Source organism: Marinomonas ushuaiensis DSM 15871 (assembly GCF_000521805.1).
GTDB lineage: Bacteria > Pseudomonadota > Gammaproteobacteria > Pseudomonadales > Marinomonadaceae > Marinomonas > Marinomonas ushuaiensis.
The window spans coordinates 1-40,670 of record NZ_JAMB01000020.1; the positions used below are offsets into that span (position 1 = coordinate 1).

40 protein-coding genes and 5 tRNA genes are annotated in these 40,670 nt (G+C 40.7%); 23 read left to right on the forward strand and 22 right to left on the reverse strand.

The genetic code is table 11. From position 1 onward, the window contains the following. Nucleotides 1-958: 958 nt before the first annotated feature. From MUS1_RS14730 to MUS1_RS14750, 5 genes are all read left to right on the forward strand, one after another. Nucleotides 959-1,168 (forward strand): cold-shock protein, encoded by a 210-nt coding sequence (locus MUS1_RS14730; RefSeq protein WP_024024079.1) that lies wholly within the window; start codon nt 959-961, stop codon nt 1,166-1,168. Nucleotides 1,169-1,314: 146 nt separating this feature from the next. Continuing rightward, nucleotides 1,315-1,866: a DUF2058 domain-containing protein gene (locus MUS1_RS14735; RefSeq protein ID WP_036163837.1), complete on the forward strand. Its 552-nt coding sequence runs from the start codon at nt 1,315-1,317 to the stop codon at nt 1,864-1,866. Nucleotides 1,867-2,266: 400 nt separating this feature from the next. Continuing rightward, entirely contained in the window at nt 2,267-3,148 is an 882-nt protein-coding gene (locus MUS1_RS14740) for a porin (RefSeq protein WP_036163899.1), read from the forward strand. Between the two features lie 263 nt (nt 3,149-3,411). Next, nucleotides 3,412-4,050: a cupin domain-containing protein gene (locus tag MUS1_RS14745; protein ID WP_036163838.1), complete on the forward strand. Its 639-nt coding sequence runs from the start codon at nt 3,412-3,414 to the stop codon at nt 4,048-4,050. A gap of 43 nt (nt 4,051-4,093) precedes the next feature. Beyond that, nucleotides 4,094-4,801, forward strand: coding sequence for a fumarylacetoacetate hydrolase family protein (locus tag MUS1_RS14750; protein ID WP_036163840.1), 708 nt, complete (start codon nt 4,094-4,096; stop codon nt 4,799-4,801). Here the strand turns inward: MUS1_RS14750 and MUS1_RS14755 are convergent. Continuing rightward, nucleotides 4,791-5,312, reverse strand: a complete 522-nt coding sequence (locus MUS1_RS14755) for a tRNA-uridine aminocarboxypropyltransferase (RefSeq protein ID WP_084035643.1) — start codon at nt 5,310-5,312, stop codon at nt 4,791-4,793. The two genes, MUS1_RS14750 and MUS1_RS14755, sit on opposite strands and share 11 nt — an antisense overlap. Before the next feature lie 42 nt (nt 5,313-5,354). Here MUS1_RS14755 and MUS1_RS14760 point away from each other — a divergent pair, with 42 nt between their 5' ends. Beyond that, the gene (locus MUS1_RS14760; protein ID WP_245595827.1) at nt 5,355-6,017 is read left to right on the forward strand and encodes a glutathione S-transferase; all 663 of its coding nucleotides are present in this window, start codon (nt 5,355-5,357) and stop codon (nt 6,015-6,017) included. A gap of 12 nt (nt 6,018-6,029) precedes the next feature. On the opposite strand, the gene MUS1_RS14765 is transcribed toward MUS1_RS14760, so the two are convergent. Further along, entirely contained in the window at nt 6,030-6,872 is an 843-nt protein-coding gene (locus tag MUS1_RS14765; RefSeq protein ID WP_051436380.1) for an outer membrane protein assembly factor BamD, read from the reverse strand. A gap of 161 nt (nt 6,873-7,033) precedes the next feature. Between MUS1_RS14765 and rluD the strand changes: the two genes are divergently transcribed. From rluD to clpB, 3 genes are all read left to right on the forward strand, one after another. After that, complete coding sequence (gene rluD, locus MUS1_RS14770) at nt 7,034-8,017, forward strand: 23S rRNA pseudouridine(1911/1915/1917) synthase RluD (protein WP_036163845.1); 984 nt, start codon at nt 7,034-7,036, stop codon at nt 8,015-8,017. A gap of 57 nt (nt 8,018-8,074) precedes the next feature. Continuing rightward, nucleotides 8,075-8,821 carry a peptidoglycan editing factor PgeF gene (pgeF, locus tag MUS1_RS14775; RefSeq protein ID WP_036163847.1) on the forward strand — a complete coding sequence of 249 codons (747 nt, stop codon included), beginning with the start codon at nt 8,075-8,077 and terminating at the stop codon, nt 8,819-8,821. A 162-nt stretch (nt 8,822-8,983) separates the two neighbouring features. Beyond that, complete coding sequence (gene clpB / locus MUS1_RS14780) at nt 8,984-11,566, forward strand: ATP-dependent chaperone ClpB (protein WP_036163848.1); 2,583 nt, start codon at nt 8,984-8,986, stop codon at nt 11,564-11,566. 93 nt (nt 11,567-11,659) lie between these two features. Here the strand turns inward: clpB and MUS1_RS14785 are convergent, their stop codons facing one another. The 13 genes from MUS1_RS14785 to MUS1_RS14845 all read right to left on the reverse strand — a co-directional run bounded on the left by MUS1_RS14785 (nt 11,660) and on the right by MUS1_RS14845 (nt 19,537). Beyond that, nucleotides 11,660-12,241: a porin family protein gene (locus MUS1_RS14785; protein WP_051436382.1), complete on the reverse strand. Its 582-nt coding sequence runs from the start codon at nt 12,239-12,241 to the stop codon at nt 11,660-11,662. A gap of 116 nt (nt 12,242-12,357) precedes the next feature. Beyond that, nucleotides 12,358-12,432, reverse strand: a tRNA-Gln gene (locus MUS1_RS14790). A gap of 18 nt (nt 12,433-12,450) precedes the next feature. After that, nucleotides 12,451-12,527, reverse strand: a tRNA-Met gene (locus MUS1_RS14795). A 36-nt stretch (nt 12,528-12,563) separates the two neighbouring features. Beyond that, a tRNA-Gln gene (locus tag MUS1_RS14800) sits at nt 12,564-12,638 on the reverse strand. 13 nt (nt 12,639-12,651) lie between these two features. Beyond that, nucleotides 12,652-12,728 (reverse strand) — tRNA-Met (locus tag MUS1_RS14805). 9 nt (nt 12,729-12,737) lie between these two features. Continuing rightward, nucleotides 12,738-12,812 (reverse strand) — tRNA-Gln (locus MUS1_RS14810). Nucleotides 12,813-12,924: 112 nt separating this feature from the next. Further along, nucleotides 12,925-14,016 (reverse strand): redox-regulated ATPase YchF, encoded by a 1,092-nt coding sequence (gene ychF / locus MUS1_RS14815; protein WP_036163851.1) that lies wholly within the window; start codon nt 14,014-14,016, stop codon nt 12,925-12,927. 30 nt (nt 14,017-14,046) lie between these two features. Continuing rightward, nucleotides 14,047-14,631 (reverse strand): aminoacyl-tRNA hydrolase, encoded by a 585-nt coding sequence (gene pth / locus MUS1_RS14820; protein ID WP_036163852.1) that lies wholly within the window; start codon nt 14,629-14,631, stop codon nt 14,047-14,049. Between the two features lie 23 nt (nt 14,632-14,654). After that, on the reverse strand, nt 14,655-15,233 hold the full coding sequence (locus tag MUS1_RS14825) for a 50S ribosomal protein L25/general stress protein Ctc (protein ID WP_036163854.1): 579 nt from the start codon (nt 15,231-15,233) through the stop codon (nt 14,655-14,657). 68 nt (nt 15,234-15,301) lie between these two features. Continuing rightward, nucleotides 15,302-16,249, reverse strand: coding sequence for a ribose-phosphate diphosphokinase (locus tag MUS1_RS14830; RefSeq protein WP_036163856.1), 948 nt, complete (start codon nt 16,247-16,249; stop codon nt 15,302-15,304). A gap of 68 nt (nt 16,250-16,317) precedes the next feature. Then, complete coding sequence (ispE, locus tag MUS1_RS14835) at nt 16,318-17,172, reverse strand: 4-(cytidine 5'-diphospho)-2-C-methyl-D-erythritol kinase (protein WP_245595828.1); 855 nt, start codon at nt 17,170-17,172, stop codon at nt 16,318-16,320. A 5-nt stretch (nt 17,173-17,177) separates the two neighbouring features. Further along, nucleotides 17,178-17,756, reverse strand: coding sequence for a lipoprotein insertase outer membrane protein LolB (gene lolB, locus MUS1_RS14840; RefSeq protein ID WP_036163861.1), 579 nt, complete (start codon nt 17,754-17,756; stop codon nt 17,178-17,180). Between the two features lie 11 nt (nt 17,757-17,767). Continuing rightward, nucleotides 17,768-19,537, reverse strand: coding sequence for a tetratricopeptide repeat protein (locus MUS1_RS14845; protein ID WP_156924901.1), 1,770 nt, complete (start codon nt 19,535-19,537; stop codon nt 17,768-17,770). Nucleotides 19,538-19,760: 223 nt separating this feature from the next. Here MUS1_RS14845 and hemA point away from each other — a divergent pair, with 223 nt between their 5' ends. The 3 genes from hemA to prmC are packed head-to-tail and all read left to right on the forward strand — an operon-like array spanning nt 19,761 to nt 23,007. Further along, the gene (gene hemA, locus MUS1_RS14850) at nt 19,761-21,029 is read left to right on the forward strand and encodes a glutamyl-tRNA reductase (protein WP_036163866.1); all 1,269 of its coding nucleotides are present in this window, start codon (nt 19,761-19,763) and stop codon (nt 21,027-21,029) included. Nucleotides 21,030-21,032: 3 nt separating this feature from the next. Next, nucleotides 21,033-22,121, forward strand: a complete 1,089-nt coding sequence (gene prfA, locus MUS1_RS14855) for a peptide chain release factor 1 (protein ID WP_036163868.1) — start codon at nt 21,033-21,035, stop codon at nt 22,119-22,121. A gap of 40 nt (nt 22,122-22,161) precedes the next feature. Then, on the forward strand, nt 22,162-23,007 hold the full coding sequence (prmC, locus tag MUS1_RS14860) for a peptide chain release factor N(5)-glutamine methyltransferase (protein ID WP_036163870.1): 846 nt from the start codon (nt 22,162-22,164) through the stop codon (nt 23,005-23,007). A 96-nt stretch (nt 23,008-23,103) separates the two neighbouring features. Here the strand turns inward: prmC and yaaA are convergent, their stop codons facing one another. Continuing rightward, nucleotides 23,104-23,886, reverse strand: coding sequence for a peroxide stress protein YaaA (gene yaaA, locus MUS1_RS14865; RefSeq protein WP_036163872.1), 783 nt, complete (start codon nt 23,884-23,886; stop codon nt 23,104-23,106). A 90-nt stretch (nt 23,887-23,976) separates the two neighbouring features. Here yaaA and MUS1_RS14870 point away from each other — a divergent pair, with 90 nt between their 5' ends. The 3 genes from MUS1_RS14870 (at nt 23,977) to MUS1_RS14880 (ending at nt 26,790) form a co-directional block, all read left to right on the forward strand. Continuing rightward, entirely contained in the window at nt 23,977-24,162 is a 186-nt protein-coding gene (locus MUS1_RS14870) for a hypothetical protein (RefSeq protein ID WP_036163873.1), read from the forward strand. A gap of 52 nt (nt 24,163-24,214) precedes the next feature. Next, nucleotides 24,215-25,123, forward strand: a complete 909-nt coding sequence (locus MUS1_RS14875) for a hypothetical protein (protein ID WP_036163875.1) — start codon at nt 24,215-24,217, stop codon at nt 25,121-25,123. A gap of 119 nt (nt 25,124-25,242) precedes the next feature. Next, entirely contained in the window at nt 25,243-26,790 is a 1,548-nt protein-coding gene (locus MUS1_RS14880) for a methyl-accepting chemotaxis protein (protein WP_036163877.1), read from the forward strand. 75 nt (nt 26,791-26,865) lie between these two features. Here MUS1_RS14880 and MUS1_RS14885 read toward each other — a convergent pair whose 3' ends face one another. The 4 genes from MUS1_RS14885 to hemC are packed head-to-tail and all read right to left on the reverse strand — an operon-like array spanning nt 26,866 to nt 31,071. Continuing rightward, the gene (locus MUS1_RS14885; RefSeq protein ID WP_036163879.1) at nt 26,866-28,098 is read right to left on the reverse strand and encodes a heme biosynthesis HemY N-terminal domain-containing protein; all 1,233 of its coding nucleotides are present in this window, start codon (nt 28,096-28,098) and stop codon (nt 26,866-26,868) included. Continuing rightward, nucleotides 28,095-29,363, reverse strand: coding sequence for a uroporphyrinogen-III C-methyltransferase (locus MUS1_RS14890; protein WP_084035644.1), 1,269 nt, complete (start codon nt 29,361-29,363; stop codon nt 28,095-28,097). Before MUS1_RS14890 ends, MUS1_RS14885 begins: the two co-directional genes overlap by 4 nt. 1 nt (nt 29,364) lies before the next feature. Next, the gene (locus MUS1_RS14895; RefSeq protein WP_036163882.1) at nt 29,365-30,117 is read right to left on the reverse strand and encodes a uroporphyrinogen-III synthase; all 753 of its coding nucleotides are present in this window, start codon (nt 30,115-30,117) and stop codon (nt 29,365-29,367) included. A 30-nt stretch (nt 30,118-30,147) separates the two neighbouring features. Then, nucleotides 30,148-31,071 carry a hydroxymethylbilane synthase gene (gene hemC / locus MUS1_RS14900; RefSeq protein WP_036163883.1) on the reverse strand — a complete coding sequence of 308 codons (924 nt, stop codon included), beginning with the start codon at nt 31,069-31,071 and terminating at the stop codon, nt 30,148-30,150. Between the two features lie 167 nt (nt 31,072-31,238). Here hemC and argH point away from each other — a divergent pair, with 167 nt between their 5' ends. After that, entirely contained in the window at nt 31,239-32,645 is a 1,407-nt protein-coding gene (gene argH / locus MUS1_RS14905; protein ID WP_036163885.1) for an argininosuccinate lyase, read from the forward strand. Between the two features lie 55 nt (nt 32,646-32,700). Here the strand turns inward: argH and MUS1_RS14910 are convergent, their stop codons facing one another. Next, the gene (locus tag MUS1_RS14910; RefSeq protein ID WP_156924902.1) at nt 32,701-33,360 is read right to left on the reverse strand and encodes a hypothetical protein; all 660 of its coding nucleotides are present in this window, start codon (nt 33,358-33,360) and stop codon (nt 32,701-32,703) included. A gap of 267 nt (nt 33,361-33,627) precedes the next feature. Here MUS1_RS14910 and lptM point away from each other — a divergent pair, with 267 nt between their 5' ends. From lptM to trxA, 6 genes are all read left to right on the forward strand, one after another. Continuing rightward, the gene (gene lptM, locus MUS1_RS15990; RefSeq protein ID WP_084035645.1) at nt 33,628-33,744 is read left to right on the forward strand and encodes an LPS translocon maturation chaperone LptM; all 117 of its coding nucleotides are present in this window, start codon (nt 33,628-33,630) and stop codon (nt 33,742-33,744) included. 14 nt (nt 33,745-33,758) lie between these two features. Then, nucleotides 33,759-35,012: a diaminopimelate decarboxylase gene (gene lysA / locus MUS1_RS14915; RefSeq protein ID WP_036163889.1), complete on the forward strand. Its 1,254-nt coding sequence runs from the start codon at nt 33,759-33,761 to the stop codon at nt 35,010-35,012. A 10-nt stretch (nt 35,013-35,022) separates the two neighbouring features. Then, entirely contained in the window at nt 35,023-35,853 is an 831-nt protein-coding gene (gene dapF, locus MUS1_RS14920) for a diaminopimelate epimerase (protein WP_036163890.1), read from the forward strand. An 11-nt stretch (nt 35,854-35,864) separates the two neighbouring features. Further along, a complete protein-coding gene (locus MUS1_RS14925; protein WP_036163892.1) occupies nt 35,865-36,530 on the forward strand; it encodes a DUF484 family protein in 666 nt (221 codons plus the stop codon). Beyond that, entirely contained in the window at nt 36,527-37,240 is a 714-nt protein-coding gene (locus MUS1_RS14930) for an HAD family hydrolase (RefSeq protein WP_036163894.1), read from the forward strand. Before MUS1_RS14925 ends, MUS1_RS14930 begins: the two co-directional genes overlap by 4 nt. 106 nt (nt 37,241-37,346) lie before the next feature. Then, nucleotides 37,347-37,673 (forward strand): thioredoxin TrxA, encoded by a 327-nt coding sequence (gene trxA, locus MUS1_RS14935; RefSeq protein ID WP_036163895.1) that lies wholly within the window; start codon nt 37,347-37,349, stop codon nt 37,671-37,673. A 57-nt stretch (nt 37,674-37,730) separates the two neighbouring features. Here the strand turns inward: trxA and MUS1_RS14940 are convergent, their stop codons facing one another. Next, nucleotides 37,731-39,137: a peptidoglycan DD-metalloendopeptidase family protein gene (locus MUS1_RS14940; RefSeq protein WP_036163896.1), complete on the reverse strand. Its 1,407-nt coding sequence runs from the start codon at nt 39,135-39,137 to the stop codon at nt 37,731-37,733. A gap of 106 nt (nt 39,138-39,243) precedes the next feature. Between MUS1_RS14940 and tyrS the strand changes: the two genes are divergently transcribed. Then, a complete protein-coding gene (gene tyrS, locus MUS1_RS14945; RefSeq protein ID WP_036163898.1) occupies nt 39,244-40,548 on the forward strand; it encodes a tyrosine--tRNA ligase in 1,305 nt (434 codons plus the stop codon). Nucleotides 40,549-40,670: the final 122 nt, after the last annotated feature.

Genomic DNA, 40,670 nt, shown 5'->3' on the forward strand with positions numbered 1-40,670 from the left:
ATACTTTAGCGAAACTGTTTATTCAATGCAAGATCAAATAATAGACATTTTATGATTTTTTATTCTATTGACCTTTTCACTGTAAAAAATAATGAGGGTAATCTTCTGATGGGTGAGAGTTTCGAATGTCGAATTTTTTTAATAAGTTAGTCGTATTTATAAACTTCTAAGCGTTTTTTAGTGTTTTCCTAAATGAATAAATTCTTAATACTTCATCAAATAATACTGAAGACTAGGTTGCCGCTTCCGATTCGAATAAGGCTTGGTCATGCTATTTACTATCAACGTTGGTGTGAAATAAAGAGTGGCTTATGAAAAAATGAAAAAACTGAGATTAATGACCTTAGCCTGAGGCTACTTCTAATCCTGCCTTGTTTTTATCTCCGGCTCCGGCAATACCAAAAGCAGCAATGGCTTGTTCACCTAAAGTGGCAATTAATAAAAGATCTATAAAAGTAATGGATTACATGAGTATAGCCTTGCAGGTCATTGGCTTTGTAGTAATGTCTTTTTTGAAAGGTTCATGAGTCACCGTATTATTTTTTATTGCATTACGTTATCGTGAATCGCTCAGATTAGGCGATTAATTTTCTATGAAATAATATCATGCAAATATAAGAAGAATAGTTGTTATATTTAGTTTGGGAAAACAGTGTGATGATTTAATTTATTATTATCAATGATTTCAAATGGATAGATGAATTCTGCCGTTTGAAGTTATATGTTTTTTTGAATCGGTACAAAAAATCTTCAAAACTATATTGACCCAGTGGTTGAAAGCGGAATACAATCAGTTTCGTTTAAAAGAGTTGGCAATATTTATGTCCAGAGTTGCGAATATTACGTCATGTATGTTCGGTCCTGTTAAGTCATAAGTAATACCGAGTTTTTTTAGCACTATAACGTATGGCGATTAACGCCTGCGTATAAATTAACTTAACCTACAGGATAAACAGACATGTCTGACGTAGTAACTGGTACAGTAAAATTTTTCAACGAAACTAAAGGTTTCGGTTTCATCACTCAAGATTCAGGTCCTGACGTTTTCGTTCATTTCTCTGCAATCAACACTTCTGGTTTCAAAACTTTGGCTGAAGGCCAAAAAGTTGAATTCCAAGTAGCTCAAGGCAAAAAAGGCCCTGAAGCTCAAAACGTTACACCTTTATAAGGTAACGTTGCTGAGAGTCTTCTCAGCAGTGCGAATACTAAAAAGCGACTTTTGAGTCGCTTTTTTTGTTTTTGTAGGATGTGATTGAAATATTTTTTATACTTGATATTACTCAGAGTATTAGAAATGTGATAAAGGTGATAATAATGGCTGCGAAATCATTGCAAGAGCAATTGCTTGGCGTTGGGCTTGTTGATAAGAAAAAAGTTAAAAAGCTTAAAGCTGAAAAATTACAGCACAAGCAACAAGTAAAAAAAGGTAAGGCTACTGCGTCTGCAGCGGATGAGCTTGAAAAGCAGGAAGAGCTTAAGCGCCAAAGAGTTGAAAAAATAGAAAAAGATCGAGCTTTGAATTTAGAACGCCAAAAACTTGCTGAACAGAAAGCAGTTCAAGGGCAGATACGTCAGATGATTGAGCAAAATCGAGTTCGTAAAGAGAATGGGGATATTGCTTATCACTTTACAGATGCCAAAAAAGTGAAGCAGTTATATATTAGCCAGGCTATGCATAATGATTTGAGTCGAGGGCATTTGGCAATTGCTAAACTTGATCAGCAATATGAGATAATTCCAGAGCCCGTTGCAGTGAAAATTAATGAGCGAGACTCATCTTACATATTAGTCTGTAACAACCGTGTAGAAAGTGTTGATGATGACCCTTATGCAGACTTTCAGATCCCAGATGATCTGATGTGGTAATCGTACTTCTTCGTTTTCGAGGGTTATTTGACCCTCGATCTTCTAACCTTTTGTATTTAATGCCTTCCTTTTTTGGTGTTTTACTCCTTTCTTGACGCAATACTTTCGAATTAACAGCTTTAAGTTCAATTTGTTTGCATTTCTTGCATCTTTATTTTTTCATTTCTTTATTTAACTATCTGAAATTAAAGGTTTTATTCACTTTTCAACGAGACTTTTTTATATTTAGAAATCCTTTTTAAATCTTATATTTCACAAAAAAAGCACTGATAGCGAATAGAATATGCAATTATCACGCACTAGGTTGCCTTTTTTTGCAGAATGTTTAGATTGTTTGCTTGTTGCTTGCTTATATCGAGCGTTCAAAAGAAAAATGCAAACATTAAAAAGGGAAACGAAAATGAAAAAGTCAATTATTGCTATCGCAGTATCAAGTGTTGCTCTTACGTCTGTATCTGCTTATGCGGCAGAAGGTTCTACAGTAGATATTTACGGTAACATCCAGTATGTAATTAGTGATACTGAAGGTGCTGGAGATTTTGCTGACAATGGCTCGACTTTAGGTGTACAAGGTGAGACTAAAGTCAATGATGATTTGACTGGTTTCTTCAAATACGAACTAGAGTTCGATGCTGACGAAGATGGTGATGGCGCTAATGAGGCTCAACTTGACCAAGCATTCGTTGGCTTACAAGGTAACTTTGGTAAAGTAAAAGTTGGTTCTTTCGACAGTATTTACAATGATGCCATCCAAGATGGAATTGATCAATTTGAGTACCTTGGTCTTGGCGTTGCTGATACCGCAGAAGAAGGTGACACAATTGCTTACTTCTCTCCTTCTTTTGGTGGGTTCGAGTTTCAAGTTTCTTCACAAGTAAATACTGCTGAAGGTGCGGGTAATGCGACTACGGCTGTAGCTAAGTACAGCGTTGATGCGCTTACTATTTCTGCAGGTTATGACTCTCTTGATGATGGTGATGACGAAACAATTGGTTTCGCAGCTAGTTATCAGGTATCACCTGCCTTATCTGTAACAGCTAAAACTGAGTCAACTACAGATGTACAAGATATTGTAGGTTTAGCAACTCGCTATGGCTATGGTGCTGGTGATCTTTATGCTTCAGCACAAGTTGTTTCTCCTGATTCTGCGGATGACTACAACGAATACGCTGCAGGTGTAACGTATAGCCTTGCTTCAAACATGTATGTATACGGAGAAGTTGGTCAACTTGATGCAACTGAAGACACTACAACTGCTGTCGGTGTTTACTACGGCTTCTAAAATCTCCAACTAGTTAAGTGGTTGATTTTATTTACTCTAAGGCTCCATATTAATTTTAAAGGAGCCTTATGTTAAGTACGATCATTCAAGGTTCCATGTTTTTTCTCTTGTAGATTGATTATTGGAACATTTTGGCACCAAGTGGAAACGCTTGGTGCCTTTTTTTATTTTTGATGACACGTAAGTGTATTGTAAAGAATGGCTTGATTGTTATTTGAGCAAACCGTTAAACTGATTCTTCACTATTTGCTTGGCACCTGATTATGCTCAACATGGATTTTGCTCAAACGGTCTTTATGCACACCAATAAGATTGATTGGATTGCAAGCCCTATGTCTGGTGTATATAGAAAACCCTTAGCAAGGGAGGAGTCAGAGCGTGGACATGCGACGAGTTTAGTGCGGTATCAGGCAGAGTCGGTTTTTCGTGCTCACCCTCACCCTTTAGGTGAGGAGATTTTAGTGCTGCAAGGCGTTTTTTCTGATGAAAAAGGTGACTATAAAGCAGGTAGTTACTTTCGAAACCCTCCTGGAAGTAGTCATGCGCCTCATAGTGTCGAAGGTTGTCTGTTACTTGTGAAGCTGCATCAGTTTCAAGTATCTGATCTTAATCAGGTGTATATTGAGACCCCTAGTATATGGTCTTCAGATATAGATGAAGTTTTACCACTTTATCAATATGGTACTGAGCGTGTTTGGCTTGTTCGTATGAGTAATTCTAAAAATCTTATGGCCCAATTAGAGTTGTCTTGTTCTGTTGAGCTATTTGTTGTTTCAGGTGAGGCTAAATACGGAGATAGGGTGATTGTTTCAGGTGATTGGTTGAGAGAGCCAAATTTTTCGTTGGATCTTTGGTCTGTTGAGTCTGCCTGTTTTATATGGATAAAATCGGGGCATTTTTAGATTATATCTGCACACAGGTATAACGTATTGAATTGAGGTTTGCGTGAAGCATATTGTACCGGAACAAAAACGTATTTTTTTACCTATAGCTAATAGTGATCAAGTTTTTCCTGTTGGTCGTGTTTATTGTGTTGGGCGTAACTATGCAGAGCATTCTAAAGAAATGGGAGATGACCCAGAAAGAGATCCTCCATTTTTTTTTGCTAAGGATGCTTCAAGTGTCGTTCCTGTTGGCTTTTCCGAGCAGGCTAATATTTCCTATCCTATGTCGACAGCTCAATTTGAATATGAAGTTGAGTTAGTGGTTGCGATAGGGGAAGGTGGTGCCAATTTAACTATGAAGCAGGCAGAAAATGCTGTTCTTGGTTATGCTGTCGGTTTAGATATGACCCGACGAGACCTTCAAGCTCAAGCAAAAAAGAAAGGCCGTCCATGGGAAGTTGGTAAGTCATTCGATGAGTCTGCACCAGTTAGTCCAATTGTTTTAAAAAATGACCTGCTGTCTGAACGTGTTTCTAAAGGTGAAATAGGTCTAAAAGTGAATGGTGAGCTTAAGCAAATTAGCCGCGTTTCGAATTTAACTTGGTCTATTGAAGAGGTTATCTGCAAGCTCTCGGAAGTGTTTGAGTTGCGTGCTGGTGATTTAATTATGACAGGAACGCCTGAAAATGTAGGTTCTGTTGTTGTCGGTGATGAAATGTTTGCTTGGGTTGAGCATTTAGGTGAAATTAAGGTTTGTGTTATTGATTAAATTCTAGAAATTGTTTTGATAGTTTACCAGCTGCTGAGTGTTGGTATTCTGTTAAAATATGGATAGCCACTTCAGCAGTGCAAAGCCCCGTGTTCTTCTGGTTTCGGCGTTTGCAATAAACTGATGTGACTCCTTTTATCTCATAATGCTGAAACTTTTTTAAATAGGGAGAGCGATTGTATATTTTCCTAGCTTGCTGCCAAGTGCCATCGATAATAATGATATTATCGATGTTTGACACAGGTGTAGTGGATAATGTCTTTTGTGCTTCTTCGTATGGATAGATAAGAAGAGTATTGGTTGGAGGTAAATCTAAAATTGCCTGCTCAGGAGAGACTCTAGACCACTCAATGATTTCACAATCATTTTTAAGGGTGTCTTTTACTAATTTTCCTGTGCCAGATGTCTTCTTCAATTCTTCTGTGTGAGTGAGTAGCCAAATTTTCATACGAAGCACTTTCTTCTTTCTAAAGGAACTATTATATGCAGTTCCATTTGAGTAAGAAAACATTCTACAGGGTTAAGTTATTCAAAAAATAAAGCCGGAGTTTCTTTGTTACCTATAATGTATTCATTCAGGCGCTGTCCTTATGCAATTAGAGCTAGATACACTCTTGCACTTTTAGATGTTTCAGTTGAGCTGCGAGAAGTCGTTTTAAGGTCTAAGCCACAAGCACTATTGTCTTTGGGAGGCCGTTCTAGTGTTCCTCAGTTGATTGATGTTAAGGGTGCTAGATATCCTGAGAGTCTGGATATTATTTTTTGGGCACTCTCTAATTCTAATAAACCTAAAATGTCATGTGCTCTTTGGCCGCAATCTATGGTGCAAAAAAGTAAGGTAATCGCCTGGATAAAGTATAACGATCATTTTTTTAAATATTGGTTAGATCGTTACAAATACGCGGATCGATTTCCTGAGTTTAGTGAAGAGTACTATCGTAATAAAGGAGAGGTTTTTCTAAAGCGTTTGAATAAGCGTTTAGAAGAAAATGATTTTTTATTTGGTAATGAAATTTGTCTTGCTGATGTCGCAGTTTTTCCATTTGTGCGTCAATTCGCGGCAGTCCGTCCAGACTGGTTTGAACAATCTGAATATAGTCATGTAAAAACTTGGCTGAATGGTTTCCTCAATTCTCATTTATTTAGCGCAATAGTTATGAAGAAAATGCCGGCATGGGAAGCAGGGCAAGAAGTTGTTCTCTTCCCTGCTTATTAGATTTATTTTGTTCTAATCAATTAATCCAAAAGTGATCCAGTATAGGAAGCTTGGATCTGCATCGCTTGGGAGTTCAAGTGGAATGAAATTTCCTTGTTCATCTATATGTGAGGAGTTCGGGAAACTTTGTTTCAAAACCGTTAGATTTGTTTGCGCCAAGCTTGTTTTCTGCAGGTCGTTATAAGATTGAACATTAATGGCTAAAGCATCTTCCACTGCAACTGTGCTTGGGTAATTTTGAATCACTTCTTGGCTTCGGCGTAATGCCGAAAGAGGGGCCTTTCTTTTTAAGTAATAGCGAGCCACGGTTAGTTCATGTCGTGCGACCATTTCGCGTAAATAATACATTCTTGCTTTTGCGTCTGGAGCGTAAATGTTATTTGGAAAACGAGAGGTAAAGTCAGCGAGTTCATTAAATGCTTTAGACAGTTCTTTTGCATCCCTTTCACTTGGGTCTTGATTCAAATAGCGTGATAACAAGCTTTCTGCGCCTTGATAGGTTGATAAGGCACGCATGTAATAGACGTAACCAAGTGAATCATGCTCTGGGTGGTTTTTTATAAATCGCTCGGCTGTAGCGTGTGCAGCGATATGTTCGCCTGCTTGCATTTGGGCATAGATTAAGTCCAATTCAGCGCGTGTACTAAATTCGCCAAATGGATAGCGAGAGTCTAAATCCTTTAAGTGTTTTATGGCAGTACTAGGAAGATTTTCTTCCAATGCTTGCTGTGCTTTATCGTAATAGACGCGCTCAGGAAGGTCAGGTTCTTGTACTGGTTTACTTGAACAAGCCACAATGAATAAAGAAAAACTTACTATTCCAGAAAATCGGAGCAACGAGTGATGAAATCCCATGTATAATCAAAACCTTGATATGGTAGTAGATTAGCCTCAATCGGCATTTTGTAGCGTTTTATTGCGAATAGATGATGAAGAGCAAGGCGCTACACGTTTTTTCACTTTCAAGTTCAATGATAAAACCAATGAACTGAAAATAATAGATTAAAGTACATTGTATGGCAGAGCGCATAGTAAAAGAAGCCCAAGTACCTTTCGATTTAGGCGGCAACCGCTTCGATCAAATTTCGACGGAATTATTTGGCGATTATTCTCGTTCTCGAATCCAGAGTTGGATTAAAGAGGGCGCATTAAAGGTTGACGGTAAAGTTACTAAGCCAAAGGAAAAGCTTTTTGGTGGTGAAATCGTAACTCTTGATATCGTTATTGAAGCTCAAGAAGATCATGAAGCGCAAGAAATGGCGCTTGATATTGTCTATGAAGACGATGACATACTTATTGTTAATAAGCCTGCAGGCTTGGTGGTGCATCCAGCGGTAGGTAACCGTGATGGTACTTTAATGAATGCCATTCTTCATCATGCGCCCGAAACGGCTCATATACCTCGTGCGGGTATTGTCCATCGTCTTGATAAAGAAACGACAGGGTTGATGGTGGTTGCAAAAACCTTAATTGCCCAGACAGATTTAGTGTCCCAGTTACAAGAGCGTAGCATGGGGCGTGAATATGAAGCAATTTCTATTGGGATCATGACTGGCGGTGGGATGGTTGATGAGCCAATTGGTCGTCACCCTCATAATCGTCAGAAGCAAGCGGTTGAGCCTGTACGTGGAAAAAATGCGGTTACACATTATCGTTTAGTTGAACGCTTTAAAAATCATACTCATATTCGTCTAAAATTAGAAACGGGACGAACCCATCAAATTCGTGTGCACATGGCTTTTATTCAATATCCATTGGTTGGCGATCCACAATATGGTGGTCGTTTGAAAATGCCAAAAGCCTGTTCTCCAGAATTGCAGGAAGAATTGCGTAAATTCCGCCGACAAGCATTGCACGCCAAAAGGTTAGAGCTTGCTCATCCAGTCACAGGTGAATGGATGGAATGGGAAGTTGATCTTCCTGATGATATGAAAACGCTGTTGGCTGCTCTCAAAAGGGATGTGGTGGAGTCTGGCTCAGATGACTCTGAGTATTTTTAGTTTATCAAGGCTGCTTCGGCAGCCTTTTTATTTTACGCCTATTGTGTAGAGGTTTTTATGTCTTCCAATGCATCTTCTTTTATAACGCCTACTTGGCCTGCTCCATCATCTATTCGAGCTTATGTTTCAACTCGTATTGGAGGAGAAAGCGAGCCGCCTTTTGATAGCCTGAATTTAGGGCTTCATGTTAAGGATGATTCTGATGTTGTTGTTCAAAATCGTCATTTATTTTCTTCTTATATTGAGATGCCAAGTACAGTAGTTTGGCTGAATCAAGTTCATGGAACCGACGTGGTTAGTTTGCCCTGTGATAGCTTGCCAGAAAGTGCAGATGCGGCTTTTTCAGAAGTTAAAGATCAAGTTTGTGCTGTACTGACTGCAGATTGCTTGCCGGTCTTTTTCTGTAATCAATCAGGTACTCAAGTAGCAGTGGCTCATGCTGGTTGGAGAGGGTTATGCGCTGGAGTGCTAGAAGCAACATTAAAACGCTTTGATAAAAATGAAGCGATTATGGTCTGGTTAGGGCCTGCGATTGGCCCTACTGCTTTTGAGGTAGGAGAAGAGGTGAAAGAAGCATTTATGGATGTGCTTCCTGAAGCGAAAGCCGCTTTTCAACCTGCACAAAACAAAGGTAAGTGGTTAGGTAATCTTTATCTATTGGCTCGACAGCGATTGGTTGCAGCTGGTGTTACTGCTATTTATGGTGGTGATTATTGTACATACACTGATGAAACGACTTTTTTCTCTTATCGACGTAATGTAAAAACAGGGCGGATGGCTTCTGTTATATGGATTGATCAGTAAAAATAAGCGTATTTTTTGACGAGTGTCAAATAAATGACACTTGGGAGCTTGAAAAGCTGTTTTTGGGAGCTATTAAGTTTTTAACTGAAACAGTCTTCTTATTACTCTCAAAGAAAATGCCTCTATTACTTATAAAGAAAAGTTTAAAAAGGATGTCACGCCATGCGTATAGATCGTTTAACCAGTAAATTGCAGCTAGCGCTTTCTGACGCTCAGTCTGTTGCACTTGGGCAAGATCATTCTTATATCGAAGCCCTCCATTTAATGATTGCCTTGCTAGATCAACAGGGCGGAAGTACTCGACCTATTTTACAGCAAGCCGGTATTGCCGTGACGAAATTTCGTGAAAGCTTGAACGGGCTTTTGTCACGCTTGCCTAAAGTGAAAGATCACGATGGCAATATCCAAATGTCGCCAGAGCTAGGTCGTTTGCTTAATTTGGCAGATAAGGAATCTCAAAAACGAAAAGATCAATATATTTCCTCTGAATTGGTCTTGATGGCAATGTTTGATGGCAAAGATGACTTAGCTAAAGCATTGAAAGCCAGTAGTGTCACAAAAGCGGATATCGCGGTTGTGATTGATAGTGTTCGTGGTGGCGATTCTGTGAACGATCCTGATGCAGAAGGAAATCGTCAGGCTTTAGATAAATACACAGTCGATCTTACTGAGAGGGCGGCACAAGGTAAGCTTGACCCTGTTATTGGGCGAGATGACGAAATACGTCGTACGATTCAAGTATTACAGCGTCGTCGTAAAAATAATCCTGTTTTAATTGGTGAGCCTGGCGTTGGTAAAACAGCCATTGTCGAAGGTTTGGCGCAGCGTATTATTAATGGTGAAGTACCTGAAGGTTTAAAAAATAAGCGTGTTTTATCTCTCGATATGGGGGCACTGATTGCAGGCGCGAAATACCGTGGGGAATTTGAAGAGCGTTTAAAGGCGTTATTGAATGAGCTCTCTAAACAAGAAGGTCAAATCATTTTGTTTATTGATGAAATTCATACCATGGTTGGTGCTGGTAAATCAGAAGGCTCCATGGATGCTGGAAATATGCTTAAGCCTGCATTGGCGCGTGGAGAGTTGCATTGTGTTGGTGCCACAACGCTCGATGAATATCGCCAATATATTGAAAAAGACGCCGCTTTAGAAAGACGCTTCCAAAAAGTGCTTGTAGAAGAGCCAACGGTTTTGGACTCGATTGCTATTCTTCGAGGCTTAAAAGAGCGTTATGAAGTGCATCACGGTGTGGATATTACGGACTCTGCCATCATTGCGGCGGCCAAACTTTCTCAGCGATACATTACTGATCGTCAGCTACCGGACAAAGCAATAGATCTGATTGACGAAGCGGCAAGTCGTATTCGTATGGAAATGGATTCAAAACCAGAAGATATGGATCGCTTAGAGCGCCGCTTGATTCAGTTAAAAATTGAGAGAGAGGCACTTAAAAAAGAAAAAGACAAAGCGTCTAAGATGCGCTTGACTGAGCTCGAAGATGAAATTGAGCTTTTACAGAAGCAATTTTCAGATTTAGAAGAAATTTGGAATGCTGAAAAAGCGGCTGTCCATGGTGCGCAGAAATTGAAAGAAGAGTTAGAGTCAGTTCGCCATGAAATGGAAGAAGCGCGCCGTAGTGGTAATCTCGCTAAAATGTCTGAGTTTCAGTACGGTGTGATTCCAATGCTTGAGGCGGAAATAGAGAAAGCCAGTCAAGAAGAAGAAAATACTGAAACTCGCTTATTGAAACGACGAGTAACAGAGGAAGAAATTGCGACAGTCGTTTCTCGATGGACAGGAATTCCAGTCGATAAAATGTTAGAAGGAGAGCGTGATAAATTATTACGAATGGAAGATTCATTGCATGAATCTGTCATGGGGCAGAATGAAGCGGTTTCGGCTGTCTCTAATGCGGTTAGGCGCTCTCGATCAGGTCTTGCAGATCCAAATCGCCCTAATGGTTCCTTTCTGTTCTTAGGGCCAACTGGTGTTGGTAAAACTGAACTTTGTAAGTCATTGGCGAGATTCTTATTTGATACAGAGCAAGCCATGGTTCGAGTCGATATGTCTGAATTTATGGAGAAGCACTCTGTTGCTCGATTGATTGGTGCGCCTCCGGGTTATGTCGGCTATGAGGAAGGTGGTTACTTAACCGAAGCGGTAAGGCGCCGACCATACTCTGTGTTGTTGCTTGATGAGGTAGAGAAAGCACATCCAGACGTATTTAATATTTTATTGCAGGTCTTAGATGACGGCCGCTTAACGGATGGGCAGGGGCGTACGGTTGATTTTAGAAATACTGTTATTGTGATGACGTCTAATCTGGGCTCTGACTTAATTCAAGAGTATCAGTCTGAAAATCAGTATGAAGAAATTAAATCGAAAGTAATGGAAGTGGTTGGTTCTCATTTTCGACCAGAATTCATTAACCGGATTGATGAAACCGTTGTCTTTCATCCGTTGATGCGCTCGCAAATTAAAGGTATTGCCACGGTTCAACTTTCACATTTGAATGAAAGGTTGAGTGAGATGGGGATGTCGCTTACTTTAACTGATGAGGCGTCTGATCAATTGGTCGAGGTGGGATATGATCCAATTTATGGTGCTAGGCCATTAAAGCGTGCTATTCAAAAATGGATAGAAAATCCACTGGCTAATGAGTTACTTGCTGGGAAGTTTGTTACAGGTGATCGAATTGTAGCGGATGTTTCTGATGGTGAAATTTCTTTCTTAAAGGCAAACTAGACAAATCTATTAAGTATTAGGTTGTCTGAAACAAAAAAACTCTAGTCCTTTTCTAAGGGCTAGAGTTTTTTTTGAAGAGTTTTTCGAAGGCGATTAAATGTCGATTGTTACGCCGATGAAATAGCCATCGTAATCAATATTGCCAAGGAAGTTGGTTTCTTGATCAATTGAACGGTAACCAGCTTCTAGGCCAAGAACAGGTATAGGTTGGTATTGTATTTTGAATGATTGATCAGAAATGGTAACGCTATCAAATGAAGAGATGCTCTTAGATTCAGCTGCTAGAGTAATACCTGTGCCAGGAATAGCAAGAGATGCAGCTAAGAAAAGCATTGGTACGGATTCGCTATCGCTAGATGAGCCTTGTGTCATATCTAGGTTGCGGAATGTAAGACCACCTTCAATGCTTGCCCATAATAAACCTACACCATAATAACCTGTAAAGTCTAAATGGCTAATATCGGTTCCAGAAGGGTCTGATTCAAAGTCCCAAACATCCATACGAAGGTTTGGAATTAAAGGGATCGGATGTTGTATATCAAGGCTTGCATAGGTTGCAGACCCATCACTACTGTCAAAAATACCAGCTTCAGCGTTCGCGCCGAGAAAGTCAGCATGGGCTGCGCTTGTTAGCAATACTGTTGATAGAGCAAAAGCAGATTTTATTAATTTCATAATGAAGGGTCCATATATCAAGTGAGATAGGTTTTTTCTAATTATAGGTCGTAGAAAAACAAAATCCAGTGAATTAAGGATATATGAAGAGATTATCGTAAGGGAGTCTTGAAAGATGGCTGGGGTAGAAGGATTCGAACCTACGCATGACAGGATCAAAACCTGTTGCCTTACCGCTTGGCTATACCCCAAAAAATACTGCAGCTATATGGTGGCTATGACTAGATTCGAACTAGTGACCCCATCATTATGAGTGATGTGCTCTAACCAACTGAGCTACATAGCCTAAACTGTATCTTAACTAGTAATAATGAACTATCGATGGCTGGGGTAGAAGGATTCGAACCTACGCATGACAGGATCAAAACCTGTTGCCTTACCGCTTGGCTATACCCCAATATATCGAATTGTGGTGGCTATGACTAGATTCGAACTAGTGACCCCATCATTATGAGTGATGTGCTCTAACCAACTGAGCTACATAGCCGTTCGTCTGTGGCTGGGGTAGAAGGATTCGAACCTACGCATGACAGGATCAAAACCTGTTGCCTTACCGCTTGGCTATACCCCAACAGACTCACAGAAAGACAGTTCACATGAAATGATCTACTGTCTCTGTGGCGCGATATTATTCATATAACCCGTTAATGGGTCAAGTGTTTTTCTTAAAATCTTACTTTTTACTATACATTAAAGCGAAAATGCATCACATCGCCGTCTTTAACAATGTACTCTTTACCTTCTAAACGCCATTTTCCTGCTTCTTTTGCACCACTTTCACCCTTGTATTGGATAAAGTCGTCATAGCTAACGACTTCGGCGCGAATGAAACCTTTCTCGAAATCTGTATGGATTACGCCTGCAGCTTGTGGGCCTGTTGCGCCTTCTTTGACAGTCCAAGCGCGAACTTCTTTTACGCCAGCGGTAAAGTAGGTTTGAAGACCTAGTAACTCATAACCTGCACGTATTACGCGATCAAGGCCAGGTTCTGCCATTCCCATTTCATCGAGAAATTCTTGCATTTCTTCTGCATCTAGCTCAGAAATTTCTGCTTCTAGCTGATTGCATATAGGTACGATGACAGCGCCTTCTGCCGCGGCAATTTCTCTAACCTGGTCTAGGTATGGATTGTTTTCAAAACCATCCTCAGCGACGTTAGCGATGTACATAGTTGGCTTTGTCGTTAGAAGGTGTAGCAAACGAACTTCTTTCCTTTGATCGTCAGACATTTCCAGAGAGCGTACAGGTAAGCCGTTTTCCAAATGTTCTTTAATGTTTTCTAAAAAAGCTTTGTGAGCAATGGCTTCTTTATTGCCGCTTTTTGCATTTTTAGCTGTGCGGAATATTTGTTTATCTATGGACTCTATATCAGCAAAGATCAGTTCAAGATTGATAACTTCGATGTCTGCTTTAGGATTCACATGGTTAGATACATGAATAACGTTTTCGTCTTCAAAGCAACGAACTACATGAGCGATAGCGTCTGTTTCACGGATATTGGCAAGGAATTTGTTACCAAGGCCTTCACCTTTTGATGCGCCTTCAACAAGTCCGGCGATATCAACAAACTCCATTGTTGTAGCAAGAACGCGTTCTGGTTTTACTATTTCGGCAAGTGCGTCTAAGCGAGGGTCTGGCATTGGCACAACACCAGCATTTGGCTCGATGGTGCAGAAAGGAAAATTTTCTGCGCCAATACCTGCTTTAGTTAGTGCATTAAATAGAGTTGATTTACCGACGTTAGGCAGTCCAACGATGCCGCAATTAAAACCCATAGTGAAATTCCTAAATATATAATTAAGTGGTTATGCTTTAAAACTGTGTAGTTGATTCATAACGGCATTTAAATTACCGCTTACAATGTCATCTACATAGCGCAATGATTCGTCGATCGTCTGTTCTGTTTTTGCATAGTCGTCAGGGGCTGCTTTTTTAAGAACGTAGTTGGCGACTTGGCTTGCATGCCCAGGATGACCTATACCTAGTCGTAGTCGTCCGAACTCTCTGTTATTCGCAAGCTTTGAAATAATATCTTTTAATCCGTTGTGACCGCCATGCCCACCGCCTTTTTTCAATTTGGCTGTACCTGGTGGAATGTCTAGTTCGTCATGAATGACGAGGATTTCTTCAGGAGGGATTTTATAAAACTGGGAAACCGCTTGTACGGCTTTACCGCTTAAATTCATATAGGTTGTGGGAATGAGTAAATAGCATTCTTCACCAGCTATAGAAACTTTACCAAATTGGCCAAAAAATTTCTTTTCAGTACGAAGAGAGCACTGGCTCTGACGAGCCAATGCCTCAATCCACTGAACGCCTGCATTGTGGCGAGTGTTCTCGTATTCGCTGCCTGGATTACCCAAGCCGACTAATAATCTGAAACCTGCCACAATACTGCCTTCAATGAGTTATCTTAACGTTTTGCTTTACCGATACGACCGATAGGTTGGTTGTGATCTTCGCCTTTCAACAAAGAAATCAACTCAACGCCTTCAGGAAGAGTAACATCAGACAAGTGGAAGATTTGGTCAAGTTGACCATCAATCACGTCGATGATTAGCGCTTCTGGTAGGTTTGCTGGTAGGCAACGTACTTCAGCCAATTTAGATTCGATAGTCAAACGACCACCTTGCTTGTTAACACCTTCACTTTGAGCTGCATTGATGAAGCTTAAAGGAACACGAGTTGTGATCGCTTTATCTTCTTGAATACGCTGAAGATCCATGTGCATTACTGCACCTGTTGCTGGATGACGTTGTAGGGCTTTAACAAGAACTTTTTCTGCTTTGCCGTCTACAGATACTTCAACTAAACCAGTTAAGAAACCTGGAGTGCCAACTGCTTTAAGCAATTCGTTGTCTTTAAAAGAAACAGATTGTGGAGCAACATCGCCGCCATAAATGACAGCTGGTACTAGTTGTTCGTTACGAAGGCGGCGGCTCGCACCTTTACCTTCTTGAGTTCGTGCTACGGCATTAATAGATAATGACATGGTATTTTCCTAATAATAATAAAGTTTGTGCCCAGAACTGCGACCCTTTCCGAGCGTAAGTGTTTGGCTTAGGCCCCAAACATGGCACTGATAGACTCTTCGTTGCATACACGACGAACAGCCTCCGCCATAATGTCAGACATCGACAATTGGCGTATTTGAGGGCAATTAAGCGCCTCTTGTGTTAATGGGATGGTATCAGTCACGACCAACTCATCAAGCACGGAATTTTTAATGTTCTCAATCGCCTTTCCAGAAAGTACTGGATGAGTACAGTAGGCAAGTACTTTTGCAGCACCGTGTTCTTTTAATGCTTTTGCGGCAGCGCATAAGGTGCCACCTGTGTCACACATGTCATCAACTAATACGCAGGTTTTGCCTGCTACATCACCAATCAAATGCATGATTTGTGCTTCATTTGCGCGTGGGCGACGTTTATCGATAATCGCCAAATCTGCATCGTCGAGTAATTTTGCAAAGGCACGAGCACGAACAACACCACCAACATCAGGAGAAACAACTGTGATATTTTCATGGCCTTGACGTTGTAGATCATCAAGTAACAAAGGCGTTGCATAAACGTTATCAACAGGTATATCGAAGAACCCCTGGATTTGATCTGCGTGAAGGTCAACGGTTAATACACGATTGATACCAACAGCAGATATCATATCTGCAACCACTTTTGCTGTAATAGGTACACGAGCTGAACGTACGCGACGATCTTGTCGAGCATAGCCAAAATATGGGATTACTGCCGTAACACGTGATGCAGATGCTCGGCGTAATGCGTCGGCCATGACAATCAGTTCCATTAAATTGTCATTGCTGGGTGCACAGGTAGATTGAATGATGAAAACATCTTTACCGCGCACATTTTCATTGATCTCAACCGCAATTTCACCGTCGCTAAATTTATCTACAGTTGCGTTCCCGATTGGTAGGCCTAAACGGCGTACCACTCTGCGAGCGAGTTCAGGGTTTGCATTACCGGTAAAAACCATCAACTTAGACACTGTGTATACCCTTTGTATTTTGTAGCAATGAAAATAGACTGGTTTTGGGAAGTGAAATGTTCGGTACACTAAACCCTATTTTGCTCAATCCACTGGTTTAGTACATCGTGAGTTGGAGAAGTATTACAGCCACGACAAACCCAAGCTTGCCATTTTTGTGGAGTAACGGACTTTACTCGTTCAGCGTCGCGTAAATTATCAAATGCCAAAAACAGACAAGCGCCTGTTCCTGTTAATTTGGCATCCCCATGATTTTTAAGCCATAAATAGGCTTCATTTACCTCAGGATTGTGCTTAATAACTACGTCTAAACAATCATTATGCCCGTCCAGCTTCAAGGCGTGCGATATTCTGATGGGAGGGGTGTCTCTTGTCAAATATTTATCAGCAAATATTTGACCCGTTGCGACATGACAATTGGGCTTGAGAAGTAAAAAATAGGGTGTGTCTGGTTCAACTTTTTGAAGCTTCTCACCAACACCTTCTGCAAAGGCGGAAAAACCCATGACAAAAATAGGAATATCAGCGCCTAATGTTACACCCATCTCTGCTAATCTCTCTAAAGATAAATGGCATTCCCAAAGGGAGTTTAGAGCTAATAAAGTGGTTGCTGCATTGGAACTTCCCCCTCCGATACCTCCACCCATAGGTAATTGTTTTTCTAGGAGAATATCAACACCAAATGTAGGATCACTTTTGAATGGAATAAGGAGTTCAGCCGCCTTGTAAATAAGGTTGTCTTTGGTTGGTAAATGTTCGATTTCTGGTGAAATGGTGATGCGATTATTTTGTGTTAGTGAAAAATCGAGTGTGTCGCATAGATCAATAAATTGGAAGAGCGTTTGTAGCTCATGGTAGCCATCTTCACGTTGACCCGTGATGTGTAAAAATAAATTTAATTTTGCAGGTGAAGGTAATCGCATTGTGATTATTGAACTGTCCATTCGTTAATAATTAAGTTTACTCTAAACGGTGGGTTTGAAACTTGCATTTTTTGGGGTAAAGACAAACTGTCTATTTTTGTGAAATTACTGTAAGTAATCACCCATCCATCCTGTTCTATTTTACTTATAGTTTCAGAAGTCATCTCTTTGGTTATTTGAGCTGGTGAGTTCGGTGAGGCTAAGCCACGAATCCAATAGGTAACTTGTTTAACAGGGAATGACCAGCCTAGCTCATCTTGTAAAAGTTCTGCCGGGTCATCACCAGTCATAATTTTATCTTCGTAGGCTAAGGTAACTAAGCCGTTTTCTTTCTGATTGAGTTTTGTTGCACCTTGTCCAAAAGGGCCAATAATAGAAAGGTCAAAGGTTTTAGAATCTTTCTGCCAATTAAAGTTACCTGAGACTGCGTCATCAGGTGTTCGAATGCCGACTCGACCTGATGTTTCCCATTTAGTTATGGCATCAACACTGGAAGGTGTCGGAATTATTGGCCCTGTTGGTTTTGTACTACATGCACCTAGAAAAAGTGCAAATGTGATGATCGAGAGAGCGCGATAATTCATGGAATAATGTCCTATTGTTTTGCTTCAAGCAAAGAGGGTGAAAGCCGTTTGATGGTATCAAGTAAAAGCGGCGAATTAGGTGATGTGATTAACGCGGTTTTCCATATTTCAATGGCTTCATTATAATGACGTTGTTTCCAAAGGGACTCACCATAATGGGCTGCAATTTCTGCATCGGGTAAAATAGACCATGCTTTTTTCAAAAAATAAGACGCTTGCTCAAGCTCTCCTTTCATAAAGTGCCCCCAACCTAAACTGTCAGTGATAGCGGGGTCGTTCTCTGTTTTTTCATAAGCGGATTCGATATATATCATGGCTTCGTCAATGCGTTTGGTGCGAGTCAGTAGTGTGTAGCCGAGGGCGTTTAGGTATTGAGGATTGTCAGGGTCTTTTTGTAGCAATTTTTTCAGCTCTATTTCTGTTATTTTCCAATTTCCTAATGTTTCAGCGAGTAGTGCTTTTTTGTAGCGTAAAAGATCTGATTCTGGAAGCGCCTCACCTGCGCGAAATACCAGGTCGTAGGATAAATTGAGGTTGCCTTTTTCTTCATGTAGAAGGCTAATAAAGCTCACCTGTTCAGGCATGTCTTCTCTAAGGGTTCGAGTCAAAACGAGATCGTTGACGTCGTTTTCTTTGCCTTCATCATAAAGCCAAATAGCTATTTTATGGGTTGCGTTATTGCGTAAATGGCCATCAACTTTTCCCATTGTAACTCTTGCTTCGAGCTTTTTATCCAGTTGAGCAAGCGCTATAGCTGTTAAATATTGGATTTGATCAAGAAAACCTAATTTTTCTTCTGGCAGTGTATTTGAAACATCTAATGTTTGTTTTGGGTGTTTGTATTCTAACAATACGCGCATAAAATTGACGGCAACTTGCAATCGATCTGAAGTGTCTAAGTTTGCTTTTTGGTAAGCTTCTTTAGCTTGTGCAACTTGTTTGTTCTCGACCAAGAAATTGAGGAGTGGCGTTAATATTCTAGTGTTGTCTGGGAGCGTTTGAGAAGCCATCGTCAGAGTGTTGATGGCGTTTTCTAATGCGCCTAGGTTTTTTTGACTCAAAGCTAGAATAAGATATAGCGCTTCGTTTTTCTCTGTGCTGTTTTTTGCTAAAAGTTGTTTGGAAGTCTCGATGGCAGCTTGATATTGTCCTGATAATAACAAAAGGTGTGCGTTGCTAAGCTGAACGTATTGGTCGCTTTTGGTTTCTGGCGGTAATGTAGCAATGGTGTCTGCTATCGTTTCAAGGTGTTCATTATTGTTCAAGTTATCTTCAAGATATACAGGAAGAAAGCGTAAAGGCACATTGTGACGAGCGGCATTGGTCAGTAATGTGGCGCTTTCTTCTGGGCGTTTAGTTTTAATCAAAACCTGAAATTTTAACGAGTAAGCGGGTTCTGATGCGGGTTCAATGGAAAGCCACAAGTTTGTGCTTCGTTCTACATAAGTATCGTTTTGAGTCGCAATGGCGATATGAACTAGCCTTTCAATAAGGTCTGTGTTTTTGGATTTACTGGCTAGCTCATAAAAAGGTTCAAATGCTTCGTTCGGGCCTTTTCTTTGTAAGATAAATTCTGCTTTTAGTAGCTCTTCTACGTAACTGTGTGAGCTTACTTTAGTTGGAGTTGTCTTTTCATTCGAATAAGAGGTATCTGACCGGGTATCATTCTGGCTACAAGCTACTAAAAAAGGTAAGCCAATAACAGTCAAAAGCGCTAAGATACCTTTATTGTAAAGCTGTAATGTGAGCGTTTTTTGTATTGTGCTCAAAGGACGAGGCATGTGTTTTCTCTGTACGAAATTCATATTAACCTTATGGTAACGTCAGCTGCTCAGTATGTCAGTCTTAACTATAAATTAATCCTATTACATTTATTGGTAAGATAGGGTGCGAAAAAAAGCGAATTTCTCGTATAATGTGTCCTCTTTATGTAAAGACGTTATGTTGGAACCTTATTTCTTCCTGTTGTTGTCTTAAAATCTCGATTCTTGAGAAGAGCCCTGAATGCCACTAATTACTGTAGGTGTAAATCATAAAACCGCACCGGTCTCGATACGTGAACGCGTGGCCTTTGCGCCAGAGAAGATGATAGACGCTTTATCATCTCTGATCTCTGCCCGAAAAGCCAATGAAGCGGTGATTGTGTCTACCTGCAATCGAACAGAGCTTTATTGTTCAGTAGAGGACTTTAGTCAGACAGAAGGCATTGTTGAATGGCTTGGTCAATATCATGGAATTGATCAATTAGAGCTTCAAAAATATTGTTATACACACTGTAATGATGACAGTGTTCGTCATGTAATGAGAGTCGCTTCTGGTTTAGACTCTTTGATCTTAGGTGAACCTCAAATTCTAGGGCAAGTGAAATCAGCCTATGCGGTTTCTCAAGAAGGTGCGTGCCTTGGCCCTGAGTTGGAGTCTTTGTTTCAGCGCGCTTTCTCTGTTGCTAAACGTGTTCGTACGGACACGGCAATTGGCGAAAACCCTGTGTCGATTGCTTTTGCTGCGGTTAGCTTAGCTCAGCGTATTTTTGCTGATATTAGAAACAGTACGGCATTGTTGATCGGTGCAGGACAGACCATTGAATTAGTGGCGCGGCACCTTAAAGAAAATGGCATTCAGCGAATTATTGTTGCCAACAGAACATTGGCAAGAGCTGAAGCCTTAGCGAATGAGCTGAATGCCGAAGCGATCATGCTGGGAGATATCGGGGAATATTTATCACAAGCGGACATTGTTATTTCTTCGACCGCCAGCCAGTTGCCAATCATTGGTAAAGGTATGGTGGAGCGGGCAACGTCTCAGCGACGTCATTCGCCTATGTTGCTCATTGATATTGCAGTACCACGTGATATTGAACCAGAAGTTGAAGATGTAAAGGATGCTTATCTTTATACGGTCGATGATTTGCATTCGGTTATTGAAGAAAATGTAAGAGCAAGGCAAGATGCAGCGAAAGCCGCAGAGCAAATGATTGAAGAAGGAGTAGACTCCTATCGTCGCGCGATTGAATCTAGAAAAGTGTCTGACCTTATTGTTACTTTTCGACAATCCGCTGAAGCGGTTAAGAATACTGAATTAGAAAAAGCACTCAAAGGTCTTGAAATGGGGCAATCGCCAGAGCAAGTTATTAATAAGTTGGCTCATGGTTTAATGAATAAACTCATTCATTCTCCAACTCGCTATTTACGTGATGCGGGCGCAGATGCAGATCAAGATGCACTCACTATTGCCTCAAACGTATTGGGCATTTACGAAGAAAAAGATAATTAAAAAATGAAAGAATCTATTAAGTTAAAATTAGAAAGCTTGTCTGATCGCTATGATGAATTGGCTGCACTATTGGGTGTGGCAGAAGTTATTATGGATCAAGATCTATTTCGCTCCTACTCAAAAGAGTACGCCGAGCTTGAACCTGTTGTGAAATGTTTTAATGAGTTTCAGCAAATCGATGAAAATATTGCTGAAGCCGAACTGATGATGACTGACTCAGACCCAGATATAAAAGAAATGGGCGTGGAAGAATACAAAGCGGGTCAGGCGCAAAAAGAAGCGCTTCAGTTGATTCTTCAAAAATTACTGTTACCGAAAGATCCTAACGATTCTAAAAACGTTTTCTTAGAAGTGCGTGCGGGAACTGGTGGCGACGAAGCCTCTATTTTCTCGGGTGATTTATTTCGAATGTATTCCCGCTATGCTGAGACTCAGCGCTGGAAAGTTGAAATCGTTAGTGCAAACGAAGGTGAGCACGGTGGTTACAAAGAAGTGATCGCACGAATCGTTGGTGATGGCGCTTATTCAAAGTTGAAATTTGAATCGGGTGTACATCGAGTTCAGCGAGTGCCCGCGACAGAATCTCAAGGTCGTATCCACACATCGGCTTGTACTGTCGCTGTTATGCCTGAAATGGATGAAGTTGATGACATCATCATTAATAAAGGTGATTTACGAATTGACACTTTCCGAGCGTCTGGTGCGGGTGGTCAGCACGTAAATAAAACAGACTCTGCGATTCGTCTTACGCACATCCCAACTGGCGTTGTCGTTGAATGTCAGGAAGAGCGCTCACAGCATAAGAACCGTGCGAAAGCGATGTCTTTGTTGGCGTCTCGCCTATTGGCAGCGGAGCAGGAAAAAGCCGCAAGCGAACAATCAGAAACGCGTAAATCTTTGGTGGGAAGTGGAGATCGTTCTGAACGTATTCGAACGTACAACTATCCTCAAGGTCGCGTGACAGATCATCGTATCAATTTAACCTTATATAAATTAGATGAAATTGTTACAGGTGATCTGAATGTATTGATTAATCCATTGGTTAATGAGTTCCAGGCAGAGCAGCTTGCAGCTTTAAGTGGCGATAATTGATTTTTCATGGATTTTTCTTCGGATAAGGTAACCATCTCGCATGCGAATTGATGTGTTATTAAAAGGCGCTTTAGAGCGCCTTACTTTTGTCTCAGACACGGCGCAGCTTGATGCTCAGCTTTTGCTTGCTCATGTGCTTTCTGTGTCTACGTCTTATTTCTACACCTGGCCTGAAAAACAAGTTGATGTAGAGCGTATTGAGCTATTCAATGGACTATTGGATCGACGGGAGCAGGGTGAGCCAATTGCTTATTTACTTGGACATCAAGCATTTTGGTCCTTGGATTTGGAGGTGGCGCCTTGTACTTTAATTCCTCGTGCTGATACAGAGCGGCTGGTGGAAGTTGTTTTATCACTTGTTGATGAGAGCCAGAAAGTAAATCATATTCTGGATCTTGGTACAGGAACGGGTGCGATTGCTTTGGCTCTGGCATCAGAATTGCCAGAATCAAACGTTGTTGGCATCGATTTAATCGATGGCGCCGTTGTGCTTGCTCAAAGAAATGCTAAGAAGAATAAGCTCAACAATGTAGTGTTCAAGCAGAGTCGCTGGTTCGATGCATTAAAAGGTATCGAGCCATTTAACTTCATCGTTTCTAATCCGCCTTATATTGACCCTGATGACGAGCATTTGTCTCAAGGTGATGTGCGATTCGAGCCTAAAAGCGCTTTGGTTGCAGAGAATCACGGTTTGGCAGATATAGAGCACATAATTAGTGTGGCTCCTCGTTTTATGAAGCCAAATGCGTACTTGGTGTTCGAACATGGCTATGATCAGGCCGAAGTGGTTAGAAACAGTTTAAGCCAAGCCGGTTTTGACCGTGTTGAGAGCTTTCAGGATTTGGGAAATAATGATCGAGTTACAGTTGGCCGTTGGAGTCATTAGCATGATCTGATGTCAGTTTGAGAGATTCAGGAATATAAAAGTATCAATTTTTTCTTTATATTCCTGAATATATTTTAAGAGCTGTTTCAAATATTGTTATTTCTTCGGTTGTGCGTGTTCTGGACGAATATAAACAGGAGCCGTTTCGGTTGATTGTTGAGGGGCGTAACGATAACCCGCCAAATCGAATGCTTTTATGTCTTCCAATGTTTTGCATCGATTTTCAATCAAATATCTCGTCATTAAGCCACGCGCTTTCTTCGCATAAAAACTAATCACTTTGAACTGGCCATTCTTCTCATCAAGAAAGTTTGGTGTAATTAATGTCGACTTCAATTTTTTCTTATTAACCGCTTTAAAGTATTCGTTAGACGCTAGGTTAACGAGTAGCTCGTTTTCTTCAAGAGAATCATTAATTTTATCAACAATAATATCGCCCCAAAATTGATATAAGTTACTGCCTCGTTTATTACTAAGCTTAGTGCCCATTTCTAAGCGATAAGCTTGCATTAAATCTAAAGGTTTTAGGAGGCCATATAACCCACTCAAAATTCGAAGTGAATCTTGTGCGTAGCTCATGTCTTCGTTACTTAATGAGTAGGCATCTAAACCTGTGTATACATCGCCCATAAAAGTATAAACGGCAGGACGACTATTTAACGGTGTATGTTCTTTTTGCCATTCCTGGTAGCGAGATACATTTAAGGCTGCTAGCTTGTCACTGAGTTTCATTAATGTCGCAATGTCAGCCGGTGTACAAGGTTTGATTGTATCAATGAGCTCTTGAGAGTCATTGAGCATTTCAGGTACAGTGAAATTGCTGTTATTTGGCTTAGAGGTTAAATCCAGAGTTTTTGCTGGAGAGATTAAAAATTTCATAAGTTTTCCATCTGCATGATTATGGCTTTGTTAAAGATTATCCATAGAGTGCCGATAGATATCCAGACAATGCTTTAATAGAGATAATTTATGAAGAATAATCTGATACTATTCCCTTCGCCTCGTCAGCGTCATGAACCTAAGGCAGAAATGCTTGAGCCGAGCGATCAACTAAAGGCACTTCGTGCAGCATTTGATCGTGCGCGTATTGGTTGGCCGCTCGAAGAGGCGGAATTGCCTGAAAATAATAAAATGCATTGCGGCTCAAAAAAGTAATTAGATAATCTTCTATTTTAACTTTGGGTTGCCACTTTAAGGTGTTAGCTCTATGTTGTTCCTTGTGCGTCACTCCCTTTTGTTTATGTTCTTTTTTGCTATATTAGGCTTTTTGCTCCCTACTTTATCTCTCGCGTTGTTTCCTTTCTTATCCATCGTTCTGTTTTGCTTGATGACATTAACCTTATTAGGAATGAAACAAAATGAACTCGTTAAGCGTTTAAGTAGTCGATCTGTTTGGGGTTATACCTTTTTGCATTCGATTGTTTTTATGGGAGTAGTTAGCCTTCTTGGGCGATGGCTGTCATTTAGTGATGATCTTTTATTGGCGGTTGTGGCGGTTGCAGGGACTGGGTCTTTATTTGCTACGCCGGCAATTGTTCGTGCGCTAGGCTTTGATAGTGTGCAAGCTATGGCTATGACGATCTCAACAACCTTATGCTTGCCTGTCGCAATCTGTATTACATTAGTATTTTATCAAACAGGGCAGGTGGATCTGGATTGGGTGAGTTATTTACTTCGTTTGGTCATCTTTATTTTTGGTCCTATGTTGTTTTCCTTTTTGGTACATCATTTTTCCCCTGAAGAATCATTGAATCGATTTTTAGTAAGAATTTCTCCTTATACTATTTTATTGGTTTTCGCTTTTCCTTTCGGATTAGTAGGGAGCTTCAGAGTTCTTTTTGATCAAAATCCTATGATGGCACTGAACTATTTTCTGATCGCTACAGGGTTGTGTTCTTTATTTTTTATACTATCTTTTATTCTGTATAGGAAAAAAGGAAAGGCCATTGCATTAACCGCTTCTATTACTTCTGGAAATCGAAATGTGTTACTAACCTATACTATTGCAGGTGCATTATTGGGACCGGCTTTTTTGCCTTTGGCTGGCGCTTTGCAAATTCCAACCTACTTATTACCAGTTCTTACTCGCTGGCTTAATAAAGTCTTGATTAAGTAAATTTTAAGAAATAACATAAAAGTCTATTATATTAAGAAAAATTAATATAACAGACTTTTATCTTCACTATTTGTTTAAGCTTTTATCTTTTTAGCTAAATTTTCTGGAAATAGCTTTTTATGCGAAAAAATACACCTGTTACTCATCAAGAAAAAACATTTAAAGAAAATGTTAAGCTAGTTTCCACAACAGATTTAGATGGAAATATTGTTCATTGCAATGACGATTTTATTGAAATTAGTGGCTTTGAAAAAAATGAGTTAATCGGAAGCCCTCATAATATTGTCCGCCACCCTGATATGCCTCAAGAAGCTTTTAAAGTAATGTGGGAAACCTTAAAGCAAGGAAAGGCTTGGATGGGGTTGGTAAAAAATCGTTGCAAAAATGGCGATTTTTATTGGGTGGATGCATATGTCACACCTGTCATGGAAGCTGGGAAAGTGATTGGTTATGAGTCCGTCAGAACCGTTCCAGATAGAGCAGATGTCGCGAGAGCTGAAAAAGTATATCGAAAAATCGTCGCAGGCAAGCGAGTTTTTCCAATCGCTGCCATGTCATGGAAAGTATTATTGCCTCTCATTGGTATAGTGTTAGCTGCCGTAATTGGAAGCGCCAACTTGCTCTATGGTGCTGGTATATTAATGGCTACAAGTTTGCTTATGAATGCGCTTTTTTGGTTGAATCATTCTCGCTTACACGTTGCGTTTAAAAAAAGACTTTCAACCTCATTTTTACACCCTCTAGCGGGAATCAGTTATTCAGACAATGCATTGGGTACTGCCACTTTAGAGGTAGGTATCAAAAGTTTATTATCTAGAATTGATGCAATATTAACTCGATTTGAAGATGAATCATTAAATGTCTCTGCGAAATCAAAAGCGGGTTTAGAGTTAACACAGGAAATGATGGCAGCAATGTCCAGTCAACAACATGAAACTCAAGATGTTGCGGCTGCTATGCAAGAGATGACAACGACGATCAATGATGTTGCACAACAAGTTCAGATGACAGCAGACAGTGCAAAGACTTCTTTAGAGTCTGCAGAGTCTGGTCAGAAAACCGTCCAAGAAACGCGCCAATCCATTCACCAGTTAAGTGAAACAGTGAATGATATAAGTAACACAGTGCAAGATCTTGCGAACCATTCTGAAGACATTGCTCAAGTTGCACAGATGATCGATCAAATCGCTGAACAAACAAATCTATTAGCCTTAAATGCGGCGATTGAAGCAGCTCGTGCTGGTGAGTATGGACGAGGCTTTGCAGTTGTGGCGGATGAGGTACGACAGCTTGCCCAAAGAACACAAGGCTCAACCCAAGATATCCATAAAATTATAGGCACTTTACGTGCTGGGGCTCAAAGTTCGGTGACGATCGCACAACAAGGCAAAGACGATGCTATGAAGGGTTTGGATAAAATTGTTGAAATGGAAAGTGCGTTTGTCAATATTGTTGGTGCTGTGTCAAATATAACGGATATGGCGATGCAAATGTCAACAGCGGTAGAGGAGCAGGCTCATGTTGCAGAAGATATTAATCGACAGGTTGTACGTATTTCTGACTTGTCGATAGAAAGTACAGAGAAATCTAACTTGTCTAATGAAAGCATTAAGTCGTTGCAGAATGTTGCCGAAGATATGCACGAGCTAATTATTCGATTTAAATAAAAACGAATTATAGTGAAAGAATAAAAAACGCCGTTATCAAAATAGCGGCGTTTTTGTTTGATTAAATAATGAACATTATTGAGGTAGTGGAAGGTCTTTTAATCGGCTGCTAGCTTGATCTAGGCTAATCATCATTAACTCCTGGCTTGCCTTTGAATCTCCCATTGCTTTGAGTAGGCGACTAAGTTCAGCAAGAGCTTCACTTTGAGAGTTTAGCGCGAGCGCTTGTTCGTAGTAGTCTCTTGCCTTGCCCCATAGCATCATTAATTGGCTTAAACGGCCGCAGGTTAAATATAGGTTAGCGCTTGCTGGCTCTTTCTTGAGCCAGTTTTCACAATTAGCCAATAGTTTTTTAGGACTTTCTTGATGAATGTTACCGTACTCAGTTATGAGTTCTTCGGACCACTTGTGGTTTAAACTACGGCGAATGAAGCTTTCCGCTTTGTTGTCATCGCCAAAGTTAATCAGGGTTTGTGCATACAGCAAACACATGTCATCGTCTTGGGGTAAGGTGTCGAGTTTGTTCCAAAGGCTCTCAACTTCACTTACTAATTCTTTTTTATTTTGACCTAATTTATTGCGGAATTTGATTTTATCCAATAAAGCGAGAAACGCGTTACGTTCAAGTTCTAACATATTGTTAATATCAAATATTCCATCTTTTTTTAGAGTGGGTGTTAGTGACAGAAGCGCATCCCAATCCTTTAGATTTGTGTAGACAGTAACCAGCATTTTTAAGACTTGCTTATGTTTAGGCTTGAGTTTTTTTAAGTGTAGTAACGAGGCGAGAGCGCTTTCGTGATGGCCTTGTTTTAATTGAATTTGACTTTGTGCAAAGCCAATTGCGAATTCTGCTTCAGGCGTGGATTTGTGAGCAGATCGTAATAAAGCTTTAGAGCGTTCTGGTTCGTCTTGTTCGCTTGCGGCATAAGCAGCACTAATATAATTAATAAGTGGGTAAGGGACTTTCTCAGCACTGTTTGTTAATAGTTTTTCGGCTTTATTCCAGTTTCCGCCAACTAATTCCAGCATACCTCGAATGGTATTTCGAGAGGCTCTTTTTTGAGCCAGATTACCTGTAACCTTTGCCAACGAATTGCCTGGTCGCAATGCTATAAATAGAATGCGTTTTATCCAGCTCATGACGAATAGAGCGACAACCAGACCAACAATCAGGACCCATAAACTGGTTTCAATCGTCACTCCGTTGTAAGCGACCAAAACGTAACCGCTATCTTGCCGCATAAGTAGCCCTAACATACCACCCACAGCCATCATGATAACAAGTAGGAAGAGAAGTTTTCTCATGTGTTATCTCCTGTATTTACTTCAGACGTATTACTTTTTTCTAGTATGTTAGTGTTTTCAGTGTCTGTAGATAAAGGTGCCTCTGAGGTATTTATCCCGCGGTTATTCCAATCTTTCATTAGTGACTTCATGGCAAGCAAGGATTCTCTTGGTAGAGGAAAATCAGGAGAAGGGTTGAGTTGTTGCATTATTGTGAGGTTTGCTAGAAATGAAACAACCGTATCGGTTTGAGTATCAAACTGCTCAGTAATTGCCTTCGCTACTCTAGATAGAGCTTGTTGATAAATAACTGGCTCACCTTTTATCAGTGCGACTTGCGCTATGTCTAGTTGAAGATGCAAACCGGTAATAAGCTCTTGATATTCTGCTGGTGGGAGTAACGCTTTAATCGGCTTATTGTCATAGTTAATGACAACAAGGGAGCGAATTGATTGCCAGAAACTTTTGAAAGTTGATTCGATTTTTCCGGTTGTTGAGTTATCGACTGGCTTTGCTTGAGTTGTATTTTTCATCCACTCTTTTGACGGCTCTCTTTGTGGAAGGCTTGTTACACTTTCATATAAAGCATTGAGTTTTAAGTAAGCGCCTTCGAGATCAAACGGACTAATAGAGCCTAATGCTTGGATATCTTTAGCTAACGCTTTGCGTGTTGAAAAAACAATAGGGTCTTCTAGCTCATTTAGAATGTCGTCAGCATTATTCAATAATGTCACAGCACCATTACTGTCTGATTCAAGTAATAAGCGTTGGTTAGCTAAGCGAATGAGGTATTCGGCTTCTGCCAACTTCCAATCTTCTTTTGTTGTGTTGTTGAGGCGATTAAGTTTTGCTTCAAGTGAAAGAAGTCTTTCATCTTGCTGAGTTTGTTGAATGACTAACTGTTGTTTTTCTGCTTGAGTCGTTCTGTCTGTATTTATGATTTTCTCAACCATTGTGTTTAATTGAACTTGATTGAGCGTGTTCGCACTTATTTTTTTATCTAGATTACTTTGTTGGGTTTTTAATTGCGTTATATCTTTAGGGGATGTGTTCTGCATGCTTTGGTAATACAGCCACCCGCTTATTGCAAGAGCGATGACAGACAAGCTAAATGAAGCAGTCACAAATAATTTCGTTTTCGCATGTGAAGGCGTCTTTTTTTGTGTTTTTTCTTTGTTTGACGGATTTTGCTTAGATTGATCAGATGGCGTATCAGACGAGCTTTTTACTTGTGTGGTGTTGTCACCCACAATGTCTGAGGTTTCTTGCTTTTTATTCTCTGTCATTCTATTTTCCTGTGTGAAATTCCGTCGCTTTTATTAAGCTGTTATCGTCGGCGCCATTTGCGCATGAGGCATTTATCCAACCCATTTCTTTTGCTTGCTGATTCACTCTGAGACTGGGTGTGAGTATCGGAAGTGTTTTCCATTCAGGCTTATATTGCGAAACGTATTCTGAAAGATTGCTTAAGTTTTCGCCACTGGTTACCCAGATTAAATTGATATCAGGCAACATGAAAAAAGTTTGAGCGTGGTATTCCGGTTTCTTTCTTTCATAAAGAGAAAGATAGCTGATTTTTGCGCCTTTCTCCTTAAGTTTATCTCCTAGTTCAGTTCGCCCGCCTAGTCCGCGAATAATCAGTACTTTTTGTTCTGTCATTTTTACCGGTTTGAGCCAGTCTAATAAGGCTTCCGTTGTGTTACCTGGATTTGACAAGGCAGGAATGCCTTCATTCAGTAACGCTTGCGTTGTTCCTTGCCCTATACCGATCCAATGTACACCAACTGGTAGCATCGGCCAGCAAGCATCCAGCCAATCACAAGCGAGTCTGGCTGCATTTTTACTGACGAAAATAACATAGTTAAATTCGTTAATATCAAATATTTGTGAACGAATAGAGGCTTTTTCTTCGGCGCCATCTATGGCTTTTATTTCTAACATAGGCAACGCCACAGGGTGAGCGCCCAAGGATTTAAGGCGTTCACAACTGATTGTGTTTTCTGGCTCTGGTCTAGTGATAAGAATATGACAGTTCTGCACGTTTTGTTGCCTAGCTATTTATAGCTTATGTTATTGATAGATGGCGTCTAAAATTGTACTAGCACCACGGGCGATTAAATCGTCCGCTAGTTGTACGCCAAGTGATTTAGCGTCATCTTTGTGACCATGGATTTCGCTTTGGATCATGGTTTTTCCGTCAGGGCTGCCAACGAGACCTCTTAACCAAATGGTGTCGTCAGTGAGTATTGCAAAACAAGCGATAGGCGCTTGGCAACCACCGTTCAGGCGCTCGTTAACGGCGCGCTCGGCGGTTACTCTAATGGCTGTCTCTTCATGTTGCAGGGGGGCTAGCATTTCAATTGTCTGCACATCATCAGAACGACATTCAATCCCCATGGCACCTTGACCACCTGCGGGTAAACTCTCTTCAGCCGACATTCTTTGACGAATTCTGTCCTGCATTTCAAGGCGAAGTAACCCAGCTGTCGCAAGAATAATAGCATCGTACTCACCGTTGTCTAATCTGCGTAAGCGAGTGTTTACATTGCCTCTAAGGTCTTTGATAACAAGGTCTGGGCGATTCATACGCAGCTGACAAGAACGACGTAAGCTAGATGTTCCTACCACGCTGCCTTTGGGGAGGTCGTCAATAGAATTGAAGTTGTTGGAGACAAACGCGTCCGTAGGGTCTTCTCGTTCACAAATGACGGCAAGGCCTAAACCTTCAGGAAAAGCCATGGGCACATCTTTCATTGAGTGAACGGCGATGTCAGCTCGGCCGTCCATAAGGGCTGTTTCAAGCTCTTTTACAAACAAACCTTTTCCACCAATTTTAGACAAGGGCGAGTCTAGAATTTGATCCCCTTTGGTTGTCATGCCAAGCAACTCTACACTGAGATTTGGGTATAAGGATTCTAATTGGGCCTTCACGTTATTGGCTTGCCAAAGGGCTAATTGGCTTTCACGGGTGGCAATCACAATTTTGTCTTTCACATTATCTCCCAAGAATGAAGTTGTTAGAAGAATATAGGAATTCTTCGTGCCTATTTGCCAACTATGATACTCGTTACAAGTTGAAGCGTCATCCTTCTGAGCTTTATAAGTAAAGTCGCTTAAGGTACTCTTGGCACCTGATTCAACTTTGTGTAGGAACCCATTGAATGACTGATACTACTAAAACCACTAACCAGCAATGGGGTGGTCGCTTTTCTGAACCTGTTGACGCTTTTGTCGCACGCTTTACCGCTTCCGTTGAGTTTGATCAACGCATGGCGAAACAAGACATTCAAGGCTCTATTGCACATGGTAAAATGCTTGCTAGCGTAGGTGTTTTGACTGCAGAAGAACGAGATCAGATTATACAAGGTTTGAATGAAATCGAAGAAGAAATCGCCCGTGGCGAGTTTGAGTGGTCGATTGAACTTGAAGATGTGCACATGAATATTGAAGCTCGTCTTACACAAAAAATTGGTATCACAGGTAAAAAACTTCATACCGGTCGTTCTCGCAATGATCAGGTAGCGACAGACATTCGTCTTTATATGCGTGATGAAGTGGACTTTCTTCTTGAAGAAGTGACTCGTCTACAGCAGGGAATTTTGAGTTTGGCTGAAAAAGAAGCCAATACCATTATGCCTGGTTTCACGCATTTGCAAACTGCTCAGCCTGTGACGTTCGGTCATCATTTGATGGCTTGGTACGAGATGATGCAGCGCGATTATGAACGTCTGGTTGATTGCCGTAAGCGTATTAATATTTTGCCTCTTGGTGCAGCTGCTCTTGCAGGAACAACCTACCCAATTGATCGTCACATGACAGCTGAGTTACTCGGTTTTGAGCGCCCAACATACAATTCATTGGACTCTGTGAGTGATCGCGATTTTGCCATCGAATTCACATCAGCAGCTTCTATTATCATGATGCATATGTCTCGTTGGGCAGAAGAAATGGTGATGTGGGCATCGGCTCAGTTTAACTTTATCTATTTACCTGATCGCTTTTGTACTGGTTCTTCTATTATGCCGCAGAAGAAAAATCCAGATGTGCCAGAACTGGTTCGTGGTAAAACAGGTCGGGTTTATGGCCATTTGATGGGCTTGTTGACCCTGATGAAGTCTCAATGTTTGGCTTACAACAAAGACAACCAAGAAGACAAGGAACCTTTATTTGATACGGTTGATACTCTCAAAGGTTCATTGCGTGCTTTTGCTGATATGATTCCTGCCATTGAATCTCGTAAAGAGCATATGTATGAAGCCGCTCGTCGTGGTTTTTCAACAGCTACAGATTTGGCCGATTATTTGGTTCGCCAAGGTATTGCTTTCCGTGATGCCCATGAAGTGGTTGGTAAAGCAGTAGGTTATGGTGTCAAAGAAGGTAAAGACTTGTCTGAAATGACGCTAGAAGAGCTCCAGTTTTTTGGTTCTATGATTCAAAGTGATGTCTTTGATGTGCTGACGCTAGAAGGGTCTGTCGCTGCTCGTGATCATATTGGTGGAACTGCTCCGGCTCAAGTATTGAAAGCAGTTGAGCGTGCGAAAGTAGAATTAGCTGATCGTTTGGCTTAATACATAGCGTATTTCTAAATGATAAACGGCGACTTGTTCGCCGTTTTTTTATGGGCTATTGATCAGGTGAGAACGGCGAATCTTCACCCAATATCATGCTAGGGCTAATGTTTAGTTCAAAGTTAAAGGATTTTTTTTGACCGTTGCATCCAGAGACAACAACAGCCCAAGGCTCCTCACTTCCAGGGTTAGGTATGCGCCAGCATACGCCTCGGATATTGACATAACGAGTACCGTCTGCGCCTTCTGTAATAGGGTATTCGATTTCTTTTATTTGTCCTTTTAAATATTCTTGCTGAGCGGTTTGGGACGCGGCAATCTTGTCTCTAAGCTCTTTAGAGAAAACACCTTCTAATATGTCTTTGTTCTCATCAGGTTGTATCTTTATGTTTGATAAATCCAATAAATTCGGTTTTGTGTTGTCTAAATACTCGTCTGATGTGTTTGTTAGGTCGTTGTTAGGCGTATGGCTCAAAAAAGTATCTGATGAACTTATATCGCTTTCAATTATAAGTTGGCTTTCTTTTAAAAAATCGTCAACAGATGGCAGTGTATTTGTTGCCTTATTAAACACGACATCTTCTTGGCTAACTGGTGTTCTCGGTGTCGCTAATATTTGGTTGTTTGTTGTATCAGGTAATAAAAGTAATGAAAAATTAGAGGTTTGAGGTGTTATATCAAGCTCATACTGGCTCTCTGATATTTTAATAATCAATATGTGTATAGCTATAGCAACTAGAAGGCTGATGACCCATGGTGCAATCTTTTTTCTCATTGATTTTTTGGAATCTCATATTATGACGGAGAACGTTTCTTTGTACTTGGTGTTTACATCAATAGCTTGTGATGAATATAACAAATTCAAGCAATAAAGGGATTTCTATTTTTAACCAAGGAATATCCATGTTATTGCCGTGCTGGGGTTGGGAAACGAACTGACTGCAAGGTATACTCTGGGTATCAAAAATAGAGAGATAAGACGATGTTTAAATTGCTTTCAGTATGTGTTTTAGCTGTGTTTTTAACGGCTTGCGGTAATAAAGGAGCTCTTTACCTACCGACTGACGCTATCAGTGAGCAGCAAGAGTCGTCTTTATAACTGAGGATTCCCTTTTGGACTTTTTTAATTATTCTAATCAGACTCTGCATGCAGAGAATGTTTCTTTATCTGACATTGCAAGCCAGTACGGTACGCCTTGTTATGTATACTCACGCGCGACATTAGAGCGTCACTACAATGCTTATGCAGAAGCTTTCGCCTCTCATCCAACGTTGATTTGTTATGCTGTTAAAGCTTGCTCTAATATTGCCATTCTGAATGTATTGGCTCGTTTAGGTTCTGGTTTTGATATCGTGTCTGTAGGTGAGTTGGAGCGCGTTCTTAAGGCAGGCGGTGACCCTTCAAAAGTGATGTTTTCTGGTTTAGGAAAACAAGCCGTTGAAATGCGCCGTGCGTTAGAAGTAGGCATCCATTGCTTCAATGTGGAATCAGAAGCGGAGTTGCATCGTCTAAATCAAGTCGCTGGCGAAATGGGTAAAATTGCACCGGTTTCTCTGCGTGTGAATCCAGATGTCGACGCTAAGACGCATCCTTACATTTCTACTGGTTTGAAAGAGAATAAGTTCGGTATCGACATTAAAGATGCCGTTCGTATTTATCAAATAGCCCACAACCTTCCTAATTTGAATGTGATGGGGGTGGATTGTCATATTGGCTCGCAATTAACGGAGCTTAAACCTTTCCTAGATACATTTGATCGTTTAATCGGTTTGGTTGATCAGTTGGCTGAGGTTGGTATTAAAATCAAGCATCTTGATCTTGGTGGTGGTTTGGGTGTTCGTTACCGTGATGAAGTACCGCCATCGCCGGCAGATTATGCTGAGCTGTTATTAGAGAAGGTTAAAGGCTTAGATGTTACTTTGGCGTTTGAGCCAGGTCGTTCAATTGCGGCTAATGCAGGTATTTTATTGACTCAGGTTGAGTTCTTAAAATGCTCTCCACATAAAAACTTTGCCATTATTGATGGTGCGATGAATGATTTGATTCGACCATCTTTATACAGTGCTTGGATGAATATTGTTCCGGTTTCTCTATTGCCAACGGCCGAAGGTAAGCGCAGTTATGATTTGGTTGGGCCAATTTGTGAAACGGGTGATTTCTTAGGTAAAGACCGTGAGCTTGATATTCAGGCTGGTGATTTATTAGCTGTTCGTTCTGCTGGTGCTTATGGCTTTACCATGTCATCTAACTACAACAGCCGTAACCGTGCTGCAGAAGTCATGGTAGACGGCGATCTTACTCATTTAATTCGTGCTCGTGAAACCATTGAGCATCAGTTAGCTGGTGAGCAAATCTTGCCAAGCTAAGGAGCGCATTGTGTTATTGAAATTTACCAAAATGCATGGGCTCGGAAACGACTTTGTTGTTGTCGATGCGGTTTCTCGAAAAGTGTTTTTTAACAAACAGCAAATTGAGCGATTGAGCGACCGTAATTGGGGGGTTGGTTTTGATCAACTTCTAGTCGTTGAAACACCTTCTAATCCTGATATGGATTTTCGCTATCGTATTTACAATTCGGATGGTAGTGAAGTTGAGCATTGTGGAAATGGCGCTCGTTGCTTCGCTAAGTTTGTGCTCGATAGAGGCTTAACGAATAAACATATTATTGATGTCGAGACAAAGCGCGGTGCGATTCAGTTGCGTGTGCTAGATAATGGATTAGTTACTGTCGATATGGGCGTGCCAAGTTTTGAGCCTGAAGAATTACCTTTTACGGCTGATACTTCTGATTCTCTTTACGGTATCACTGCAGGAACCGAAGAGTATTTAATAACACCAGTTTCTGTGGGTAATCCGCATGCAGTTTTAAAAGTTGATCAACTTGTTGATGAGCAGGTAGCGAATGTTGGTGCTCTTCTGGAGTGTCATGAGCGCTTTCCTAGAAACGTCAATGTTGGTTTTATGCAAGTCGTTAACCCAGCGGAAATTAATCTGCGTGTATTTGAACGTGGTGTTGGCGAGACTCAAGCTTGCGGGACGGGCGCTTGTGCTGCGGTTGTTGCAGGAATTAAGCATGGCTGGTTGTCCCCGAAAGTAACAGCGCATTTACGCGGTGGAGATTTGCATATTGAGTGGCAGGGTGAAGGGTCAGCGATTCTTATGACGGGGCCTGCAGAAAAAGTGTTTGAAGGTCAAATCTACATTTAGATAGAGGCATTATGAGCGAAGAGGAAGTGATTCAATATTTGTCAAATACGCCGGACTTTTTTGTCCGTCATGCTGATTTGTTAGAGAGTTTAACGCTTCCTCATCCTGTTAGTGGAAAAGTGGTTTCGTTACTTGAGTACCAAGTAAACCAACTTAGAAAAACGACTGCAGAATACCGTGGGCAATTTGAGCGCCTCATTGACGTTGCTCGTGAAAATGAATCGACACTGCAAAAGAGCCGCAGGTTAGTGCTTGCTGGTTTGGGGTGTGAGTCGCTGGATGATTTTTCTGTGATTGTGGGTGATATGGTGAGAGACGATTTTGATGTTTCTCATCATGCTTTGGTCTTATATGGAAGTTATCCAGATAGTGCGGTGAGGTCCCATATTTTGACTGAAGATGATGTGCTGTTATCTCATGCTTCAGGTTTCTCTGAGTGTTTTTGTGGCATGCTCCCGGCGAATGAGATGCAGTACCTTTTCCCTGATGATGTCGACGCCATAAGCTCCGTTGCGGTTTTGCCTCTTTTGTCAAGAGCAGGTGGTGACACTAAAAGGTGTGGTGTGTTGGTTTTAGGTGCTGAAAATAAGGCCGCTTTTGATAAAGAGAAAGGTACAATGTTTCTTCAGCATATTGCTGATCTATTAAGTGCGATGTTATTGAGGTTACAACCATGAGTGTTCTTGTTACTTTTGATTTGGATAATACCTTGTGGGATGTTACTCCTGTTATTGTCCGTGCAGAATATGCGATGGAATCATGGTTTGAAGAACGATTTCCTGGCTTTGCTCAACACTACTCAGTTTCGGCTCAAGATGAGCTGAAGCGAATTGTATTAGCTCGCTTACCGGACATTGCTTTTAATCTTACTGCGCTGCGTTTGGAGGTGTACAAGCTTGCCTTGAAGAAATTTGGGCTACCATCTGAAGAAGGGGATTTAATTGCTGAGTCTGCTTTGGCTCATTTCTGTGAGTGGCGACAAAAAGTTGATCTTTTTCCTCATGTTGTCGATGTGCTTGAAGAGTTAAGTCAAGACTATTCATTGGCGGTTATTACCAATGGCAATGCTGATGTGTTTCACCCTTATGTTGGTTTGGGGCAATATTTTGATTTTGCTATTCGGGCTGATCAATTGGGTGTGGCGAAACCCGATGCTGGTGTATTTTCTGCTGCAGCAAAAACAGCAAAAATGGATGTTTCCCAGATTATCCATATTGGAGATCATCCTGTTGATGATGTGTTTGGTGCATCAAATGTGGGGGCAAAAAGTATTTGGTTTAATCGCCATGGAGCTAGGCGCTGGGATGATGAGTGGGGAACATGCTCAAGTGCAGAAGTGCACTCTTTATTAGAGTTACCTACAGCGATTCGTTCCTTAATGTTATAGCTCTTCACTATAAGTCTAATTAACAATAACGCATTTTTACCGAAATCATTTAGTGGTACACTTAACAGTATTAATTACCTAGAAACAGATTTTTAAGGAACTTGTTATGAGTGAGAATACAATCCAAATCACTGACGCTCAATTTGCAGAAGAAGTGCTGAATTCAGACATCCCAGTGATCGTTGATTTTTGGGCCCCTTGGTGTGGTCCATGTAAAATGATTGCTCCAATATTAGAAGACGTTGCGGCAGAATACGCTGGAAAAGTGAAAGTGGTTAAGCTTAACGTTGATGAAAATCAAGAAACGGCACCTAAATATAATGTTCGCGGCATCCCAACTTTGTTGGTTGTTAAAGGTGGTGAAGTTGTGGCAACTAAGGTTGGCGCGGTTTCTAAGTCTCAGTTGATAGAGTTTGTTAACGGCGCAATCTAATCTAAAGTTAGAGGTCGTCTATAAAAAAAGCAGCCAAATGGCTGCTTTTTTTATATGTTAGTTTTTAAGTGATGCGAATTTTTGTGCAAAAGCAGGGGATTGTGAGCTAGCTAACGTCGCGACAATTTGCTTTGCATAAGGAAGATACTTTTTGAGGTCTGCTTTAGGCATTGGGTCGTCATTAGGAAGTTTTACTGTGACTGGATTTTTGTGAGTACCGTTTATTCTAAATTCATAATGTAGGTGAGGTCCTGTTGCCCAACCTGTCTGTCCCACATAAGCAATCACTTTACCCTGTTGTACTCTGGCTCCGCGTTTCGTGCTTCTGGCGAATCCATTTAAATGTGCGTAAAGAGTTTGATAACCTTTTCCGTGGTCGATAATAACAACATTACCATAGCCATTTTGTTTGCCTGCAAAGGATATTTTTCCATCGCCAGCCGCTTTTACTGGTGTGCCTGTGGCTGCAGCATAATCTACACCTCTATGAGGTCTACTAGTTTTAAAAATCGGGTGTAATCTATTTGGATTGAATTTGGATGAAATTCGAGTGAAGTCGACTGGTGTGCGTATGAAAGCTTTGCGCATAGCTAAACCATCAGGTGTGTAATAGCTTGCTCCTTTTTGTGTCGCGTATCTTATTGCTTGAAAGGTACGGCCGTTATTAATGAATTGAGTGGCGATGATGTTGCCATGTCCAATCTTTTCTCCATCGATGAATTTTTCTTCGTATAAAACGCTTAAACTATCTCCTTTGCGTATATCTAATGCGAAATCGATATCCCAGCCAAAAATATTGGCTAGCTCAATTAGAAGAGGTTGATCAATACCAGATTTCAATCCATCTACAAAGAGAGAGCTGTTTATCTCTGCTTCTTTGTAGGTTTGGATTATTTCCGGTGTCCTGAGAATATCTTCTCGATCAAATATTTGGTCGTTTCGTTTGAATTCCACACTTTCTAATCGATTTAATACGAGAGTAAGTTGAGTGAGTTCGCCAGAATTTTCATTCACTGTGAAATTAAGTGTTTGTCCTGGTTTTATTTGCAAGAGAGTTTTTTGTTTTTTATCTGCTAAGGATACTTTGTAGATATCTTGTGCTGAAATACCTTTTTTCGCTAGGACTTTGGATAAAGAGTCGCCTGGCGCAACAATTGCTGTTAGGTCTTTGTATGTTGGTGGGCTATTTTTTTTGGCCAGTGCTCCTGGTGTTGGAAGGTCATAGGTGGAGCTGGTAGAGTTCGGAAAAAGAGGTGTTGATGCAACAGTGTTGCTTTTAGGTGTTAGTTTTTGAAGGTCTTGGAGCATCAATTCAGATTGATTGATGATTTCGAAGCTGGCTTCAAGTGAAATGGTGTTTGTGTTGTCTGTTTCTTCTTCAGGGAATGCAATAAGCACTATGGCGAGAAGTGCACTCACGGTAGCAATTAGGAGTAAGTGTTTTGTAGGTAGTAACTTTGTCAAAATGCGTATCCAAAAAAATCTTTAATAAAGCCGTATAATCCTACCAACATTACTTTTATAATTGAATGCCTAAGTAAGATAAACTAATCAGGATTGGATCAAAATAATGACTGTAAGCAGTAAAGACCTTTTAAATGACTTGCAAGCCCGTGGACTTATTGCCCAAATGACGGCGGAGGATGAGCTAAAAAAACATCTAGAAGATGGAAGTCGTACACTTTATTGCGGTTTTGATCCGACAGCCGATAGCTTGCACTTAGGTCATCTTGTTCCTTTGCTTGTTCTAAAACGCTTTCAAGATGCAGGGCATAATCCGATTGCATTGGTTGGTGGTGCGACGGGATTAATTGGTGATCCAAGTTTTAAAGCGGCAGAGCGTCAACTAAACACATCCGATGTCGTTGCTGATTGGGCAGAAAAAATTCGCGGCCAAGTGAGTCAATTTATAAAGTTTGATGGCATACCAAATCCAGCGAGAGTGGTAAATAATCTCGACTGGGCTGGTGATATGAGTATGCTCGATTTTTTGCGTGAAATTGGGAAGCACTTTTCTGTTAATGCCATGATTAACAAAGAGTCGGTTCAGCAGCGCCTTAATAGAGAGGGCGCTGGTATTTCTTTTACTGAGTTTTCTTATGCTTTGTTACAAGGGATGGACTTTGCGGAACTGAATCGAACTTACGATTGTACTATTCAAGTTGGAGGGAGTGATCAGTGGGGTAACATCGTTGGTGGTATCGATCTATCTCGTCGTCAAAACCAATCTCAAGCATTTGGCTTGACGGTTCCACTGGTGACGAAATCAGATGGCACTAAATTTGGTAAAACAGAATCTGGTGCTGTTTGGTTGGATCCTGCTAAAACGAGTCAGTATGCGTTTTATCAGTTTTGGATGAATACAGCGGATGCTGATGTTTATAAATTCCTCAAATTCTTTACTTTTTTAAGTCTTGAAGAGGTTGATGCAATTGAAAAAGTAGATCAAGAAAGTACGGGTAAGCCTGAGGCTCAATCTATTCTTGCTCGTGAAGCAACAAAATTGGTTCACGGTGAAGAGGGTTTACAGGCTGCCGAGCGTATAACAAGTGCTTTGTTTAGTGGTGAGATGAATTCATTAAGTGAGCAGGACTTAGAGCAGATTCAACTTGATGGGTTGCCTAGTAGTTCTTTATCTGGATTAAACCTTTCGGATACGCCTTTAACTACGTTATTAACGGAGGCCGGATTGGCGCCTAGTGGTAAACAAGTTAAAGATGCTTTGCAGCGTAATTCTGTGTTTGTAAATGGTGTTGCAAAAGGTATGGATGATAATATGAAGGCTTCTGAGATGTTTGTTTCTGCTAATGGCTATTTTGATAAGTATTTTCTAGTCAAGTTAGGTAAGAAAAAGCACCATCTCTTCGTTTTATAAAACAGTTTGATTATTTGTCATTGTTAAAAAAATAGAAAAGACATTTAGGTGTCTTTTTTATTTTTTGATGTAATGAATAAAATTTAACACTTTGTGAAAAAAGTACTTGCACTAAATCTGTA

What these genes read in the sequence shown, in the direction of transcription:
- MUS1_RS14730 (WP_024024079.1), top strand. Translation starts at nt 959, where the DNA reads ATGTCTGACGTAGTAACTGGTACAGTAAAATTTTTCAACGAAACTAAA.
- MUS1_RS14735 (WP_036163837.1), top strand. Translation starts at nt 1,315, where the DNA reads ATGGCTGCGAAATCATTGCAAGAGCAATTGCTTGGCGTTGGGCTTGTT.
- MUS1_RS14740 (WP_036163899.1), top strand. Translation starts at nt 2,267, where the DNA reads ATGAAAAAGTCAATTATTGCTATCGCAGTATCAAGTGTTGCTCTTACG.
- MUS1_RS14745 (WP_036163838.1), top strand. Translation starts at nt 3,412, where the DNA reads ATGCTCAACATGGATTTTGCTCAAACGGTCTTTATGCACACCAATAAG.
- MUS1_RS14755 (WP_084035643.1), bottom strand. Translation starts at nt 5,312, where the DNA reads ATGTTTTCTTACTCAAATGGAACTGCATATAATAGTTCCTTTAGAAAG.
- MUS1_RS14765 (WP_051436380.1), bottom strand. Translation starts at nt 6,872, where the DNA reads ATGGGATTTCATCACTCGTTGCTCCGATTTTCTGGAATAGTAAGTTTT.
- rluD (WP_036163845.1), top strand. Translation starts at nt 7,034, where the DNA reads ATGGCAGAGCGCATAGTAAAAGAAGCCCAAGTACCTTTCGATTTAGGC.
- pgeF (WP_036163847.1), top strand. Translation starts at nt 8,075, where the DNA reads ATGTCTTCCAATGCATCTTCTTTTATAACGCCTACTTGGCCTGCTCCA.
- clpB (WP_036163848.1), top strand. Translation starts at nt 8,984, where the DNA reads ATGCGTATAGATCGTTTAACCAGTAAATTGCAGCTAGCGCTTTCTGAC.
- MUS1_RS14785 (WP_051436382.1), bottom strand. Translation starts at nt 12,241, where the DNA reads ATGAAATTAATAAAATCTGCTTTTGCTCTATCAACAGTATTGCTAACA.
- ychF (WP_036163851.1), bottom strand. Translation starts at nt 14,016, where the DNA reads ATGGGTTTTAATTGCGGCATCGTTGGACTGCCTAACGTCGGTAAATCA.
- MUS1_RS14825 (WP_036163854.1), bottom strand. Translation starts at nt 15,233, where the DNA reads ATGTCATTATCTATTAATGCCGTAGCACGAACTCAAGAAGGTAAAGGT.
- ispE (WP_245595828.1), bottom strand. Translation starts at nt 17,172, where the DNA reads ATGCGATTACCTTCACCTGCAAAATTAAATTTATTTTTACACATCACG.
- lolB (WP_036163861.1), bottom strand. Translation starts at nt 17,756, where the DNA reads ATGAATTATCGCGCTCTCTCGATCATCACATTTGCACTTTTTCTAGGT.
- MUS1_RS14845 (WP_156924901.1), bottom strand. Translation starts at nt 19,537, where the DNA reads ATGCCTCGTCCTTTGAGCACAATACAAAAAACGCTCACATTACAGCTT.
- hemA (WP_036163866.1), top strand. Translation starts at nt 19,761, where the DNA reads ATGCCACTAATTACTGTAGGTGTAAATCATAAAACCGCACCGGTCTCG.
- prfA (WP_036163868.1), top strand. Translation starts at nt 21,033, where the DNA reads ATGAAAGAATCTATTAAGTTAAAATTAGAAAGCTTGTCTGATCGCTAT.
- prmC (WP_036163870.1), top strand. Translation starts at nt 22,162, where the DNA reads ATGCGAATTGATGTGTTATTAAAAGGCGCTTTAGAGCGCCTTACTTTT.
- yaaA (WP_036163872.1), bottom strand. Translation starts at nt 23,886, where the DNA reads ATGAAATTTTTAATCTCTCCAGCAAAAACTCTGGATTTAACCTCTAAG.
- MUS1_RS14870 (WP_036163873.1), top strand. Translation starts at nt 23,977, where the DNA reads ATGAAGAATAATCTGATACTATTCCCTTCGCCTCGTCAGCGTCATGAA.
- MUS1_RS14875 (WP_036163875.1), top strand. Translation starts at nt 24,215, where the DNA reads ATGTTGTTCCTTGTGCGTCACTCCCTTTTGTTTATGTTCTTTTTTGCT.
- MUS1_RS14880 (WP_036163877.1), top strand. Translation starts at nt 25,243, where the DNA reads ATGCGAAAAAATACACCTGTTACTCATCAAGAAAAAACATTTAAAGAA.
- MUS1_RS14885 (WP_036163879.1), bottom strand. Translation starts at nt 28,098, where the DNA reads ATGAGAAAACTTCTCTTCCTACTTGTTATCATGATGGCTGTGGGTGGT.
- MUS1_RS14890 (WP_084035644.1), bottom strand. Translation starts at nt 29,363, where the DNA reads ATGACAGAGAATAAAAAGCAAGAAACCTCAGACATTGTGGGTGACAAC.
- argH (WP_036163885.1), top strand. Translation starts at nt 31,239, where the DNA reads ATGACTGATACTACTAAAACCACTAACCAGCAATGGGGTGGTCGCTTT.
- lptM (WP_084035645.1), top strand. Translation starts at nt 33,628, where the DNA reads ATGTTTAAATTGCTTTCAGTATGTGTTTTAGCTGTGTTTTTAACGGCT.
- MUS1_RS14925 (WP_036163892.1), top strand. Translation starts at nt 35,865, where the DNA reads ATGAGCGAAGAGGAAGTGATTCAATATTTGTCAAATACGCCGGACTTT.
- MUS1_RS14930 (WP_036163894.1), top strand. Translation starts at nt 36,527, where the DNA reads ATGAGTGTTCTTGTTACTTTTGATTTGGATAATACCTTGTGGGATGTT.
- trxA (WP_036163895.1), top strand. Translation starts at nt 37,347, where the DNA reads ATGAGTGAGAATACAATCCAAATCACTGACGCTCAATTTGCAGAAGAA.
- tyrS (WP_036163898.1), top strand. Translation starts at nt 39,244, where the DNA reads ATGACTGTAAGCAGTAAAGACCTTTTAAATGACTTGCAAGCCCGTGGA.